This window comes from Nonomuraea aurantiaca (assembly GCF_020215705.1).
Classification (GTDB): Bacteria; Actinomycetota; Actinomycetes; order Streptosporangiales; family Streptosporangiaceae; genus Nonomuraea; species Nonomuraea aurantiaca.
Window position 1 is genome coordinate 399719 of sequence record NZ_JAIWNB010000002.1, and the last position, 56894, is coordinate 456612.

The following is a 56894-nucleotide window of genomic DNA, read 5'->3' on the forward strand; positions in this document are numbered from 1 at the left end:
GCTTCACCGCGTTGGTGAGCGCCTCCTGAACGACCCGGTACGCGGCCACCTCCGCGGCCTTCTCCATGGCGCGTGGCTGCCCGTCCTCGACCAGTTCCACCGGCTGCCCGGCGCCCCGGGTCCGTGCCACCAGATCGGGCAGCCGGCCCACCGACGGCTCGCGGCCTTCTCCGTCCGCGTCCGGCGTACCGTCCAGCGCGCCGAGCAGGTAACGCAGGTCGGTCAGCGCATGGCGGCCGGTCTCGCTGATCGCCGCCAGGCCGGTCGCGACCCGCTCGGGCTGCCCGGCCAGGAACTGCGCCGCGTCGGCCTGGACCACCATCGCCGTCACATGGTGGGTGACCACGTCGTGCAGCTCCCGCGCGATCCGGGCACGCTCCGCCGCGACGACCGCCGCCTCGGCCAGCCGTACCCGCTCCGCCTCGGCGGCGCTCCGCTCCCGTACGACGACACCGGCGGCCCAGCACGCCACCAGGAACAGCAGGAAGGTCGTATAGTCCAGCGGACGTTCCGGCGACCCCGACTCGTGCAAGGCGACAGCGAGCCCCACGTACGCCACCACCGCGACCACGGCCACGGCCACCGCGAGCGACCGGCGCCGCAGGTGGGCGCCCGCGCTGTACAACGCGACGATCAGCCCGAGCCCGGCGAACGCCGTGGGATAGCGCAGCAGCTGGAAGGCCATGAACGCCCCGCCGACCACCGCCAGACACCCGGCGGGCCACCGCCGCCGCATGACCAACGGCAGGCTCTGCGCCAGAATCAGCAGCACGCCCACCGCGTCGAGCGGCAGGTCCGGCAGGTCCGCCAGATCGACGCCCTGATGAGCGAACCCGGGCACGAACGACAACCCGGCCAGCATCCCCGCCAGCACGACATCCGCCCGCCGACTCCACGGCGCCGTCATCGCCATCAGCCGGAAGGAGGCCGCCAGTCGAGACACGCCCGCCAGCCTAACGGGACCCCGTACGGCCCGGCGCTGTCGCCGGCCTTGCGGCAAGAGGCGGGGACCTCAGGGGGAGAGGCGGCGGGTCAGCCAGGCCAGGGCGAGCGGGTAGCGATACTCGATCGCGCCGTGCCCGGCGTCGAAGAGCTCGAAGTAGATCCGCTCATCCGGCACCCCCGCCGCCTCCAGCGCCCGCCGGAACGCCGTGGCACCGAAGTCCAGGTAGTACTCGTCCTTGGTGCCCGCGTCGACCCAGATCGCCCGCATCGACCGCAGCGCCTCGGCGTACTCGGGCCTGGCCGCCATCACCACCGGGTCGCGGGCCAGCCAGCGCTCCCACACCTCGGGTATGACGGCGCCCGTGTCGTCGAACGGCAGGCGGACCGTGCCGTGCTCGTCGGCCGAGTACGCCGCCGCGTAGGCGTACATCTCCATGAGTTCGAGGTCGCCGTCCCTGGTCCCGGCGATCCTGCTCCGGAAGTCGGACAGGAACGTGTCGTACGAACCGCCGTACATGTCACGTAGCCGACGCGCGATGTCCGGCAGCCCGAACCGGAAACTGACCTCGAACAGCGAGTCGCCCGCATGAGTGGCCAGCGCCCCGAACACGTCCGGCCGCAGCATGGCGGTGACCATCGCCCCGCCGCCCCCGCTGGACTTGCCGGTGACCGCGCGGTGATCGCGGCCGGCCAGCGTACGGTAGCGGGCGTCCACCCACGGTACGACCTCGTCGCACAGGTAGGAGTGGTAGCGGCCGGTCGCGGGCGAGTCGAGAAACTGGCTGCCGCCCAGCGAGGTCCACGCGTCGACATAGACGACGATCGCGGGCGGCACATCGCCGGCCGAGAACACGCCGTCAGCCAGCTCCGGGTACGTCCGGCGGAACGGCGTCCGGTTGAACCACATGGCGACATGCGCGGTGTAGCCCTGCAGCACATAGATGGCCGGATAGCGCCGCTCGGGATGGTCGTCGTACCCCGGGGGGACGTACACGTACAGGGGCCGCTCGTGCGGATCCCCGAGGGGGTTGCCGCGCAGCAGCGCGCTGTCGATGACGTTGTGGTCGAGGCGGCCGGCCAGCTCATCGGACCAGGGCAGCATGGGCTTCCTCTCGTTGGCCGGGGTCAGCTGACCGAGATGTCGATCCCCGATGGACAGTTGGGGATCAGCCTGCCACCTCCGCTTTGCCGTTGCGCGGCCGTCGGGGGTGCCGGGGCTCGCTAGGCTTCCTCCGTGGACAGCGCAGAACTGAAGAACCGGGTACGCGAGCTGCGAGCCGAAGGCAGGTCTCCCAAGGAGATCGCCCGCACACTGGGGGTGTCGCCGTCGGTGGTGGCCCCGCTCGTCCGGGCCGTGGCGGCCGAGGGCAGCGCGGCGGCGGCGGGGGAGCCCGAGGTGGCCGGTTGCTGGATCAACGTCGGCTGGAGCAACGGCCTCACCGTCGACCCCGCCCGAGGCTGGATCGACGAGAAGCCGGATGCCGACGGGCTGGAGGGCAAGGTATGCGTGCTGGTGGCCCGGCGGCACAAGTGGGACCGGATGACGGTCTGCGGCTACCTCGCCGACGTCTACTGCACGGGCGTCAAGGACCTGATCGGGCCGGACGTCATCGACGACCGGCAGCTCAGCAGGTTCCGCGAATACTTCTTCAGCGACTACGCGGGCTGGCAGGAGGCGCCGATCGAGCTGGCTCAGCATCTCGTCTTCGGCTCGGTCGACTATGCCCGCACGCTGGGCCTGGAGCCGTTCGTGACCTTCGACTCGGCCTCCCACGTCCTGGGCACCTGGGAGGGCGGCCCGTCGGCGATCACCTTCGGCCGCGACGGCAAGCCGTTCTACGTCCCGGGCGAGAACGACGAGTCCGGCAAGATCGTCAGAATCCTGGAGCGCAAAGTAGGCCCGGCGGGCTTCGACACTTCCGTTGAGTGATCCGGTGGTGTGGAGAGCCGACCCGGCGTGCTGACTCTGGCCTCGCCGACCCGCGCGGCCGCGATCGCCGCGGCGCTGGACGACGACCTGACCGTGGTAGGCGAGGACTGACCAGGCCCTCGCCTCCTAGTGCGGGACGACGCCCTCGACCAGAACCCGCCGATAGTTGGCGATGCGCTGGTCCACGCTGTCCAGGCAGCAGCTGGAGCACTTCGTCTCCTCCATGGAGGTGTAGTACAGGCAGCACGTGTCGCGCAGGTAGAACAGTCCCTCCCGGTCGTCTGCCGTGAGCCGGACGACCTTGCCCAGGCGGTCGAGGTCGATGGTGGACACGGCCGAGAAGGTCTTGTAGGCGCTCTCCAGCTGATCGACGTCCCCGCCGCGTCTGCCGGCGATGCAGAAGGCCGCCGCGCAGCCATGCGCCACGCCGCCCTCGACGGCCCAGGCCAGCACCGCGGCCGCCGTCACGGTGCCGGCGTACACGGCCATGACCGTGAGCGCGGTCGCGTGATCGGAAACCTGGCCGCTCGCCCGGCGCTCGGCTTCGAGAATCCGGCCCAGCTCCGCCGACCGCGGATCCAGCAGCCGGTCACAGGCGATCCAGTCCTCTCCTGGCACGAGCTCCTGTTCGAGAGTTGCCCTGTCAGGCGGTGGCGGGGAAGAAGCGTCAGGTGCTCGAGGAGGACGACGATAACCAGCCGTGTTCAGCTTCAGAATGAGCGCCGTCGGAGAGCCTGGCTCACTTGCATGTCAAACGCGGCTCGGCGGCGTAGACGGTGTGGAACTTCTGCCTGCGCACTTCCTTGCCGTCTTTCTTGAAGATGCGCCAGACATCGATCGCGAAGCCCTCCGCGCCGCCCATGGGAATGCAGTCCTTGCCGGAGTCGGTGAGGGAGGGGGCGGTCTTGACGTCGTAGCGGGCCGAACTCTGGGCGGTGACGTCGTAGCGTTTGGTGCTCCAGAAGTCCACGGTGATCGACGTGCTCGTGTAGGAGGTCTTGATCAGCACGCCGTACGGGGAGTCGTTGCGCCAGCGGAAGTCCGGCTGCGGATAGGAGACGGTGGACTCGCGGCCGGCTGGATAGCGGGTGATGTAGTACTGGTGCGCAATGTGCTGCACGTCCTGGAATCCGCCGAAGAACACGGCGTTGAACATCGTGGTGGCGAACTGCGACACTCCGCCGCCGACGTCGTTGACGAACCGGTTGTTCAGGATCATCGGCGCCTCGACGAAGCCGCGCGCCTTGTCGCGCTTGCCGACCAGGCCGTTGAGCGAGAACGTCTCGCCGGGCATGACGACATGGCCGTCCACAATGTCGGCGATGCGGTGGATATTGGTCACTCGTGGTGCGCAACACGGGTAGCGGGTGGTGAAGGTGCTGACCTTCTTCTTGACCTCCAGCTTCCTGGCCTGCTCGGTGGTCAACCGGGGCTGCGCCTCGGCCACCGGTACCTTCACCTCACGCCGGCCGGCCGCCAGGGCGGCGGAGACGGCCCCGCCGAAAGCCTTCGCGTCGATGCCCCGGCCGGGACGGGCGGGGAGGACGCGCGGCTTGCCCTTCACGATCTCGAAGGAGGCGTCTTGGGGCTGATGGCTTGCCGGGACGAGTTGTTTCTGCAAGTCAGGGAGGAGTTCTCCGCTGCGGAAGGAGGGGCGCAAGCTGCCTTGGCCGTCGGAGACGAAGCGAAGCCCGGCGGCCAACTGGGCGCGGTTCAGGCTGGCTTTCCTGTCGCCGTTGACCAAGGTCAGCGGACTGGCGACCGCCGCGCTGGCCATGGAGCCCGCGACGCGACGCACCTCGGCCGACGAGACCCGGGGCGGTAGCGTGCGGAGGGGCAGCGCGACCGTAGCGCGGTTTCCCAGGAAGGCCTCGCGGACCAGCCGCGCGGCGGCGTCGCGGTCGAGGGCGCGGCCCGACTTGGCGGAGATGACCTGCGGTTCGAGGCCCTGGTAGCGCACGCCGCCCTCGCGAGGCTTGAGGTCGATTGTCTTGGCCAGAACGGCGAGCCGGGTGGTGAGTCGGGATTCGTCGGCCGTGATCCGTGGCTGGAGCTCTCTGTCTTCGCCGAACAACGACCGGACGACTCCGGCCGGGCTGCCCGCGCCGTCCAGCGCCGCCGCGAGTGTCGCCGGGATGTCGAACCCCAGCCCGAGCGCGGCGGGGGTCAGCCGTGTCGTCTTGCCCGCCGCGGACAGCTCCATCGGTCGGTTGGCCCGCTTGCCGAGCTCACGCTCCAGCCGGGCGCGAGCGTCCGCCTCCGGCAGGCCGCCAACGTCCACGCCGCCGATGCTGGTGCCGGACGGCACCTGACCCCCCAAGGCGATCGCGAGAACGGCATAAACCGCAGCCATGACGACGACCGTTGCGACCGCGACGAGCATCCAGCGACGTCGGCGCCTTCCCGCGCGGCCGCTCCTGGGCGCCGCCTGCTGCGCCAGAGCGGCACGCGGGCTCATCGCGAGGCCCCACGAGATCGTGGATCGACATGGCACATGGCGAGAAGTCTAACCACGCTACTAGCACAAGCCGTAGATAGTTAGGAAGCCTGCCACGGCCCCGGCATGGGCTTCAGCGGCTGTGATGGATTCGTCCATGTCGGCAGCGCCCTCAGGTCACGCGAGAGCGTCCAGGCGGTCGCCCGCGGCCGTGGCGCGTTTGAGGCGGATCAGGTCCTTGGGGGCGTTCACGCCGACCGCGCCGACGAGCACGCCGTTCCGGGCGAAGGCGATCGCGAATCGGTTCTCGTCCGGCTCCCCGGTTACCAGGCGGCTCTCGTCGGCCAGGTGCGGCAGTCCGGCGGTCTGGATGCGGGCGCCGTGCATGTGGGTGGCGAAGGAGGGGAGGTCGGCGTACGGCTTGGCGTTCTCCGGGCCGGTCAGGAGGTTGAGGGCGGCGAGGGCGCCCTGGTCGTTGGCGTTCGCCCAGTGCTCGACGCGTACGAGCTCGCCGCCGAACAGGCCGTGCGGCCAGCGCGCGACGTCGCCCGCCGCCACCACGTTCTCGGCGGCGTAGAGGGTCTCCTCGCACACCACGCCGTCACTCAGCCTCAGGCCGCTGCCCTCCAGCCAGTCGGTGTTCGGGGTGACGCCCATGCCCGCGATGACCAGGTCGGCGGGCAGCGTCCGGCCGGTGCCCAACCGCACGCCCGTCACCCGGCCGTTGCCCTCGAAACCGGTCACGCGCGTGTCGCTGACCAGCTCGACGCCGTTGTCGCGATGGTGGCGCGCGAGCCAGCGCGCCGTTTCGGCGCCCAGGACCTTGGTCATGGGGTGAGGGGAGGCGTCGACGAGGGTGACGCTCAGGCCGAGGGCACGGGCGGTCGAGGCCACCTCGCCGCCGATGAAACCGCCGCCGATGACCACGACGTGCTCGTGCCCGGCCTGTAGCTCGGTGCGCAGGGCCAGGGCGTCTTCGATGGTGCGGAGGGTGCGGACGCCCTCAGGGTGGTGGGGCAGGCGGCGCGGGCGGGCGCCCGTGGCGATGACAAGCCCGTCGTAGCCGAGCTCGGTGCCGTCGTCCAAGGTAAGACGCCGGTCGGAGGTGTCCAGACGTACCGCTTGGCGGCCCTTCAGCCACTGGTCGCCGAGCTCCTCGGCGCCGGGCAGGGTGATCTCGTCGTCGCCCCTCAGCATGCTCTTGGACAGGGGCGGGCGATTGTAGGGCAGGTGGCGCTCGGCACCGATCAGGGTGATGTTGCCCTCGAAGCCCTCCCGCCTGAGCGTCTGCACGGCACGCAGGCCGGCCAGGGAGGCACCGACGACGGCAACGGTGTTCAGCGTTCTCATGGTCGCGGACTATACCCGTAGGGGGTATATGATGCAAAATACCCCCAGGGGGCTTAACCGAACCAAGAGGAGATGTCATGAGCAGCACGTACAAGGTGAGCGGAATGACCTGCGGCGGATGCGCGGGCAAGGTGAAGTCGGAGATCTCCAAGGTGGACGGGGTCACCGACGTTGAGGTGGACCTGACCAGCGGCACGGTGACCGTGGCAGGAGCCGCCGAAGAGGCCCTGGTTCGCGATGCCGTCGAAGAGGCGGGCTACGAACTGACCGCCGTTTGATCGGACCGTCCTCGGTTCGTTCGGTGAACGGCATCCTGCCGGGTTCCGTACCTCTCCTTGGCGGCACCCGGCAGGATGCGCCTCAGGGAGTTTCCGTCCTACTATCTATCATCGTAGTCATGTCTGATATGGCGTCATGGACGGGAGCGGTGTGGCTGAGGCCGGGCGCTTTGGTGTACATCGGTAGGCTCGGCGACGCGCGCGCTCACGCGCATGCCGCCGTGCAACTGCTTGTCGTCAGCTCCGGCCGCGTCATCCTCACCGACGAGCGGGCAGCCGAGAGGAGCGTGTCGGCCGTGGCGATACCCGCCGGTGTCCCGCACGCCATGTGCGCCGAGGACGCGTTCGGAGCGTGCGTCTATCTCGATCCGGCTCTTCTGGAGGACGACGGGGAGAGCCTGGTGGCCGGCCTGCTGGCGATTCCGGTTGATGAGAAGTTCGCCGATGCGGCGCTGGCGTTGCTGAGCGAGTCGCGCGCCGCCTGTCCGGATCGGGTGGTCCGGCAGGTGATGGAGCTGGTCGGGCGGGGCATCGCCGGTCCTTTGCGGCTGCGCGACCTGGCGGCGCGGGTGGCCCTGTCGCCGAGCAGGCTGGGGCATCTGTTCAGTGAGCAATGGGGGTTGCCGTTCACGGCGTACGTACGGTGGGCGCGGCTGCGCGCGGCGATGGACACCGTACGCGCAGGTGGCTCGCTGACGGATGCCGCGCATGCCGCCGGGTTCACCGACAGCGCCCATCTGACCCGGGTGACGCATGCCATGTTCGGACTGGCACCCTCGGTGCTGGCTCGCGGGATGAGCTGGGAGTGAAGGTCAGCCGCTCCGTACAAGCACTCGAGGAGGCGGCAGGGCCAGGCTGACGGCATGACTGATGACATGCCGGACGACGGAGCGCCACAGCGCCTTTCTCCCGCTGCGGTCGTCCTCGTGGTGGCGGCCGGCTTTATCTCGCTGTTCGCCACGTATTGGGACGATGCCTGGCACACCGATATCGGCAGGGACGACGCGCTGATACCGCCGCACCTGCTGCTGTATGGAGCGGTGGCCGTCGTGGGGCTGACAGTGGCGGGCTGGGGTCTGCTCACGCTGTGGCGTACGCGATCGCTGATCGCCGTGCTGAGACACCCTCCGCTGCTCATCGCCGCTGTCGGCGGCGTGGCCACGCTGGCCTCCGCGCCCGTCGACGCACTCTGGCACGATGCCTTCGGCCGGGATTCGGTGCTGTGGAGCCCGAGCCACATGCTGACCGTGTTCAGCACATTGGCCCTGATCGGCGGGGTGCTCGCGGGCATGCGGCCGGACAGCCCTCGACCGCTGTGGTGGGCCGGCGGGGCATTGCTGCTGGGCAGCGCTGTCACGTCGGTGATGGAGTTCGAGACGGACGTGCCGCAGTTCTCCGAGGTGCTGTACTTCCCTGTGCTGCTGGTCTGCTCGATGTACGCGGCCGTGCTGCTGCGGTCGCTGGCACCGCGCCGGCATCTCGTGGCGGGAGCGGTCGGCGTCTACGTGCTCGCGCGGCTGGTGATCACCGGGCTGCTGCTGGCCCTCGGGCGTACGAGCCCCGACCTTCCGCTGGCCGTCGTCGGGCTGGCGGTGATCGACCTGCCGTGGCGGCGTCCCGTGACCGCTTACGCGGCAGGAGCGGCGGGGGCCGCCGTCACTTCCTATCTGTCCTCCGTGCTGGGCATCGGCAGTGTCAGTCCCGACGCCGTGCTCGTGCCCGCGTTGGTGGTGGCCGCCCTCGGCGCGGTTGTGATCTCGGGCGAGCGCCGGACGCGTGGCGCGGTCGCGGTCGTCACACTGCTACTGCCGCTCGGTCTGACCGTCCTGGATCCACAGCCTGCTTCGGCGCACGATCCCGGACAGGGGCAGGTTGTCGCTACGGCCGTGCTGACCGGTACCTCGGACGGCTCTGGGGGGATGACGCTCACGGTCGAGGGGTGCGGGGGTATGACGCCGCTCAGAGTGGTCGCTCGCCGGGCCGGAGAGGAGATCGCCGGTCCGCTTGGTTCGGCACCTGATGGATGCCGCGGCCAGGTACGGGTCGACCAGGAGGGCCTGTGGTTCCTGTACGCGGAGATGCGTTATCGGGGCGGCGTGGTCGAGGCCTGGCTCCCGATCGACCGCCAGGTCGTGCGGCAGAAACGCGACATCTACCTTCCAGCAGGTCGGGCGGTAGTTACCGGCGGGCAGATCGCCGCGGGCGTCGGCTTGTATCTGGCCGGGCTGGTCATGCTGTCACTGACCGTGTACCTGGCCAGACGAAGCCGCGCGTGATGTTCATCGGAGGTCGGCTTCGGGGGTCACCGGTTGGGCGTACCGCTGTTCGAGCTTGGCGAGCTTCCCGTACGCGACACCGCCCAGCCAGGTCAGGAGGAAGACGCGGACGATCCCGTACCGATCGTGTTGAGGTCGATGGCGGCAAGAGCGGCCCACGGCTGACGGTCGGCCAGGCCGACGACAGTGCCAGCACGACGGTGGAGTGGCCGAGCGAGAAGAACAGCCCCACGCCCTGCGAGGGCCGGCCCTTCTGCAGCAGGAGCCGGGCGGTCTCACGTCATGCACTGAGCCGGGTCAGTTCCTCGCACAAGAGGTTCAGTTCCTCCTCGGAGTTGTAGTAGTGGACCGATGCTCGGACGAGTTCGGAGATGTCGCGGTCGGTCATGTCGAGGAGCGTTGACGGAGCTCGCGACACGCTGACATTGATCCGGCGCTCCGCCATGAAGGTCTTGATCGTGTCGGCCGTGACGCCGTCAAGAGTGAAGGTCACGATGCCGCAGCGTTCGGCGCCGACGTCCCGCACGATACAGCCGGGAACGGCCGCCAGCCGTTCGCGCAGGGTATCGCCGAGCAGGTAGACGCTGTCGCGGATGTCGTCCAGGCCCCAGGCGAGGGCTTCCTCGACGGCGGTCGCCAGGCCGACCCGGCCCGCCACGCCGTACTCCCAGTTCTCGAATCTGCGGGCGCCCGGCTGGATCTCGAACCGGCCGGGCGCCGTCCACTTGGCGGACCGCAGATCGAGGAAGGGGGGATCGAGCTGGTCGAGTACGGTCCGCCGGACGTACAGCAGGCCAGTCCCACGTGGCGCACGCAGGTACTTGCGCCCCGTCGTGGACAGCATGTCGCAGCGGATCTGCTCGACGTCGACGGGGATCTGGCCCACCGACTGGCACGCGTCGAGCAGGTACAGCACGCCCGCCTCGGCCGCGATCTTGCCGATCTCCGCGGCCGGGTTGACCAGGCCGCCGTTGGTGGGGATGTGGGTGACGGAGATGAGGCGTACGCGTTCGTCCATCATCGCCCGCAGCGCGTCTACGGAGAGCTGGCCGAGTCCGTCGTTGGGCACCACCTCGACGCTCACGCCGTGGCGGCGAGCGACCTGCAGGTAGGCGATGAAGTTGCTGGCGTACTCGGCCTTGCTGGTGAGGATCCGGTCGCCGGGGCGGAACCGGATGGCGTAGAAGGCCAGGTCCCAGGCGCGGGTCGCGCTGTCGACGATCGCGATCTCGTCGCGGGAGCAGTTCAGCAGCCGGGCGGCCGAGTCGTAGGCCGCCTCGACGCGGTCGGTGGCGCGGTCGGCCGCCTCATACCCGCCGATCTCCGCCTCCAGGCGCAGATGCCCGACAGTCGCTTCCAGTACGGCTGAAGAGGGCAGCGAGGCTCCGGCGTTGTTGAGATGGACGGTGTTCGCGGTGCCCGGGGTCAGCTCCCGGGCCCGTGCGAGGTCGATCATGTTCGCTCCACGTTCTCGGGTGAGGGGCGGCCGTTGTGCGAAGGGCCGATGAGGCGCAGGAACGCCTGTACGCGGGGATGTGCGGGCGCGGTGAAGAAGCGCTGCGGGGGAGCCTCTTCGATGACGTGCCCGCCGTCCATGAACACCACCCGGTCGGCCACATCGCGGGCGAAGGCGGTCTCGTGCGTCACGATGACCATGGTCATCCCGTTTCCGGCCAGGTCACGGATGACCTGCAGGACCTCGGCGTGCAATTCGGGGTCCAGCGCGGAGGTGGGCTCGTCGAACAGGATGACCTGCGGCTCCATCGCCAGTGCACGGGCGATGGCGACGCGCTGCTTCTGGCCGCCGGACAGCGTGGCGGGGTAGCAGCCGCACTTGTCGCCGAGGCCCACCAGGGCGAGCAGACGCCGGGCGAGCTCGGCCGCCTCGGCGCGGGGCACGTTCCGCACGGAGATCGGGCCTTCCATGACGTTCTGCAGCGCCGTCAGGTGCGGGAAGAGATTGAACTGCTGGAACACCATCGCCGAATGCCGACGGATCTCGCGGATCCGGGCGGCCCTGGCGCGACGCCCGCCCTGGCGCGTGCCGCAGTCGACGTGGTTGCCGCACAGGCGGACGGTGCCGGAGCCGGGCTCTTCCAGCAGGTTGAGGCAGCGGATCAGGGTGGTCTTGCCGGAGCCGGACGGGCCCATGACCACCACGACCTCGCCCGGCCGCACGTCGAGGTCGATGCCCTTGAGCACCTCGTTGTCGCCGAAGCGCTTGGTCAGCCCGCGCACGCTCACGATGGGTTCTGAGCTGGTCATGCGTAGGCCTTTCTCATCCGGCGTTCGAGAGCCTGCTGGCCGACCTGCAGGAGGGTGTTGATCAGCCAGTACATGAGTCCGACGATCAGCAGCGCGTCCATGTAGCGGAAGGTGGAGGTGCCGATGCCCTCGGCCACCCTGGTCAGCTCCACCACGGTGACCGCGGAGGCCAGGGAGGTGTCCTTCATCAGGGCGATGAACCGGCTGCCCACGGGCGGCAGGGCGATCCTGATGGCCTGGGGGAAGATGACGCGGCGCAGCGTCTTCCCGTACGGCATGGCCATCGAGGCCGCCGCCTCCCACTGCCCCTTGTCGACGCCGAGGATGCCCGCGCGGAAGTTCTCACTGAGGTAGGCGGCGGTGAACAGGGTGAAGGCGATGATCGCCGACGGGATGGGCGGAATCTCCAGGCCGATCTGCGGCAGCCCGAAGTAGATGATCATGATCTGGATGAGCAGCGGCGTGCCGCGGAAGACCGAGACGTACGCGGTCGCCACGGCGGAGAGGACGCGGTTGCCGGAGATCTTCGCCAGCACGATCGCGGCCCCCAGGCCGCTGCCCAGGATGAAGGAGACCACGCCGAGGAGAAGGGTGACCACCAGGCCGGTGAGGAGATCGGGAAAGGAGTCGACCAGCAGATCCATGAGTACCTTCCCTGCTCAGCTCGCCGGAACCTTGGCCAGTTCCTGTGTCATGTCGAGACCGCCCAGCCACTTGCGGGAGATGGCGGTCAGGGTGCCGTCAGCGATCATGTCGTTGAGCGCCTTGTCGACGGCCTGCTTGAAGCTCGCCGAGCCCTTCGCGAAGGAGATCCCGTTGACCTCCGATTCGAGCAGCGGCCCTGCGGCCTTGACCTTCAGGTTGTTCTTCGCCGCCAGGAACGCCCCTTGGAACCGTGACGCCAGCACGGCGTCGGCCCGCCCCCGCGCCACCTCGGTCAGCCCGAGTGTGGCGTTGTCGTAGGTCCTGATGTCGGCGTCGGCGATGCTCTTCTTGGCGAAGGCCGCCTGCGTGGTCCCGGCCGTCACCGCGATTTTCCTGCCCTGGAGGTCGGTCAGCCCTGAGATGTCGGAATTGGTGTCGGCCACGAAGATCGAGATCCCGTTGACCTGGTACGGGCGGGAGAAGTCCACCTGCTTGGCACGTTCCGGGGTGATGGTCTGACCGGCGACGACGGCGTCGAACCGGCCGGCCTGAACGCCCGCGATGAAACTCTGGTAGTTGGAGGCGACGAACTCGACCTTGGCGATGCCGAGCCGCTTGGCGAGCTCGTTGGCCACGTCGACGTCGTAGCCCACGGGCTTGCCGCCGTCCAGGAAGTTCCACGGCGGATTGGCCTGCGTCTGGGCCACCCGGAGAGTGCCGGACTCCTTGACCCGCTGCAGGAGGTCGGCGGCGTCCGCGGAGCCGTGGCCGCATGCCGACAGGGTGATCGTTAAGGCGGCGGACAGGCCTGCCGCCAGCCGGGGTGTAATACGTACCTTTTTCGCCACCATGGGCTCCTTGTCACGCAGCAGTCGCCCGGCTCTGAACCCCCGTGAACCGTGGACATCCCCATGTTGGGGCTTACATGTCCATGGCATATACGGTGGGCCATTATGTCCGAAGCGTCAAGTACCCCCAGGGGGTAAATTGGCATACCTCCTGATCGGAAGGGGGTAATTGACGGCTTCTGGGAGCGGTCGTCCTGCGAGGACGCCAAATTTACGGACATCTCGGATCCAGGGCTCGGCCGCGGGGCACCGCCCACGCGCCACGCTGAACGCCAACACCGCGCCGCCGCCATCGCCGCCGCCGCTCAGCAGGCTGCGATGCTGGGGCGGGGGAGGGAATCACCGTGCTCCGCGGGCAAACCCGTCGCCGTCAGACTGCTGGCCGACCGCGATGTCATGCCTGAGGAAGGCTGAGCGAAGGCCCATCGCTAGACATTAATCACAAGGGGAAATGTCCAGTTTTGCGTGACAAGTCCGGTAACGGGGCGACAGAATGCGGGACCACCAGCCGCTCCGCCACTGGAGGAACCCATGCTGAGACCCCTGGGGGTACTCGCCACCGTCGCCAGTCTCGCCGCCTGCACCCCGTCCGCCGACCTGCCGCCGGGCGGAGCGGCCGGAGCGGTGCCCGAGGCGACCGCGCCTGCGGACGGCGTGGCACCGGCGTCGACGCCGGCCCAGCCGGCTCCCCGGCCGACCCCTGGATCGGACGAGTGCCACGTGAGCGTGGTCAGGCCGGACGTCTCCGCGCTCAGGATCCGGACCTCGGCCGTCCGCCGTGGCTGTGTGGACCCGGCGCTGTTGCGCATCCGAGTCAAGCGCGCCGTCCCCGGCGCCGATCCAGTGGTCAAGAGCGGCGCCACCAGGAAGGGCCGCATCGCCCTGCGACTTCCCTGCGCGCCGGGTACGTACTACGCGGTCGCCACGGACTACCGGGGCGGCACGGCCAGGTCCAAGGCCGTACGGCTGACGTGCGTCACCCCCACCCGCGCAATGCGGGAGACGAAGGCGCCGACGGTTCCTGAGGGGAAGGCGTCCATCACGTCCGTCGGCACGGCACTGGAGAACGACGTCGTCCGGCTGACCAACGCCGAGCGGGCCAAGGGCGGCTGCCACCCCCTCAAGCACGACGCGCGGCTGCGCAAGGCCGCGTTCGGGCATTCAGCCGACATGGCGAAGAACGACTACTTCGACCATGACTCTCAGGACGGCCGCGACATGGTCGACCGCATGCGCGCGACCGGCTTCACCGGCTCGGCCTGGGCCGAGAACATCGCCATGGGTCAGCGATCGGCGGCCGAGGTGGTCAAGACCTGGATGAACAGCGCCGGCCACCGGCAGAACATCATGAACTGCTCGTACACCCTCATCGGGGTGGGCGCGGTCAAGGACGCGCAGGGACAGGTCTACTGGACGCAGGACTTCGCCGCCCGCTGACGCATGGGCGTTTCCAGGGTCGGACGGCGAGGTCATGGTGCGATCTCGGTGTCGTCGAAGCCGACGGCACCGAGGTCTTTGGGGATGCGCAGGCCGCGGCCCTTGGCGCCCAGGGTGATCACCGCTCGGCGCCCGGCGGTGACCAGGCCGACGTCTGCGATTCCTGGTACCTATTGTTGTATCTCGCGCCGATCGAGCATTTCGGTGACAAGGGTCGCCATGGAATCTCCTGATACTCCTTTTGCGTCAGCCAGTATGGCTGGGCTTCAGTTGAGGATCTCGGTGCTTGCCCCGAAAACCATGCTGCCTCCCGACCCGCTGATGGTCCCTCCGGCAAGGTTGGTGGGGCCACCGGCGGGCTGGACGACCGTAGGCGAGGTGGAGAGCGGACTGGCCACCGATCTGCCGTTCTGGAGCAGTCGCGCGGAAACGAGCTGATGACGGACGACGCCTGTCCCGTCGATCTGGGCCTTGAGCTCGATCTTTCCGGTGAACGCGCCGGATGTTACTTGGAGCACATTGACCGCAGTGGGTCGGCTGGAGTCCAGCACGTTGACCGGCGGAGGGCTGAGAGGCGCGCACGTGGTCCCGATGACGGGAGCGCTGACGCAGATGTTCGCCAACGTTTTAATGGTGTGCGAGGGCGCGGCATGGGCGGCGGTGGCGGATCCGGCGAGAATCGTACCGGCGGCAGCGCCTGCGGCCAGGATTAACATCCGGCGCTTAATCGACATGACTTTTTCCTTTTCGATGGTCATGACTGGTTTGATGGACCAAACGATAGGAGCCGTGCCGGTAACGCTCCTGGCCGAAGTGCACACTTATTCCATGACCTGAATCACATTCGGTCGACGACGGCGCGGCTTCACCCGATTGCCTGGTAGGCGGTGGTCCAGAAGTCGCGGTGGAGGCGGGGCGTGTGGACGGAGTCCATCGCGCTCTGCGTCAGCAGGATGCCGACGAGGTCCTCGGCGGGGTCGGCGTACGCGGTGGTGCCGAGGCCGCCGTCCCAGCCGAACTGGCCCGGCGAGGCCAGGTCGCGGCGGTGGGTGCGGACCGCCATGCCGAAACCGAAGCCGCCGTGCCGGCCGAAGTGGTCGCCGAAGGCGTCCTTCTCGGCCTTCTGCTCCGGCGTCAGGTGGTCCATCGTCATGAGCTCGACCGAGGCCCGGGAAAGGATCCGCTCGCCGTTCAAGGTCCCCTTGTTGAGCAGCATCCGGTAAAGCGCGTGGTAGTCCTCGACGGTCGACACCAGCCCGTCGCCGCCGGCCTGGAACACCGGCGGCCGGCTGTACTTCCCGCCGGCGGCCTCGTCCCACACCACCGGTTCGCCGGTCTCGGGGTTGTGCGCGTAGCTGGTGGCCAGCCGGTGGATCTGGTCGGCGGGTACGTGGAAGCCGGTGTCCTTCATGCCGAGCGGCCTGAACAGCCGCTCGCGCATGAACTCCTCCAGCGACTGCCCGGTCACCCTGCCGACGAGCACGCCGAGCACGTCGGACCCGACGTGGTATTGCCACAGCTCGCCCGGCTGACGCATCAGCGGCAGTGTCCCGAGCCGCCGGATCCACTCCTCGGGCCCGAAGTCCGGCGAGGTGGTGTCCAGGCCGAGCTCGCGGATCGCGGTCTGGATCGGGTACGTGTCCGGCGGCGCCAGCACGACCCCGAAGCCGAAGGTGAAGGTCAGCAGGTCGCGTACGGTGATCGGCCGGGCCGCGGGCACCGTCTCGTCCAGCGGGGCGTCGATCCGGGCGAGCACCTGGCGGTTCGCGAGCTCGGGCAGCCACTCGTCGACCGGGTCGTCCAGCCGCAGCCGGCATTCCTCGACGAGGATCATCACCGCCGTGGCCGTGACCGGCTTGGTCAGCGACGCCATCCGGAAGAGCGTGTCCCGCCGCATCGGCTCGGCGCCTCCCGCGTGCATCGTGCCCATCGCCTCGATGTGCGTGTCGTCTCCGAGGCTGACCAGCGCGACCAGGCCGGGGATCGCGCCGGACGCGAGGTGGCCGCTCAGCACCCCACGCATCCGTTGCAGCCCCGCCTTGGACAGCTGGGCGCGCTGGTGTTCTTCCCAGCGTCCCTGAGTCTCCCAAGCGCCCTTGCTCTGCCAGTTGCCCTTCATGTCCCAGCTGGCGATCTTTGACATGTTTCAACGTCCTTTCGGGTATGTGTTCTTGCGCTGCGCACGCGGCACTCAGTCCGATGCGGGTTGCTCTACTGGTCTTGCCGGGCGCTGCCGCATGCCTGGCCACGGCCATGGCGTTCAGGCCCCGGCCGGCGCCGTCCATTCGACGAGCCGGACGACGATGCCGTTGGGGTCGGTCACCTCGAACAGCCGCTCCGCCCACGGTTCCTTGCGCAGCGGCTCGCTGACGGCGGCCCCTCCCGCACGAGCCTGTCGTGCTCGGCGGTGACGTCGGTGACGGTGAAGGTCACCACGACCCCGGTCGCGGGCCGCTCTCCGGCTTGTCGCAGCTGCAGCACGATCTCGGCGACGGCGTCCGGTCGGACGAGACAGGCATATGCCCCATTCGCCACCGACTCGTGAAAGCCCAGGTGGGTGGTGAAGAAGGCACTGGACGCCGCCACGTCGTCGACGCTCAGCGTCACCGCGGAAGCGATGATGTTCACCGCATCAGCGTGCCGCCAGGCCGCCCGAGACGACAACGCCGGATCCGGTACCGTGCCTTAACCTCTCACTAAACAACGAACGGGGGCCGCGTGGAACTTCGCGACATAGAGATATTCCTGACTCTCTGCGAAGAGCTGCACTTCGGCCGCACGGCGGAACGGCTGCACGTGACCCCGGCGCGCGTGAGCCAGGCGATCAAGAAGCAGGAACGCCGCGTCGGCGCCGCCCTGTTCGAACGCGACAATCGCCGCGTGGCGCTGACCCCATCGGACAGCAGCTCTTCGATGACCTCAAGCCGATGTACCGCGGGCTGCTCGACGGCATCGAACGCGCCGCCCTGACCGCCCGCGGCAAGTCGAACGTGCTGTGCCTGGGCATGGTCAACGAAAACCCCCAGGACCTGCGCCCACTGTTCGACGCCTTCAAGAGCCGCCACCCCGAATGCGACCTCCAGCTCCGCTACGCCGGCTTCGCCGATCCCTTCAGGCTGCTGCGCTCCGGAGACATCGACCTGCTGATCGCCTGGTTACCCGTCAGGGAGAGCGACCTCACCGTAGGCCCCGTCGTCTGCACCGAACCGGTCGTGCTCGTGGTCGGCCCCGGCCACCGGCTGGCCGACCGGGAATCGGTGTCGTACGAAGACCTCGGGGACGAGATCGTCTTCGGCGGAGCCCGGCCGGACTACTGGCGCAACTGGCTCGTCCCCACCCACACCCCCAGCGGACGTCCGATTCGGATCGGCCCCATCGTCACCACCTCTGCCGAGATGATCCCCCTGGTCTCGAACGGCGAGGCCGTCTCACCGTGTTTCGCACACTCCATCCGCTATTACGCCCGGCCCGACCACATCTACGTGCCCATCCGCGACTCTCCCCTGGCCCACTGGGCGCTCATCTGGCGCACCGCCACCGAGACCACCCTGATCCGGGACTTCGCCGAGACCGCCCGTGACATCGGCCCCATCGCCCTCTGAACCCCGTACGCGCCGCCGTTGGGTCGCAGTTACCGGTGGATGATCCGGTGGTCCGGAGAGTCGAGCCACATATGCTGACCGTCAGGGGTGACGGTCATTCCGAACCGGCCTTTGTGCGGGCTGCCCCACGAGACCCAACGGAGATAGGCGGCCTCCAGGGCATCCCAGAGATTACGCGGTCCGCGCTGTAGCACTGCGATGCCTTTGTAATCGGGGGCATAGTGAACCTGGGCGTCGGAATCATCCGACCACAGCGACAGGTGAAATTCCCCGCCCTCTTGGTTTTCGTGCGTGCCGTACACATCCGGCAGCATTCCCGCGATGGCGACGACTTCCGCTCCGGCGGATGAGCGCACCACCCTGCGGGGGTCGAGATAGGTCGTCGACTTTCGATAGACATCCTCAATCCGGGTGCGGCGCCGGCGCTGTGCGCGCAGCAGCATGAAATCCACCCCGCTGTGAAACCTTCCCACGGCGGTGCCGTCTCCGACGACGACCAGCTTGACCAGATGCCCGCCTTCCCAGCGGGGCATCCAGGGGGCCACGATCACCCCGCCGGGCCGGGTCTGTTCCACCCAGGCATGAGGCACCTCGCGCACCCCGCAGGTGACATGGACGCGATCGTAGGGGGCTCCTTCGGGGCACCCTTCCGCGCCGTCGCCCAGAATCAGCCGGGGCACGAATCCGGCCTTCTTCAACTGCTCGGTGGCTGTGGTGAGGAGGGTCTGATCGATCTCCATGCTGGTCACGTTCTCGTCGCCGAGGCGACTCGCCAGCAGTCCCGCCGTCCATCCCGTACCCGTGCCGATCTCCAGGACCTCATCCCCGTCGTAGGGGTCGAGCAACCGCAGCCCCGCCGCGACCACGCCGGGTGCGGAGGCCGAGGACGTGTAGTCGCCCAGCCCTTGGTCAAGATCGGTGGCGCCGTCGTCCATCTGCGTGACGATCGCCATGTTGGAGTATGCGACATCCAGCCATGTCTCGGGATCGGCCGTACGGTCGATGAGAAAGCCGGGACCGTCGTCAGGATCGCACCAGGCCCGGTCTGGGATGAACAGATGGCGCGGCACGGGCTTCGGTTTCTCGACCGGTTTCTGGGAGGGTTTATCGCCCTGATGCACAGGGCATTGGTGCCTGTTCACGCGGTCTTCGACCGGGTGTTGTGTAGTGGTCGAGGACCTGCGCGGTCGCGGGTCAGTGGTCGATCAGTGCGCAGTGCGCGTGCCCTGAGATCCGCCCGCCTGCAACCGCGCTCCAGCCGCACTCGGGCAGGGCGGCGTACTGAATTCCACGCCGTCCAGGAAGTTGCCGAACGCCGGGCTGCCACCCGCGGCCGACACCGACGCGAAGGCGAATCGTGTGGTGGTCTGGCCCGCAGGTACGACGTACACCCCCGTGTAGTAGCCCCAGGCGATGTTGTCGTCGGAGATGTCCGGAGAGGAGGCCCCGGTGGGAGTCTGCGCCACGGTCGCGCCTGGTGCGCCGATGAGCACCCGCATCACGTCGGTGCCCAGGCGGCCTCGGTGATAGAGACGCCAGGTCATCGGTGTTCCCGGAACGGTGGGCAGGTCCTGGTAGAGCGTGGAGGCCTGGTTGGCGTTGAGTTCGGCGAACTGCCGGCCGTCGGCTGAGGGCACTCCGCTCGCGCCGCCCCGCCAGAACTCCAGCTTGTTGTCGGTCGCGGTGGTGTGCCAGCCGACGCTCGGGTTGGTGGAGGCGTCAGGGATGTTCCAGTCGGCTACGGCCACCGGCGGCGTCTCGAAGCTGCCGTTGGTCAGAGTGACGGGTTTCCAGGGGCAGGGGACGGTGACGGTGACCGTGGCGGGGGTGTAGATCACGTTGCCACCGGAGATATTCGCGGTGCCGTTGCCGGGTGTGGAGACGCTGCTGATCGTCGGTGCGGTCCCGATGTCGTTGGCCAGGACGGGCACACTGACGGCTGCGCCCATCGTGGTGGTGGCGGTGTCGGCGACGGCGTTGGTGGGCGAGATGGACCGCCCGCTGACGATGTGGATCGGGGGAGCGGGCGTGTTATTACCCAGCTGACCCGGAGCCGCGATGACGCTGCTGATCCCGGTCGGCCGGATGGTCATGCTGCCGCCGACGGTGCCCTGCCTGGCCCGGAAGACAATGACCTTCGGGGATGGGTCGGTCTTGATGCCCACCGAGGTGATGTGCAGGCTGTTGCCGCTGATGGTGCCGGTCCCCGACTGGCTGACGACATCGCCGTGTCCTTGCGGCATCGACGCGATCCCCGGTGCGGGTTGTTGAATGGCGATCACCCGACGAGCGTTCTGGAGGATGGCATGGTGTTGATCGAGGCAGCTCCAGAGGCGTTACCGAAACAGCGAAGCAGGTGGCCGTTCTTCGTGTGCCTGGCGCTTCTCGCCTCCGTCGTCGCCTACGTCCTGGTGTTCGAGGTCCCGGAGCGGCGCAACGACGAGAAGCTGGCCCGGCTGGAGGAGCGGGTGAGCATGCTCCCGCTCCCGCCCGACACCGAGCAAGGTGATCCCAGCGTGCAGGGCACGGTGGGTATTCAGTCGGGCAACAGCAATCATTGCGACTATCTGGTCCGCATGTCGCTGCTCACCAAGCTGCCGGACGCCGAGATCACGCGCTACTACGAGTCCGCCGCGGTCGAGGGTGTCGAGGGTCGTGAGCTCTCCGGCACCGTGTACGTCAACCCGAGCGGATCATGGCGAGACGGGTACAAGGGCGTCATCGTGGAGTTCTTCGACGGCTATCACGAAGCCGGGTTCGACATGCGCTGCCACTGACGGAAGCACCCGGATACTGACGGGCTACGGCGGGAAAGTGTCATAGACCGGTCACCCGCATGGTGATGTTGAGGCGGCCCGAGGTCAGGCCGGTGGCGGGGTCTCCGGTGCCTGGGTAGACCTTGGGCACGCCATGGTAGGCGAAGCGCGAGGGGCCGCCGAAGACGAACAGGTCGCCGCTGCCGAGCCGCACGTCGGTGTAGGGCCTGCCGCGCGTCTCCGTGTTGCCGAAGCGGAACAGGCAGTCGTCGCCGATGCTCAACGACACCACCGGGGCGGCGGATCGTTCGTCCTTGTCCTGGTGCATGCCCATTCTGGCCTGGTCGTCGTAGAAGTTGATCAGTGCCGTGTCGGGGGTGTAGTCGTCGCCGGGTTCGCCGTACGCCGCTGTGAAGGCGCGGCGGCCCAGGTCGACCATCCAGGAGGGGAAGTCGGCTACCTGCCGGCCGTTCACGTCGCCCGCGACACGCGTGTACTTGTAGGGCTGCCAGTGCCAGCCGACGCACACCGTCTGGACCGACATGACGCCGCCTCGGGGCAGTACGGTGTGCCGGATCGGGACCGGGCCCGCCGCCCACTCCCGGCACGCCTGTACCAGATGGCGCTGCTCGTCGAGCGTCAGCCAGCCGGGTGCGTGCACGGCGCCCGGAGCGATCTCTCGTGTCGGGAGCGGGATCATGCCGGGTCCCGGTGGATCAGGTTGCGGCTGATTCGCCAGGTGGTGCCGTCGATGTCCGCTCCGCGCATGCCCTCCAGTGTTCCAGGCGGGGCCAGGGCGACGGCTTGCGCGGTGGAGGCGAAGCCGAACGTACGGGCGGGGTCCCAGTCGGTGCTCTGCCGGAGGCGCTCGCTCATCCGGGCCCAGCCCAGCGGCGCCCCCGCCACCACCCAGGCGTCCGGCGGGCCCGTCACGAACCGCCTGGCCTGCCGGAGCCACGACGCCGCCTCCTCCGGCCAGTCGACCGTCGCCAGCACGGTCCCTTCCCACGGGCTGTCCATTTGTGCGCCGCTTTCCCACGGGCTGCCTGCCTGCGGGCCGCTTTCCCACGCGTCGGCGAACGCCTTCGCGGAGCGGGCGGCGTCGCGGCCGTGGCCGATCACCACGGCCGTCACGCGCGGCCGGGCCGCGGCCAGCAGGCCGAGCAGACCGGCCAGCTCAGCCGCCGTATGCCCAGCCATCGCCCGCTCGGCCGCAGTCGGTCCGGTCGCCGCCTGTTCGGTTTTCCAGATCTGGTACGCCTGCGGCAAACAGACCGCGCACGGCCGGTACCCCGCCGCGATGGCCGTCACCTCGTCCGCGAAGAACACCCGCTCCCGCACGTACCCCCCACGCGAGATGGCCCGCAGGGCCGACGGGCAGTCCAGCCGCCCGTACAGCCGCGCCCGCCGATGCCCGCCCAGTGTCCCGGGCAGCACGCTGACATACGGCCAGCCGTCGGCCCCGATCAGCGTGTACGTCACGAGGCGTCGTGGAAGACGAGGCCCAGCGTGTGCCGCAACCCCGAGCGGACCGTGCTGACCCCGTGCCGCACCGGCGACGCCGACCACCCGCGCGACGACCGCACGGGCCGGTCCCGGGTGGTGAAGATCAGCCCGTGGCCCTGCGGCAGCAGGGTCACCGTCCCGCGAGACTGGGCCCGGGGGCGCTGCTCCACCAGCAGGAACTCGCCGCCGGTGTAGTCGTCGCCCGGCTTGTCGAGCCCGATGACCACCTGCAGCGGGAACACCAGATCCCCGTAGAGGTCGCGGTGCAGGGCGTTCCAGTCGCCCTCCTGGTACCGCAGCAGGATGGGCGTCGGCTTGGTCTGCCCGGCTTCGTGGCACATGTCCAGCCACTCGGCGAAGTCGTCCGGCCAGGGCGCGGGCTGTCCCAGCCGGGCGGCCCAGTCGCGGGCGATGGGCAGCAGGTGCGGGTAGAACGCCGCCCGCAGCTCCGCCACCTGTGGCGGGAAGGGCTCGCGGAAGTAGCGGTACTGCCCGCGGCCGAACCGGTAGCGCTCCATGTCGATCGTGGAACGGAACCGGCCGGCCTCGCCGTACAGGTTCGCGATCTCCTTGCAGTCGGCCGGCGAGAGGACCGGCGGCGTCAGCGCGCAGCCGTACGCGTTGACCTCCTCGGTCAGGGCCGTCCAGTCGGCCTTCATGATGTCCTCCTTACGTCAGAGCAGGTCAGATGAGCTGCGGCTGCAGCGCGCCTTCGAGCGTGAGCAGCGCGTGCTTGCGCTCGACGCCGGCCGCGTAGCCGGTCAGTGAGCCGTTCGCGCCGACGACGCGGTGGCAGGGGCGGACGACGAGCAGCGGGTTCGCGCCGATGGCCGCGCCGACCGCGCGGATCCGGTCGCGGGCCACGCCGATACTCGCGGCGAGCTCGCCGTAGGTCGTGGTGGTCCCATACGGGACGGCGTCCACGGCGGCCCAGACCCGCTCCTGGAAGGCGGTGCCGCCGGAGACGTGGTCCAGGTCGAAGGCGGTGCGCTCGCCCGCGAAGTACTCGCGGAGCTGGCGCTCGGCCTCGGCGAACGCGCCAGGGTCGCGCCGCCACTCGGGCCGCGCGGCACCGCCGAACGCCACACGGGTCAGTACGGGGTCGCCTACGAGCAGGATCTCGCCCAGTGGGCTGTCGATCATTGTGTAGATGCTCATACTCTCTACAACACCGTCGCCACCCGGAAAGTCAGCGGTTTTCGGACCTCTGGGCAGAGCAGGGCATCTCCGGCGGCGACCACGCGGATCGTCATGAGATCGGCAACCTCGCGGCGACCCTGAACCCGCCCTCGGGCCGCGACCCGGCGCTGAAATGCCCGTTCAGCAACGCCACCCGCTCTCGCATCCCGGCGATGCCGTAGCCGCTGCCCTCGCTCGCGCTGTCCGCGCGCCCGTCGTCGACGATCTCGACGCTCAGTTCTTCACCCGCATAGCCGATCGACACCCGGCAGCGGGCGGCATCCGCGTGCCGTACCACATTGGTCACCGCCTCCTGGGGGATGCGGAACGCGGACTGGTCGACGGCGGTGGGCAACGGGCGGCGTTCGCCCTGCCAGCGGACGTCGACCTGGACGCCTGCGGCGATGGCCGTCGACGTGATCCGGTCAAGGTCGGCCAGCCCGGCGGGCGGCGGGTCGGACCCGCGCAGGACGCCGAGCATCTGCCGTAGCCCCTTCAGGGTTTCCCGGCTGGTGACCTCGATGGCGTCCAGGGCGTCGCGCGCCTGCTCGGGGCGGGTGTCGATCACCCTGCGGCCCGCTCCGGCCTGGATGGCGATGCTGCCGATGCTGTGGGCGACCATGTCGTGCACGTCGCGGGCGATGCGCAGCCGCTCAGCCGTGACCGCGTGGACGCGCACGGCCTCGCCGTACTCCCGCCGCTGCCGGATCGCGGTCCCGGCCAGCCAGGCGAGCAGGACGCTGACGGCCAGCAGTGCCGTCAGCGCCAGGAACCCAGAGACGAGAGCGTGCGGCCACAGGGCGGCCTGCCACAGTCTTTCCAGTACGGCGAGCGTGATGCCAGCACGACGGCGAGCACAGGCAGCGGGCGGCGCCTTATCCATGCCAGCGGCAGCGCCATCGCGACCGCGGCGCCCGCGAGGGGCAACGCCCGTGGGTTCGTGTCGCCGCTGCCGCTCAGCAGCGCGGCGAACTGCAGCAGCGTGAAGGCGGCCACCACACACCACGTGAGCAGTTCCCGCACGAGCGGCGGTAGCCGCTCCAGGAGCGGAGGACGGGGCGGATGGGCGAGCATGCCTTGATCGTAGCCGCCACCCCGTCTGACCAGCATCGGCCTGGAGGCGTATGCCCGCAGGCCAGTCTCATGGCGCGGATTCTGGCCTGCGGCCAGATGTCGTGCGCCACGGCCTCCGGCAGCGTTGAGCGGCGATCGACGCCGACCAATCGCCTTCCCACTCCGGCCACTCGTCGCGGCGGTCGTGACCCTCATCGTCGTGCGCCGGCGCGACGTGTGACACCTGAGAGAGGAAACCCTGTGAAGCAGCACCACATCTGTGCCCGCCTGCCGCTCCTGGCGCTCGTTCTGCCGCTACTGGTGTCCTGCGCCACCACAAGTGCCGCCAACACGCCGAGCCCCACCACAAGTGCCGCCAGCACGTCGAGCCCCACCACAAGTGCCGCCAGCACGTCGAGCCCCATGACGACCAGCGCCGTCAAGTTGGAACTACCTCGCCCCACCGGCCCGTACCCGGTCGGCCGCGACATTCTGCACCTGGTGGACAAGAGCCGCACGGACCCCTGGGTGCCCAAGGACGGTCCTCGGCAGCTGATGGTGTCGATGTACTACCCGGCCCGATCCGCGACCGGTGCGACCGCCCCGTACATGACTGTCGAGGAGGCCCGGTCGCTGCTGGAGCGCAAGGCTCCCGGCGCCACCGTCCCGGCCGAGGCCGTCGCCGCCACCCGCACCTACGCCCACACCGGCGCCGATCCGAAGAAGGGCCGATACCCGCTGGTGATGCTCTCACCCGGCCTCGGCCTGCCCCGCGCCAGCCTCACCTTCCTGGCCGAAGACCTGGGCAGCCGCGGGTACGTCGTCGCGCTGGTCGACCATGCCTACGAGTCCTCCGGCACCGCCTTCCCCGACGGCCGTGTCCTCACCTGCGCGCCCCTCTGCGACCAGCCCAGGCCGCCGGAGGGCGGGCAGGCGACCATCACCAAAAGCCGGACCAAGGACATCTCCTTCGTCATCGACCAGCTGACCGACCGGCACCCGGCCTGGAAGAAGGCCCGCGTGATCGCCACCAAGCAGATCGGGATGGCCGGACACTCCCTCGGCGGCGACGCCGGCGCCGCGACCATGGGGGTCGACAAGCGGGTACAGGCCGGTGCGAACCTGGACGGCACCTTCCACCCCGCCATCCCGGTCGGCAGCCTCGGCAAACGCCCCTTCCTCCTGCTGGGCAGCCAGGCCGACCACGTCCCCGGCAAGGACGACACCTGGGACGGTAGCTGGCCGATCATCAGCGGCTGGAAGCGCTGGCTCACCGTCGCCGGCACCAACCACACCAGCTTCACCGACCTGTCCATCCTGGAGAAGGCCGCAGGCATGTCCACCCCGGACGACCTCTCCCCGCAGCGCTCCCTGCAAATCACCCGCGCCTATGTCGGGGCCTTCTTCGACGAGCACCTGAAGCACAAGAAGCAACCGCTGCTCGACGGTCCGACCCCGGCCAACCCCGAAGTCGCCTTCCAAAGCCCCTCGTAGTGGGGCCACGTGGGCGGGAACGGTACGTTACGCGCATGTCTTCAACGCCACGCCCGGACGACCGCGTCGCGTCCGCCTTTCGGTTCGCCACTGAGCTGGTCGCCTGGGTCGCGACTCCGTGGGCTTTGGCCTCCCATTCCGTACTGCTGGCCGTCCTGTCGGTGGTGGTGTTGATCGGGTTGCCGACGCTGTTCTCGACTCCGGGTGACAAGCGGAATGTCATCGTCGCGGTGCCGGGGTCGGTGACGATCGCGCTGGTCGTTCTGCAGGTCGTGGCGGCCGTGATGGCGGCGTGGGTCGCCTGGCCGGTGTTCGCCGCCGTGCTGGTCTCCGTGCTGGCCGTGACCACCGTAGTGCTGGAGCTGCCGCGCTGGCGGTGGCTCGTCTCAAACGCTCGCGTTCACGGCGCTGTTGATGATGGCGGTCGTGAACGGTGAGGGTGAGGCTGTCAGGGGCGGAGTCCGTCCAGCAGGACGGTGAGGGTGAGGCTGTCAGGGGCGGAGTCCGTCCAGCAGGACGGTGAGGTAGGCGTCGGCGAGTTCCTGGGACGGCGGCTGCGCACGAGCGACCGCCAGAGCGGTCTGGCCGATCAGAGTCGTGATGATGGCGAGGTCGATGTCGGTGCGGACCGCGCCGTCGCGGCGTGCCCCGTCGATCATCTCCTCGACGGCGCGGACGAGGTCGGTGCGCAGGGCTGTGGTGGCAGGTAGGTCCAAGCCGCCCAGCTGGTCGTTGATGGCGTAATGCGCGGCCTGGAAGGCGATCAGCTCGCGAAGGAAGATCCGCAGGGCCTGCGTGGGCGTGGTCTCGGCGAGCAGGTCGCGGGCGTGCTGCACCACCGGTTCAAGGAGCCGGGACACAGCGGTGTCAAGGAGTGCGTCCTTGCCGCCGAAGGCGCGCACGACAGTCGCCGCCCCCAGGCCCGCCTTTTTGGCGATGGCCTCGACAGTAAGGGAGACGCCCGGCTCGGTCAGTAGCGCGGTGGCCGCGTCCAGGGCGAGCCGGCGATTGCGGACGGCGTCGGCCCGGCGCGGGGGTTCAGTGGCTGTTGACAACTGGAATGCTCATTTCACATAATCAACTGGAACGTGCATTTCAGTTATCGTACGCGAGAAGGAGCCCCCATGAACGAGCGCATCCTGATCTCCGGCGCGAGCATCGCCGGCCTGACCCTGGCCCACTGGCTGGCCCGGCACGGCTTCAAGCCCACCGTGGTCGAGCGCGCCCCGGCGCTGCGCTCCGGCGGCAACGGGGTGGACGTGCGTGACAACGCCGTCGAGGTGATCGAGCGGATGGGACTCCTGTCACGGGTCCGCGAGCTCGCTACCGATGTCCAAGGCATGAAGTTCGTCGACGCCGCTGACCGGGCCGTCGCCCGGATCGACACCCGGGACCCGGCCTCCGTCGAGATCATGCGCGGCGACCTGGTGGCCCTGCTGCACGAGGTGACCGACGCCGAGTACTTGTTCGGCGACTCCATCCTCGGCCTGCGGCAGGACGATGACGGCGTGACGGTCACCTTCGAGCACGCGCCTGCCCGCCGCTTCGACCTGGTCGTCGGTGCCGACGGCATGCACTCCAACGTCCGCCGTCTCGCCTTCGGCCCCGAAGAGCAGTTCGTCCAGTTCAAGGACCACTACTTCGCCTTCGCCAACACCGACGCCTCGCTCGGTGAGGACCGCTGGGTGACGATGTTCAACACGCCGGGCAAGATGACCGGCATCTACCGATCCGGCAACCACGCTCAGGCCAAGGCGTACTTCATCTTCCGCTCCGCGCCGCTGGAGTTCGACCACCGGGACGTCGCCGAGCACAAGCGACTGATCGGCGAGGCGTTCGGGGACGACTCGTCCTGGCGGGCCGGGGAACTGCTCGACACGGCCCTGGCTGACCCCGACTTCTACTTCGACGCCCTGGGTCAGGTGCGGATGCACTCCTGGTCCAACGGCCGCATCACGCTCGTGGGCGACGCCGCCTGGTGCGCGTCCCCCGCCTCGGGCGCGGGCGCGGAACTGGCTCTGGTCGGTGCCTACCGCCTCGCCGGAGAACTCGCCGCCGCAGGCGGCGATCACCGCATCGCCTTCGCCCGCTACGACCTCGCCCACCGTCCGCTGGTCGACAAGAAGCAGCAGATCGGTCCTAACGTCCGCCTCATGGTGCCCAAAACCGAAGGAGGCCGGTGCGTTCGCGACGTCGTCGCCCGCCTGCCTTTGATGAAGGCGATCGGCGCGGTGGAGCGCCGGGTGCAGGCCAGGAGCGCCCGGCCCCTGCCGGAGTACGCCCCAGCCCGCTAGGCCGGTGGCGTGGCTGCGGCCAACAACGCGATGAAGTACCGCCTCGTCGGCGCCGCGTCCGTCTTTCGGTTCGCCACTGAGTAGCTGTAGACGTGATATGTCGGTGTTGTATAGCCTTTCTGGAGGTTCTCCCGGGACTCAAGGGGCCTATGAACAGGCTGGCTGACGAGGACTTGGCGCTGCTGCTGCTGATCCGGTCCTTCGAACGGAAGCTGCTCGCGCTCTTCGAGCGGGGCGAGCTCAACGGCACCACCCACACCTGCCTCGGGCAGGAGTACGTCCCCGTCTCCCTGCGCCCGCTGCTGCGGGACGGTGACTGGGTCTTCAGCAACCATCGCGGTCACGGCCACTATCTGGCCCGGTTCGAGGATCCCGAAGGGCTGCTGGCCGAGATCATGGGCCGGAAGGGCGCCGTGTGCGACGGGGTGGGGGGCAGTCAGCACCTGCACCGCGACCGCTACCTGTCGACCGGGGTGCAGGGACAGAGCCTGCCGGTGGCCACCGGGGTCGCCCTGCACCTGAAGCGGCGTGAGCCCGGCGGGCTCGCCTGCGTCTACATCGGTGACGGGACGTGGGGCGAGGGGGCGGTGTACGAGGCGTTGAACATGGCGCAGCTCTGGCGGCTGCCGCTGCTCGTGGTGGTCGAGCACAACGGCATCGCCCAGTCCACGCCGACGGAGCTCCAGATGGCGGGGACCATCGCGGGGCGGGCGGCCGCCTTCGGGATCGAGCACACCCGGGTGACTAGCTTGGATATTTCCGAAATAAGGCGGCATCTCGCGCCTTTGGTGGAGACGGTCAGGGGTGGTGCGCCGTTGGTGGTGGAGTTCGCCACGCACCGCCTCGGACCGCACAGCAAGGGCGACGACACCCGCCCGCCGGACGTCGTACGCTCCGACTGGTACGCCGCCTACCAGGCCGAACACCCCGACCAGTCGGCCCGCCTCGAAGCGGCGGCCCGCGCCCGCGTCGACGCGATCGCCGAAGAAGTGGCCGCCCGGCCCCCAGCCGCCTGGACTCCCGCCGCCGGAAGCCCGGCCGGATGGATGCCCGCGTGAGGGTCGGTGAGAACCTCAACCAGGCCCTGCACGGCCTGCTCGGCGACGACCCTGGCGTCTACGTGCTCGGCGAGGACCTCCTGGACCCCTACGGCGGCGCCTTCAAGATCACCCGTGGCCTGTCCACCCGCTTCCCCGACCGGGTCCTGACGACGCCGCTGAGCGAGGGCGCGATCGTCGGCGCCGCCTCCGGCCTCGCCCTGGCGGGGGAGAAGGCCATCGTCGAGATGATGTTCGGCGACTTCGCCGGGCTCGCCTTCGACCAGATCGTAAACTTCGCCGCCAAATCCGTTTCCATGTACGGCCGGCGCGTCCCGATGCCGCTGGTCATCCGCTGCCCCTCGGGCGGCAACCGCGGCTACGGCCCCACCCACAGCCAGAACCTCCAGAAGCACTTCATCGGCGTGCCCGGCCTCTCGCTGTTCGAGATGTCGCCGTTTCACGACAACCGTGCCGTCCTCGACCGCATGCTCGCGCTGGAAGAGCCCTGCCTGCTCTTCGAGGACAAGGTCCTCTACACCCGCCGGATGTACGAGGTGGACGAGCTGTTCTCCTGGGACCTGGTCGAGGACGTGGCCGTGGTGCGGTTCGACGGCGACCTCGACTACGCGTTGATCGCCCCCGGCGGCGTGGCGCACCGGGCGATCGCCGCCATGCGCACGCTGCTGCTCTCCCACGACCTGGCCGGGGCGCTGCTCGTACCGTCGCGCCTGTACCCGTTCGACCCCGCCGCCGTGCTGCCGCTGCTCGGTCAGGTGGGGCTGGTCTGCGTGGCGGAGGACGGCAGCGCGGGCGGCACCTGGGGCAGTCACCTCGCCGCCGACCTGCACACCCGGCTGTGGGGCTCGCTCCGGCGCCCGATCCGCCTGGTCAGCTCCGCCGACAGCGTGATCCCGACGGCCGCCCATCTGGAGCGTGACGTGGTGCTGCAGGACAGCACGATCTGCCGGGCCGTACTGGAGGCGCTCGATGGGTGAGATCCGGGTCCCGAAACTGAACAACAACGACTCGGAGTACACGCTGCTGGAGTGGCTGGCGGCGGACGGCGCGCGGGTGGGGCGCGATGACCCGCTGGCGACGCTGGAGACCTCCAAAGCGGTGGAGGAGCTGGTCAGCGAGCAGGACGGGGTGCTCACCCACCTGGTGCGGGCCGGCGCGTCGTGCGCTCCCGGCCAGCTGATCGCCCGGATCGGCCCGGCACCGGCCGGTCGGCCGGAGCGGGCGCCGATCTCCCTCGATTCGGCGGGCACTCCGCCGCCATCGGAGCCGGTCGCCGTCGCCGATGGCGGGCCGATCATCACGGCGCCGGCGCGTGCTCTGCTGGACGAACTCGGCCTCGATCCCGCGCTGGTGGCCGGGCTGGACGTCAAGGTGGTGCGCCGGACCGACGTGGAACGGCTCGCGGCGGCCACCGGCGGCAGCGAGCCCTCCGAGAAGAGCGGCGCACATCACGACGGCGGACAGACCCGCCCGCTGTCCAACCACCAGCGCGCGGTCGGCAGGACCGTGATCCTGTCGCACCAGTCCATCCCCGCCGGCTACACCGCGATAAAGGTCGACGTAACCCCCGCCCTGACGACCGCCCGAGCCCTGACCAGACGCCTCCGCAAGCTGGTCGGCCTCCCCGACCTGCTCATCGCCGCCGTCGCCCGGCTGCACGCCGACTTCCCGATGTTCTTCGCCGAACTCATCGACGACAGGACCGCCCGCATCCCCGCCCAACCATGCATAGGCGTGACGATCGACATGGGCACCGGCCTCCACGTGCCGGTGATCCGCGACCGCCTGGCCGTACCGGACATCGCCGAACGCCTGGCGGAGTTCCGCGGGCTCGCCCAGCACGGCGGTTTCACCGAGGCCCACCTCACCGGCGGGAACATCGTCGTCACCCTCCACCACGACGCCGACATCATCATGGCCATCCCGATCGTCTTCCCCGGCCACGCCTGCGCCATCGCTCTCACCTCACCGCAGCCGGACGGTGAGCGCGCGGTGGCGGCGATCGGCCTGGCCTACGACCACCGGCTGGTCAACGGCCGGGACGTCGTCTTGTTCCTGCAGGCGTTGAAGGAGACGCTAGAGAGTTCGCCCGAGAGCCTGTAGTCCGACCAGGTCGTCCGGGGTGGCGTCGGCGCTCTGGTCGAGCAGTCCGGGCAGCCGTGACCGTAGCGCCACCGCCGCGAGCACCGCCATCGCCACGGCGAACAGCACGTACATCAGCCCCACCCCGCGCCCGGCACCGGTGCCGATGAGCGCCCCGACGGTCGGGGCGAGCGGGCCGTCGGGGGCGAGCAGCGGGTCGAAGACCGCCGCCCCGTACGGCGCCACGAGACCGAAGCCGAGCGGCAGCGTGGACCAGGCGATCAGCGTGTTCAGTGCGAACACCCGCCCGTGGAACCGCTGCGGCACCTTGACCTGCACGATCGTGGCGTAGACACCGTTCAGCAGCGTCACCCACAGCGACATCCCGAACGCCCCGATCCCGATCGTCACCAGATCCGCCCGCAACCCCGTGACCAGGCAGAACACCGCCAGCGCCAGCGTGCACCACAGCACCGCCCGCATCCGCCCCCGGCTCGGGCCGCCCCAGGCCGTCATGGTCAGACCGCCGAGGAAGACCCCCAGCCCGGACACGAACGAGATCCGGCCCACGTCCTGCAGCGTGCCGAAGGAGAGCACCAGCGGCGAGATCAGCAGGAACAGCGGGGACAGGAAGACGTTCAGTACCGCGAAGTAGAGGAGCATCTGACGGAAGCCCAGGTTTCCCCAGGAGTAGCGGAACCCGGCCGCCATCTCCGCCAGCACCGGCTCTTTCCGGCGCCAGGCCATCGCGGCGGGGAAGCGCACGAGCGACGTCACCCCGATCGCGAACACGTAGCTGGCCACGTCGAGCACCAGGATGCCCTCCAGCCCGATCACGGCCATCAGCCCAACGGCCGCGAGGGGGACGAGCAGCTGCGTCATGCCGCCGGCCATCTGGACGATGCCGTTGGCGTGCCCGAGGTACCGCTTGGGGACCAGCTGCGGCACCGCCGAGGTGTAGGCCAGCCGCTGGAACGTCAGCGCCACCGACAGCAGCGCGAGGAGCGGGTAGACGTGCCAGGTCTGCAGGTTCCCGGTCCAGAGGAGCATTCCGAAGACGAGCTGGGTGCCGACGGCGGCGGCGTCACCGCCGAGCATGACGGCCCGCCGGTTCCCGCGATCGACGATCGCCCCTGCCAGCGGCGCCACCACCATCCCCGGGACCAGCCCGACCACCGACAGCAAGGCGAACTGCGCCAGCGAGCCCGTGGTCAGATAGATCCAGATGGGAATGGCGAACCCGGTCAGCGCCGACCCCAGAAGGGACACCAGCTGACCACTGGCGACGGCCGTGAACCGCTTCATGCTCGGCTGCGGGCCGGTCGCGACGGCCGACACCCCGGCCCGCGACACCTCCCGCACCCGCCAACTGGCCCCGCCCACCACCTCCGCGTCGCCTGAGCCCACCACCTCCGCGTCGCCTGAGCCCACCACCTCCGCGTCGCCTGAGCCCACCGGCTCCGCGTCGCCTGACGCGATGGCGACGTGGGTGCGGGTGACGATCTCGGCGAGCTCCGCCGCCCGATATTTCAGGAAAAAGTGTCCCGCCTCGTCCAGCTCCACCACGGCGGCCGTGGGCGCGAGGAAGTGCCACTCGCGATACCGCTCCTCGAAGTACTCGGTCGCCGGATCGTGCTCTCCCGCCACGCTGACGATCGGCGCCCGCAGCCGCTCCACCGAGCTCGCGAACAGCCCGGTGAAGTACTCCTCCGCGGCCTCGCTGTCGCGCCGCATGTTCCTGATGATGTGCCGAGCCTGCCCCGGCTCCAGTTCGCCCATGTCGAGCCCCATGGACGTCAGCCAGTTGACGTAGCTCCGGTCACTACGGAGGAACTCGCGCCGGGCCAGCTTGGACAGCAGCGCCATGGGCCCCTTCTCGGGGCGGGCGAAGGGGAAGATCGCCCCGATGTACACCGCTTCGAGCTCGCGGCCCGCCGCCTCCAGCCGCCGCGCGATCTCGACGATCAGGGCCGACCCCACGCCGCAGTGCCCGTACAGCGCCACCGGCCCGCGTACCTTCTCCTGGATCTCACTCACGCACCGGGCCGCCACCTCGTCCAGCGGCAGCCGCTCCTCGTCCAGGCCGACGTCGTGCCCGGGGATGGCCACCGACCACAGGGCGTACGTCGCGGGCAGGGCGTCGGCGAGCGGCTGGTACACCACCGCGGCGCCGCCGCCGTATGGCACGCACACGTAGGTCAGCTCGGCGGGAGAGGTACGGCGCGGCGTCAGCTCGTGCAGGAGCCCGCGCGAGGCGGTGGCGGTGCCGTCGACGAGCGCGGCCAGCTCGCGGACGGTCGGGTGTTTGAACAGGTCCACCACGGCGATCGGCGCGGCGCCGGGCGGCAGCGCCCTGCGCAGCCTGGCCACCACCTTGATCGCCAGCAGTGAGTGCCCACCGACGTCGAAGAAGTCGTCGTCCACCCCGAAGTCGGCCATGTCGAGTTCGAGTACCTCGGCCCAGACCGCGGCGACCAGGCGCTCCGCCTCCGTGGTCGGTGGGACGCGCCGGTCCGGCTCCGCGCCGTCCGCCGCTGACGTGGGGGCGGGGAGGCGGCGCCGGTCCACCTTGCCGTTGGCGGTCAGGGGCAGCTGGGGGAGGGGGACGAAACGGGTGGGGATCATGTACGCGGGCAGGGTCTCGGCGAGGTGGCCGCGCAGGCGGGCCGGATCCACCTGGCCCACCACGTACGCCACCAGCTGGGCCTGTGTGCCCGAGCCGTGGGTGGTGACCACGCACTCGGCCACGTCCGGGTGGCGGGCGAGGTGGGTCTCGATCTCGCCGAGTTCGATGCGGTAGCCGCGGATCTTCACCTGTGCGTCGGCGCGGCCGAGGAACTCGATCGTGCCGTCCGCGGTGTAGCGGCCCAGGTCGCCCGTTCGGTAGAGGCGCTCGCCGGTGCGGGGGTGGCTGATGAAGGCGGCGGCGGTCCGCTCCGGGTCACGCCAGTAGCCGGTGGCCACGCCGACGCCGCCGATGTACAGGTCACCGGGTACGCCGATGGGCACGTCACACCGGCCGCGGTCCAGGATGTGGAAGGACTGGTTGGCCAGCGGCCGGCCGTACGGGATGGACGACCAGCCCGGATCCACCTCGCCGATCGGATAGGAGATGGACCAGATCGAGCCTTCGGTGGCGCCGCCCAGGCTGATGACCTCGGCCGCCGGGGCGAGGGCGCGGATCCGGTCGGGGAGGGTCAGCGGGATCCAGTCGCCGGACAGCAGCACCAGGCGCAGCGAGCTCAGGTCGGTGCCTTCGTGCTCGGCGTGGTCGACCAGGAGCTCCATGAGGGCGGGGACCGAGTTCCAGACGGTGACGCGGTGCTCGGTGACCAGGCGGGCCCAGGCGGCGGGGTCCTTGTCGGCCGACGGCTCGCCCATGACGAGGGTGGCGCCGGTGGCCAGGGCGCCGTAGACGTCGTACACGGACAGGTCGAAGCTGAGGGCCGACAGGGCGAGGATCCGGTCATGAGGGCTGACGTGGAAGCGGTGGTTGAGGTCGCGGACGGTGTTCAGGGCGGCCTGGTGCTCGATCATCACGCCCTTCGGGGTGCCGGTCGAGCCCGAGGTGAAGATCACGTACGCGAGGTCGCCGGGCGCGGCCAGGCAGGGGGGAGGCGTCAGTGAGGTGGACGCGGGAGTCACCGGAAGGCGGGTCACGTCGGCGGGCCAGGTCAGGTCCAGCCACGGCTGGGTCACCGCGACCCGGCACTCGCCGCGTGCCATCAGCTCGAACCGCCGCTGCTCCGGCAGGTCCGCGTCGATCGGCAGGTAGGCCGCCCCGGCCATGTTGACAGCCAGCACCGCCACGACCTGCTCCCACCCCCGTTCCATCACGACCGCGACCAGTTCCCCGCGCCCGACGCCCGCCGACATCAGCTCGGCGGCCAGCAGTCCGGCCCGGCGCTCCAGCTCCGCGTAGGTGATCTCGCCGCCGGGGTGGGCCACCGCGACGGCGTCGGGCGACTGCGGCACCCGCTCCTCGAACGGGCGGTGCAGGAGGCCGGGGTCGCCGAGGTCGAGCCCGGTGTCGTTCCACCGCTCCCGCTCCTCTCGCTCCGGCGCGGTGAGCAGCTCGATCGTGGAGACGGGGGCCGACGGGTCGGCCACGATCCCACCGAGCAGGGTGGCGAAATGCCCGGCCAGGCGGGAGATCCGCTCGGCTGAGAACAACGCGACGTTGTACACGAACAGGAATGAACCATCCCCACCGGTGTACAGCTCCAGGTCGAACCGGGTGGCCCACACCCCCGGCGAGAATCCCTCCACGGCCAGCCCGCCGGAGGACGACGGCTCGCCGCCGTAGTTCTGCATCGCGAACAGGACCTGGAACAGCGGCGACCGCGACACCTCCCGGGGCACGTTCAGCTCCGACACCAGCCGCTCGAACGGCAGCTCCTGATGCGCGTACGCGTCCATGGCCAGGTCACGAACCCGGTGCAGCAACCCCAGGAACGCCGGATCCCCCGACAGATCCACCCGCATCGCGAGCATGTTGATGAAGCAGCCGATCAGCCCGTCCAGCTCCGGCAGCGACCGGCCGGCCACGGGGGAGCCGATCGCCACGTCCTCCTGCCCGGCGTACCGGCCGAGGAGTGCCGCGAAGGCCGCCAGCAGCACCATGTACGGCGTGGCGCCGTGCTCCCGCCCGAGCCGCTCCAGCCGCTCGACCAGAGCGGGGTCGATGGTGAAGGAGTGCGCCGCGCCGAGGTAGGTCAGCTCGGGCGGCCGGGGGAAGTCCGTGGGCAGTTCGAGCGGCGACAGGCCGGCCAGCCGTTCCCGCCAGTAGGCCACGTCGGCCGCGTCGCCGGGCCGATCGCGCTGCCAGGCGGCGAAATCGCCGTAGGTGACGGGCAGGTCGGGCAGGGGGTTGCGGTCGTAGCCGGTCAGGAGCTCGCGGAGCAGGATGTTCGCCGACCAGCCGTCGGCGGCGATGTGGTGGACGGCGATGGCCAGCACGTGGTCGTCGGCGGCCAGCCGGACCAGCAGAGTCCTGATCACCGGCCCGCTCACCAGGTCGAACGGCTCGGCGAGGAAGCGGTCGACCAGAGCCCGTGCCTCGTCCACGTCGCCGGCGGCGGCCACGGTGAGCGGGACGGTGGCCTCGGCGGAGACCGTCACCATGGGCTGTCCGTCGTCGCCGACCGGGAAGCGGGTCCGCAATGCCTGGTGCCGGGCGGCGACCCCGTTCAGCGCGTCGGCCAGCACGGAGGTGACGAGCGGGCCGCGTAGCCGCCGCACGAACGGGACCGTGTGAGCGGGGTTCCCCGGCGCGTACTGCTCCATGAACCACAGCCGCTCCTGCGCGTACGACAGCGGCGGCGCCTGACCGTCCGGCAGCACCGGAATCGTCGGCACGCTCTTGCGCCGCCGTAACCGCTGGGTCAGCAGCGCCCGCTGGGCCTCGGTCAGCTCGGTCACAACGTGTCCTCCGGGTCGAGCATGCTGAGCGCCTGTTCGTCGGACAGCCCGGCCACCTCCGCCACCAGCGCCTCCTCGACGGCGCGCGCCAGCTCGGCGACGGTACGGCGGGCGAACAGCGTACGGATCGGCAGCTCCACACCCGCGATCGCGCGCAGCCGCGCCGCCACCCTGATGGCGAGCAGCGAGTGCCCGCCGAGCGCGAAGAAGTCGTCGAACGCGCCGACCTTGTCCGCGCCGAGCACCTCGGCCCAGACGTCGGCGACCAGCTCCTCCGCGTCCGAACGCGGCGGCGTGGCGTCCGTGCCCGCGGCGCGGCCCGGCTCCGGCAGCGCGCCCCGGTCGAGCTTGCCGTTCGCGGTGAGCGGCAGCGCGTCGAGTACCACCCAATGAGCGGGGACCATGTACGGCGGGAGCCGCCCGGCCACGTGGTCGGCCAGCTCGGCCGTCTCGCCCACGACATAGGCGACGAGCTCGCCGTCCCTGGCGACCACCGCGGCCTGCCGTACGTCCGGATGCGCGCGCAGGCAGTGCTCCACCTCGCCCGGCTCGATGCGGAAGCCCCGCACCTTGACCTGCTCGTCGATGCGCCCGAGGAACTCCAGCAGCCCGTCGGGACGCAACCGCACCCGGTCTCCGGTACGGAAGTACCGGCCGCCGTCGGGGAGCCGGACGAAGCGCTGGGCCGTCAGCTCCGGCGCGCCGAGGTAGCCGCGGGCGACGCCGGGGCCGCCGATGTACAGCTCGCCGGGGGCGCCGGGCGGGGTGGGCGTGCCGTGCGGGTCGAGGATCTGGACCGTGGTGGCCTGGATGGGGCGGCCGATCGGCGGGTGCGGGTCGTCGCCGGTCAGGTCGGCGGCGGTCGCGACGATCGTGGTCTCGGTGGGGCCGTAGGTGTTGACCAGGCGTACCCGGTCGCCGAACCGTCGCCGCCAGCGGGCCACGGCGGTGGCGTGCACCTGCTCGCCGCCGATGACGACCAGCCGGAGGGCCGCCGGCCAGGCGATCTCGTCGATCAGGTCCACGAGGTGGTGGAAGTACGCCGTCGGCAGGTCGAGCACGGTGATGCCGGGATGCTCGGCGAGCAGGTCGGGGAGGGTGGCGCCGCCGTCGGGCACCAGCACGACCGTGGCGCCGGTGGTCAGGGCGGGGTAGAGCTCCTCGGCGTGGGTGTCGAAGCTGAGGGAGGCCAGCTGGACGACCTGGTCACCGGGACGCAGGCCGTACTCGTGACGCATCCACCGGACCCGGGCGGCCAGCCCGGCGTGCTCGACCGCCACGCCCTTGGGAGTGCCGGTGGAGCCGGAGGTGTAGATGACGTAGGCGAGGCCCGGCGCCTGGGCGCGGGGGTTGTCCGCGGCTGTCAGGTCATCCGAGATGACCAGCCGGGCTCCGCTCGTGGCGATCATGTGCTGCAGGCGGACGGGTGGGTAGGCGGGGTCGAGCGGCAGGTACGCGGCTCCGGTACGCCAGATCGCCAGCATCGCCACCACCGCGTCGACCGACCGGCCGAGATGGAGGCCGACTATGTCGCCAGGGCCCGCGCCGCGCCCGGCCAGTTCGGTGGCCAGCCGCGACACCCGTTCGGCCAGCTCGCCGTAGGTCACGCTCTCGGACCCGCAGACGACGGCCGTCTCACCGGAGTGGGCGGCGACGGCCGCCGCGATCATCTCCAGCACACCGCCACCCGGCTCGATCGGCCCGCTGAAAGCGTCGCCGCCGGCCGAAGCGATCAGCGCCGTGTCGGCCGCGGTGAGCACCGGCAGGGCCGACACGTGGGCGTGCCGGTTGTCCGGGTCGGCGATCCTGTGTAACAGCACCGCGAACCGCTCCGCCAGCCCCGCCACCGTCTCCGCGTCGAACAGCCCCGCGTCGTACCCGAACGCCACCCGCAGCCGCCCCGGCGCCCGCCAAGCCTCCACCACCAGGTCGAACTTGGCCTGCCGATACCCATCGTCGAAGTACGACATTTCCAGATCGTCGGCGAGCCGATCCCGTTCCCCGTCGGCCGTCTGGCTGTTCAGTGTCAGCATGGTCTGGAACATCGGCTTCCTGGTGATGTCCCGCTCGATGTCCAGCTCCGCCAGCAGCCGCTCGAACGGCACGTCCTGGTGCGCCATCGCCTCCAGCACTGTCCGCCGCGTCCTGGCCAGCAGCTCGTCCAGCGTCGGATCGCCCGACAGGTCGCCGCGCAGCACCAGCGTGGTGCTGAGGTAGCCGACGATCGGCTCCAGCTCCACCCGGTCCCGCCCGGCGGTGGGCGAGCCGACCAGGATGTCCGTCTGCCCCGTGTGCCGGGCCAGCAGCACCTGGTAGGCCGCCAGCAGCACCATGAACAGCGTGCTCCGCTGCCGCCGCGCCGTCGCGTCCAGCGCCTTGGCCAGGTCGTCGGGGATGTCCAGCAGGTGGAAGTCGCCGCGCGCCGGTCCCGGCGTGTGCGGCCGGTCGGTGTGCAGCGCCAGCGTGGGCGGGTCGGCGAGCCGTTCCCGCCAGTACTCCAGTGCCGCGCTCCCGTCCTGCTCCCGCTGCCAACGCGCGACGTCCCCGTGCTGTACGGCCAGCGGGTTCAGGCTCCCCGGCTCGGCGTACAGCCTGGCCAGGTCGTCCAGGAGGACGGTGATCGACCAGCCGTCGGCGATGATGTGGTGCAGCACCACGCACAGCACGTGGTCGTCCCCGCCCAGACGGATCAGCGTGATCCGGAGCGGCGGTGCCGCACCGAGGTCCAGCGGGGCGTTGGTGCGGGCGGCGACCAGCGCGCGGGCTTCCGCCTCATCGCCCGCGTCGAGCAGTTCGACGTCGGCGGGCCGTCCGGCGTGCTCGACGACGGCGACCGGCCGCCCGTCCACCTCGGGAAAGCGCGTGCGCAGCGACTCGTGCCGGGCCAGCAACGCGGTCAGCGCCCGTCGCAGCGCCCCGGGGTCGAGGGGGCCGCGGATCCGGCGCACGATGTACATGTTGTACGAGGCGTCGCCCGGATCCAGCCGGTGCAGGAACCACAGCCGTTCCTGGCCCGCCGACAGCGGGGGCAGCGTGCCGGGCGGGCGCGGGGTGAGCGAGAGGCCAGGGCCGTCCGGCAGCCCCTCCAGCGTCGCCGCGAACCCGGCCACCGTCGGCTGCCCGAACAGCGTCCGCAACGGCACCGTCGTCCCCGCGGCCGCCAGCCTGGCGATGACCTGGGTGGCCAGCAGCGAGTGGCCGCCCAGGGCGAAGAAGTCGTCGTCCGCGCCGACGTCGCCGATCCTGAGGACGTCGCCGAAGATCCTGGCCACCTGCCGCTCGCGAGCGGTACGCGGCCGGCCGCCCCGCCCCGCCACCGGCCCCGACGGCTCGGGCAGCGACAGCCGATCGACCTTGCCGTTGGGCGTCATCGGCAACGCGTCCAGCACCACCACGGCACCGGGCACCATGTAGGCGGGCAGCCACCCGGCCGCGTGTTCGAGCAGGTCGGCGGGGTGGCCCGGCGTGGTCGCCACGTCCGGCCTGGTCGTCCCGTACGGCCTGGTCGCCACGTCCGGCGTGGTCTCCACGTAGGCGACCAGTTCGTCCCCGCGGACGACGACGGCCGCCCGCCGCACGCCCGGATGCGACTCCAGCGCGGTCTCGATCTCGCCCAGCTCGATCCGGTGCCCGCGCAGCTTCACCTGCCCGTCGCCCCGGCCCAGGAACTCCAGGGTGCCGTCCCCGAGCCACCTGACCCGGTCGCCGGTCCGGTAGAGGCCGACCGCGAAGCGCTCCGCGGTCGCCTCCGGCCGGCCCAGGTAGCCGAGCGCGAGCCCGGCCCCGCCGATCGCGAGGTCACCGGGTACGCCGATCGGAGCCGGCCGGCCGGCGCCGTCGAGCACGTGGACGCGGGTGTTGGCGATCGGCCGCCCGATGCTCACCCGGCCGGGCTCAGCGGGGACCTCCCAGGCGGTGGACCAGATGGTGGTCTCCGTCGGCCCGTACATGTTGAACAACCGCGCCACCCGCCGCCGCAGCCGCCTGGCCAGCGCGAGCGGCAGCGCCTCGCCGCCCGCCAGCGCCACCAGCCCGGAGGCGTCGAGGCCGGCGGAGAGCAGCATGTTCCAGCCAGAGGGGGTGGCCTGGACGTGCGTGACGCCCGACGCGGAGATCAGCCCGGCGAGCGCGGCGCCGTCCCGCACCGTCTCGTCGTCGGCCAGCACCAATCGCCCGCCGGTCACCAGCGGCAGGTACAGCTCCAGCCCCGCGATGTCGAAGGACAACGAGGTGCTGCCCAGCCACACGTCGGCCGGTCCGGAGCCGAGCAGGTGCTCCATCCCGGCCAGCAGGTTCACCAGCGCCGAGTGAGGGACGACCACCCCTTTCGGGCGGCCGGTCGAGCCGGAGGTGTAGAGCACGTAGGCGGCCGACCCGCCATCGGGCCCGGCGGCGACGGGCTCGGGGGCGGACTCGGTGACGGAGCCGTCGAGGGTGAACCGGGCGCCCGAGTCCGCCAGCATGTACGCCACCCGGTCGGCAGGCAGCGCCGGGTCGATCGGCAGGTAGGCGGCTCCGGCCAGCAGCACACCGAGCAGAATCCCGGGCAGCTCCACCGACCGCTGCCGGCGGACGGCGACCACCGATCCGGGCCCCGCGCCGCGCTCCCGCAGCTCGCCCGCCACCCGTACGGCCTGGGCGGCGAGCTCCGCGTAGGACAGGCGGTGGTCGCCGCACGAGACGGCGATCGCGTCCGGCCGCAGCTCCGCCTGCCGCATGACCAGGTCCACCACGGTCGCGTCCGGCACGTCCAGGGCGGTGCTGTTCCAGGTCCGGTCGAGCAGCTCGCGTTCGGCGGCGGGCAGCAGGTCCAGCTCCGACAGACGAGACTCGGGAGCGGCGACGATCGAGGCGAGCAGGGTCTGGAAGCGGGCCACGAGCCGGGTCACCGTCTCCTGGCCGAACAGCTCGGCGCTGTAGAAGAGCGCCCCGTGCCAGCCCTTGCCCGACGGCCAGAGATCCATCCGCAGGTCCACCATGGCCGGCGGCGCCCCGTGCGGGAACGGCAGGCTCTCCAACCCGGCGAACGACTCCGCCTCCGCGTACCCGACCGCGGAGTTGTGCAGCGCCAGCATCGCCTGGAACAGCGGCGTACGCGACAGGTCGCGCTCGATGTCGAGCGCGGACAGCACCCGTTCGATCGGCACCTCGCGGTGCGCCATCGCCTCCAGCACGGCACGGCGGGTACGGCGCAGCAGCTCGCTGAACGGCGGATCCCCCGACAGATCCCCCCGGAGCACCAGCGTGGAGGCGAACAGCCCGACCATCGGCTCCAGCTCCGGCCGGTCGCGTCCGGCGGTGGGCGAGCCGACCACGATGTCGTCCTGTCCGGCATGCCGGGCCAGCAGCACCTGGTAGGCGGCCAGCAGCACCATGAACACCGTCGAGCGTTCGGCCCTGGCCAGCCGGGACAGCGCGCCGGCGAGTTCGGGCGGCAGGTCGAAGTGCACTTCGCCGCCCGCGCTGCCGCGCTGCGCGGGACGCGGCCGGTCGGTGGGCAGCTCCAGCGGCGTGGCCCCGGCGAGCTTGGCCGTCCAGTAGTCGGCGTCGGCGTGGGAGACCCGCTGGGTGTTGGCGTACTCGGCGTAGCTGACGGGCAGTTCGGGCAGCGCGGCCGGTTCGCCCTTCGTACGGGCGAGGTAGTAGCCGGCCAGGTCGCTCAGCAGCACGTTCAGGGACCAGCCGTCGCCGATGATGTGGTGCAGCACCACGCACAGCACGTGGTCGTCGTCCGCCAGCCGGACCAGGGTGATCCGCAAGGGCGGAGTGGCGGCCAGGTCGAAGGGGGTGTTGACCCGCTCTTCGAGCAACCGCGTGACCTCAGGCCCGTCCGGCACCGCCTGGCCGAGGGCCACGAACTCCACCGGAACCGCCGCCCCCGGCGGGTCGATCACCGCGATCGGCAGCCCGTCCTGGTCGGGGAACCTCGTGCGCAACGACTCATGCCGCGCCACCACATCCCCGAACGCCCCCGTCAGCGCCTCGACGTCGAGCGCCCCCCGCAACCGCCGCACCGCCGCCACCCGGTAGGCCGCGTCCGACGGATCGAGCCGCTGCAGGAACCAGAGCCGCTCCTGGCCCAAGGAGATCATGGCCGCAGCCCGCCGATGGCCGCCGCCACCCCGGTGATCGTCGGGTCGTCGAGGAACACGTCGAACGGCACCTCCACCCCCAGCCGTTTCCTGATCCGCGCGCTGATCTGCGTGATGGTCAGCGAGTGGCCGCCGAGATCGTAGAGGTCCTCGTCCGGCGCGATGTGGTCCATGCGCAGGACCTCCATCCAGATCAGCCGCACCTGCTCGACCAACTCCGCGTCGACCTCGTCATGCGCGGGCCCGGCAGCTGCCGGCGCCTCCAGAGGGATCTGGGGAACTACCTGGGGGACGGCCGGGAGCGGCAGATCGGCGAGCCGTACGTCCGGATCCGCGGCGACCGCGCGCAGGACCGCCCTGAGGTGTTCCCCGGCCAGCTCGACATCCCCCCGGGGAATGACGTCCGGGCTGTAGTGCAGCGTCAGGTGCAGCCCGTCGTCGCCGTCGACGGCCTGGAGATGGAGGGCGTTCCTGACCATATGGTTGGACATCTTCCACTCCACCGACAGCTTCAGCCCAGGGAAGACCTGTTCGGGCGCGCGCCGCCGGAAGCTGATGGACACCGGCGCCAGCGCCACCCTCGGCTTGATCCCGCCCACCGCCCTGGCCACGGGCACCTCGCGGAAGGCGTTCAGCTCGCGCAGCTCGCTCCGGATGCCCAGGGCCAGCTCACGGAAGGAGTCCTCGGCCGAGAGCGACGCGAACACCGGCAGCTCGGTGGCGAACAGGCCGATGGCGTCCCGGGTCTGGGCGGTCCGGGTCGACATGGCCACGGCCACGGGCGTGCCGGCGTTGCCGTACCGGTGAAGGAGGGCGTGCACGGCGGCGAGGAAGACCTCGAATCTCGTCACGCCGGACAGGTCGGGCATGTCATCGGTCAGGGCGAGCAGGACGGTCTCGCCGCGCTCGGCCAGTCGCGGCGATCTCGTCAGCCCGTTGATCACCACCTGCGGCACCTCGCGCCAGCGCGCCCGCCAGTACGCCTGCGCCTCCGGCGACGGCTTCTCCGCCGCTCCGTACGGCATGGGCAGCGGCGGCGTGGGCGCCCCGGAGTAGGCGGCGGCGAGATCCCGTACGAGCAGATCCTTCGACATGCCGTCGAAGACCAGGTGATGGGCCACGAACAGCAGCAGGTGCCGCGACGGCGAGACCTCCGCCAGCGTGAACCGGGCCAGCGGCCCGGCGGACAGCTCGAAGGGCCGCGCGATCTCCCGCGCGATCAGGGCCTCCGGGTCCGGCTCCACGACGAACGCGACCGGCGGGAGCTCCCTGGCGGGCACCAGGTGCAGCGCGCCGTCGCGCTCCTCGAACGCGTGGCCCAGCACCGGGTGCCGCGCGAGCACCGCCCGGCACGCCGCCAGCATCGCCTCCCGCTCCAGCGGTCCGTCGAACCACATGGCGAACGGCATGTGGTACGCCGTGCCGGTGCCGTGCAGCACCTCGGTGATCCACATCCCGTGCTGCGCCTGTGACGCCAGGACCATGCTCACTCCTCTGCCATACTGCGCAGTTCTCGCTTGACCACTTTTCCGGCGGCGTTCCTGGGCAGCGCGGCCACGAGCAGCAGCCGGGTGGGCAGCTCGTGCTGGGCGAGCCGCTCGGCCAGGAAGGCGCGTACGCCGGCCAGTGTCACCGGCTCGCGGGACACGACCGCCGCCGCCACCGCCATGCCCATGACCGGGTGCGGCACACCGAACACCGACGCCTCGGCGACGGCCGGATGCTCGTGCAGCGCGGCCTCGACCTGGAGTGTCGAGACCTTGAAGGCGCCCGACTTGATGACGTCGCTCTCCCGGTCGACCAGGTACAGGTAGCCGTCGTCGTCCAGGTAGCCGAGGTCGCCCATGCGTACCCAGCCGTCCTGGAAGGTGTCCTGCTGCCGCTGCTCGCCGTAGTAGGCGCGGGAGTGCGCGGCGGCGCGCAACCAGACCTCGCCGGTCTCGCCGGGCGGGGCCGGGTCGCCGTCGGCCGTCACGATCTTCAGGTTGCCGGCGGCGTGCCCGAGCGCGCCCGGCCGGTCGGGATCGTAGATCATGATGGTCTGGGCGGGGGCCGCCTCGGTCGAGGTGTAGTAGTTCGCGACCGTCGCGTTCGGGAACGCCTCGGTCAGCTCGGCCGCGACCCTCGGCGGCAGCGCGGCGGCGGCCGAGCCGAGCAGCAGCACGCTCGACAGGTCGTGACGGTCCTGGACGCGCGCGCCGAGCAGCTCGATGGCCATCGCGGGCACCACGAACACGGTCCCGGCCGCGTACGACTCGATGAGCGCCGCGAAGCGGGCCGGCGTGAACAGCGGCAGGGTGACCACGGTGGGGGCGGCGCTCAGCGCGTGGAGCAGCATGACCTGGCCGGCGTTCGTGCCGATGGGGAAGGCGTGCACGAGATGCCTGGAGTGAGCGAACGGGCGGCGTTTGGGGTGGACGGGCGGGAAGGTGAGGTTCGCGTGGCTGGCCGCCACGCCCTTGGGCTGCCCGGTGGTGCCGGAGGTGTAGAGGATCTGGGCGTAGCCGAGCGGATCGACCTTGACCGGGACGGGTTCGGCCGGGCCGCTGAGCTCGTCGCCGCCCCGGATCAGCGTCGTCGCCCCGCAGTGCTTGATCAGGCGGGCCAGCTCCGGCTCGGCCAAGCGGTCCGACAGCGGGACCGCGACCGCGCCCGCCTTCAGCACCGCCATCCAGCTCACCGCGTAGTCGAGCCAGTCACGGCCGCCGAACACCAGCGCGACTCTGTCTCCCGGCCGTACGCCCTGGTCGAGCAGGCCGTGGGCGGCGGCGTCAGAGCGCTCGTCCCACTCGGCGAGTGTCAGGCCGCCCCTTCCGGCGACGATGAGGGCCTCGTGGTCGGGGTCGGTGGCGGCGCGTGAACTCAGCAGAGCAGGGACAGGACGGGCCGACTGAACCACCCCCAAAATTATTATCGGGATGTCGCAAGACGCTAGAAAAAATGCACAATTGCGTCAACCCCTTACCGCCAGCCGCTTGCCGCCGTCAGGCCCCGCGTGACACACTCGCCCCGGATTTCCCTGGAAACGGGAGGGCTTCGCCAGGTGCAGACGGACGGGGAACTACGCGGACGCCTCGCCGAGATGGTGGCCGAGGCCACCGACGGCGCGGTCGAGGCCGCCGACGTGCTGGCCGGGGAGACCCGGCTGGCCGATCTCGGCGTCACCTCGCTCGGCTATCTCAGGCTGATCGACGCGGTGGAGGCGGAGTTCGGCATCGAGCTCGACATGACCTCGGCCGACAGCCTGGACGAGCTGGTGGACTACTTACGGCTCCATGCTTGAGTCGCCGCTGACCTGGGGGCAGCAGGACATCTGGCGGGCCGTGGTGGCGGCGCGGCCGCAGGAGCACTATCTCAACATCGGCCGGATCTTCGCTGCGCCGAAGCGGCCCGTCACCGTCGAGCGCGCCGTCAAGGCCCTGGACGACCTCGTCGCCAGGCACGAGGCGCTGCGCACCCGGCTCAGCGGCCCGCGCGACCACCCCCGGCAGCGGGTCTCGCCCATCGCCCGGCCGTACGTCGAGGTGACGGACGAATCCGCTCAGGTGGTGTGCGACCGGCTGTCGGGCGAGCCGTTCGACTACTGGGAGGAGTGGCCGCTGCGGGTGGCGTTCCTCGTGACCGGCGACCATGTCCGGCATGTCGTGCTGGTGCTCTGCCATCTGGCCGCCGACGGGCACGCGGCCGATCTCCTGGTGAAGGACTTCCGGCTGCTCCTGCTGCGCGACTCGCTGCCGCCGCCGCAGAGCGCCACGCCGCGCGAGCTGGCCGAGTGGCAGCGCTCGCCCGAGGGCAGGCGCACCTCCGACGAGGCCCTGGCCTTCTGGACGGCCGAATACCGGCGGATGGATCCCGTGACCCTGGCCGACGTCCCGCGGCGCCCCCGGTTCTGGGAGGCCACGATGACCTCCGCGGCCATCGCCGCGGCGGCGCAGGCCGTGGCCGCCCGCGAGCGGGTGAGCTCCTCGACGGTGCTGCTCACGGCCGCGGTCCGGCTCGCCGGGCGGCTCACGGGCCAGCGGTTCTGCGGCATGCGGGTGATCGTCAACAACCGGTTCGCGGCCGACCGCCGCGACGTGGTCTCCACGATCTCGCAGGAGGGGCTCGTCCTGCTCGACCTGCGTACACCGGACTTCGGGGAGTTGGTACGGCAAGGCTGGCAGGTGGCCTTACGGGCCTACCGGCAGGCCCAGTTCGACCCGTACGCGATGGAGGAGGCGGTGTCGGGCATGGGGCCGGGGATCAGGTCGTTCGGCTGCTTCAACGACCAGCGGCTGGTCCAGCGCGACGAGGTGACAGGTCTGGACGAACGGGCCGTACGCGCCTCGATGGAGCGGACCGAGCTGGCCTGGACGGACACCATGGACCGCAACATCTGCGACTTCCGGCTGCATGTCGGCGGCGAGCCGGGGCGGATGGAGGTGTCGCTATACGCCGACACCGGGCTGCTCGCGCCGCCGGGGATCGAACGCTTCCTGTACGACATGGAGTCGACGCTGGTCGAGGCGGCGTTCGCATGAGCCTGTACGCGGCGGCCACGTCGTGCGCGCAGGGGGAGTCGCTCCGGTTCCACCTGCTCGGGGGCGGCGGCCCGATCACCGTCGAGGACGTGCCGTCGGGGCGGGTCGTGCTCCGGGACACGGCTGAGGGCGACACCTGGACGCTGAAGGTGGGCGCCGACTGGCCCAGCTCGCTCTACCGCGCCGTTCTGGGCAACGAGTCCGCATATTTCGTCGTACGTGCGGCGGTGCCCGCTTCGCCGGTGGTGGTGGCGATTCCCTTTCCCACTTGGGAGGCGTACAACCGGCCAGGCGTGCCCGGCGAGGGGCTCTACCAGGCCGAGCAGCCCGATCGGGCGGTCAAGGTCAGCTTCGACCGGCCGGGGGCGGGGCCGCAGATCGAGGAGTGGGAGCTCGGGCTGCTGCGGTGGCTCGGGCCGTCGGGGCACACGGTCGACTACTGCTCGGGGCTGGACCTGCACGACGGTCTCGACCTGCTGAGCCGTTACCGGTTGCTGGTGATCAACGGGCACGACGAGTACTGGTCGTGGGAGATGCGGGACGCGGTGGAGGCGTTCGCGCGGGCCGGTGGAAATATCGCCATATTCTCTGGCAACACCTGCTGGTGGCAGGTCCGCTTCGAGGACGACCTCCGCACGATGGTCTGCTACCGCGACGCCGTCGCCGACCCCCTCGCCGCCACCGACCCGGGCAGGGTCACGGTCGAATGGCCCAGCGAACCCGTCAACCGCCCGGAGAACACTCTGACCGGGCTCACCTTCCGGAACGGCGCGGGATGCTGGGTCGACTCGCGGGTGATGGCCCACGAGTCGTACACGGCCCGCTTCGCCGGCCACTGGGTGTTCGAAGGCACCGGGCTGGCCGACGGCGACACCTTCGGCAGGGGCGCGCTCGGCTACGAGACGGACGCCGCCGACCTCGAATGGGTGGACGGGGTGCCGAGGGCGACGGGCCGTGACGGCACACCGCCGTCGTTCGTCGTCCTCGCCACCGCCGACCTGAGCCACTGGCGCCGGTACGGGAAGGGCGGCGCGGCCACGATGGGCGTACACCGGCTCGGGGCGGGCACCGTCTTCAACGCCGGCACCATCAACTGGGGCAACTCCCTGCACGACCCCGTCCTGGACAGGATCACCCGAAACGTCCTCGACCGCCTGTCCCGACCACCGAGCCACCCACCCTCCTGGGACCCGATCGGCCCCGCCCCGACCAGCGCGTCTGCCCGCGAGTCGTCTCCCGATGGTGTCGGTGGCGGCACGCGTGCCCTGGTCGCGTGCGACAACCGGCTCTTCGCCGCCTGCGCGGACGGGACACTCGCCGTCCGCGACATCTCCGGACAGAACCTCCCATGGCGGGTGATCGACGAGACCGACGTGATCGCTCTGGCGGCCCCCCGGGAGGCGCACGGCGGCCCACCCGCCGGCCTGTACGGCGTGGCGCCAGACGGCACGATCCGCTACCGCGACCCCGTCCTGGCCAGGTCCACCTGGCGGGATGTCAGCCGGGCCCCCGAGGGCACCACGGGCCTGGCCGCCGTGGACGAGGGCCTGTTCGCCGTCACCTCGGCGGGCGAGCTGTGGCACCTCCCGATCCGGCAGCTGGACACCCACGACTGGGCCCGAGCGGGCTCGGCCGCGGGCGCGGTGAGCCTGACCGCGATGAACGGGCGGGTGTTCGCCGTCTCCGCCGACCGGATCCTGACCAGGCCGGCCGAACGGCACGAGACCGCCTGGCAGGACCTGGGCCCGGCCGGGGGCCACACCGTCCTCGCCGCCTCCGCCGGACGACTCATCGGCACCGGCCCGGGGACCGGCCTCTCCTGGCGGTGAGAGGGCAGTGCCCCCGAGCTGGAGGTGCTGTGTGGGACAGGCCGTTCTTCGTGGGGGGTGCGCGGGGTCAGCGGAGACCGAGCTGGCCGAGCATGCCGAGCTGGTCGCTGCTGCCCCACCGTTCCACCAGCTTGCCGTCGGTGAAGCGGCTGATCTGCATGCCGCGGTAACTCACCTTCTTGCCGGTGGCCGGATGGCCCATGAGGTCGCCGAGGTGGGTGCCGCTGATGGTGTAGGCGAAGGCCAGCTCATCATCCGTGGCGATCAGGTGCTCGACCTCGACGCGCAGGTCGGGGAACGCGGCGCGCAGCTCGCCGAACATCGCCTTGTAACCGTCCGGGCCCGGCCCTTGCCCGGGGGCGGGATCGTGGTCCACGGCATCGGGCGCGACCACTTCGTCGAAGATGGCGAAGTCGCCGCTCATCACCGCGGTGGCGAAGCGTTGCTGGGCGGCTAGGTTGGCCTCGTAGGTCATGTCTCTCCCCACAGTTGGTCGGCGATGGCCGATCACGTCCCACGGACAGTGGATCTCCGTGCGACTCTGTTTCTGCAGGTTAGGCGGCGAGCGGCTGTGGGGTGGGTCTTGGGTGGGGTGTGTCGCCGGGGAGCGCACGGAGGCCGTTTCCACAGACGGTCACCGCGTAGGCCGCGCTCCTGGGAGCGGTGGCCTTCGTGGGCCGCTGCTACGGGCGGTCGGTCTCGTAGCGCTGCTACGGGCGGTCGCTCTCGTAGGCCAGCCACTGGGCGCAGGTGTGCAGCCCGTAGTCCAGTGTCGCGCGTGGCCGCCAGCCCAGCTCGGCGGCGGCCCGCTCGACATCGACCAGCGGCTTCGGGGGGCCGTCTGACGTCTCGACGTCCAGCGGCCGCACCGCCCCTGACACCGCCTCGGCCAGCTCGCGCATGCCCAGCCGTTCCGGGTTGGCGATGTTGAACACCCGCGACTCCGGATTCCCCGCCAGCGCCGCCAGCACCGCGTGAGCGACGTCCTGGACGTGCACCAACTGCACGGGAGAGCCCGTGACGGGCGCGGGCCGGTTGAGCGACGACCGCAGCACCAGCTCCGCGACCGCGCCCCGCTGCGGCATCCCGGGCCCATAGGGCTCGCCCAGCCGCAACACCACGGCGCCACCGGCCGCCTCCTCCACCTGCCGAATGGCCCGCACCAGCGCGGACGCGTCCTGCTTCCCGTCCCCGTAGACGGCGCACGAGCTGAGCAGGACGCCGCCGCGTCCGTCGGCGAAGGCCGCTCGCGCCAGGCGCAGCTCCTCCTCCGGGTCGGCGTCCTCGTCCCAGCCGAGCGCGCAGACGTGCACCACCACGGCGGCGCCCGCCTCGGGACCGGCCGTTCGATAGCCGTGGTCGGCGAGCGCGCCCGCCAGATGGTCGCGGACGAACGTGTCGGCGCCCGTCAGGGCCACCGCAGGGCGGTCGGCGAAGACCCGGGGACGGTGTGCGGGCCGGTCGGCGAGACCCGCCTCCAGGCCCGCACGGGCCGCCTCGTGCCACTCGGGCGCGAGCCGGGCGAGCTCCCGGGCCCCGAGCGCATGGCAGAGCCCACCGGGACCCATCGTGGCGAGCGCCCGGTCCACCACGCGCGGGTCGGCGTGCTCCCCAGTCTCATCCAGGGCACCGTCTCCGCCGGTCTGGCCGTGGACGACGCCCATGGTGTAGGCCGTGAGCCAGAGCGGCCAGTGCCGGGTCGCCGCCCTGGTCCGCAGCGACTCGGCGTCGATGCCCCGCCCCGCCAGGTAGTCCTCGCAGCGGATGTCCCGCCACCGCCCGGTCTCCGGGACGCGGACGGCGCACTGGGCCACCCCACGCTTGAAGAACGGGATCACCGGCAGCTCCCCGAGCACGCTCTCCTCGGCGGACCAGTCCGTCCGCGGGTCGTCGGTGAAGAAGCAGGGGGAGCGGCGCAGCCCCTGGAAGTCGTTGTCCACCAGGCTCGCCAGGTCCTCGTGCTCGGCCAGGCTCGGCACGGCCACGAACACGGGCACCCCCGCCTGGCGCAGGTACCGCCCCATGAGCACGTCGTCGGGCCACGTGTCTCCCCGGTCGCGGGCCCATTCCACGTACCCGCCCGCGACCTGCCTGGGCAGCAGCAGGGCCGCCACCGGCGTGTACTCGCCCGCCCCAGGCACCCACCGCGCCCCGGCGAGCGCGCCCTGCCGGACGGCGGCGCCGTTGCGCGAGTTCCAGAAGGCGAACAGGGCGAGCGCGGCGTGTGGCATGGCACGGGCGGCACTCTCGGCGCGTTCGAAGAAGGTGCTCGAGAGCACCATGTCGTCGTGCAGCAGCACGTGGTGCGTGGCGTCCGAAGGGATGCTGGACCAGGCGAGCAGCGAAGTGCGGAACGCCGACGGACGCCCCGCCGGATCGGGATCGGTGACGACGTCGAGGACGCCACCGGCCAGCCGGATGGCCGCCTCCCTGCGCTGGGGATGCGCCATCACCGCCCCGGTCAGCTTCACGTGCCCAGGCGTCGGCTGCATGTGCTCAGACGCCGGCTTCACGTGCCCAGGCATGCGCCTACCGCGAGCTCGCCCGACTCCAGCAGGTCGAGGGCGTCGCGCCGGTCGCCGCCGTCCCACTGCACCTCGCGGACGACCAGCAGCCCCGAGCCGCACGCCACCAGCACGCCGGCGACGCCGGTGGACCAGACGGGGGCGAGCACGGTGCCGGGCGGTTCTTGGCCGCCGTATTCGATCAGGTCGGCGCTGTGCACGAACAGCTTGCGCCCGCCGACGAAGGTGAAGGCCCCCGGGTACGGCGCGGCCAGCGCGCGGATCCAGTCGTAGAGGTCGTCGGCCGGCTTCGACCAGTCGATCACCCCGTCCTCCGGACGGCGCTTGTCCCACCACGAGCCGCCCGGGGGCTGCGGTCGTGCCACCACCTGTCCCGCCAGCAGCAGCGGCACGTATTTGGCGAGCAGCTCGATGTTGATCTCGGTGACCTTGCGGTACACCTCGGTGACGTCGTCGCGGCGGCTGATCGTGAACTCCCGCTGCGCGATGAGATCCCCGGTGTCGGCGCCCTCGTCGAGGAAGAACAGGCTCACCGCGCTCGTCGTCAGCCGCTTGATGATGGTCCAGGGCAGCGCGGCGCGTCCCCGGCCCTCCGGCAGGCGGGTGGGGTGCAGGCCGATCGAGCCGAGCGGGCAGACCGACAGCAGCGGCTCGCGGACGAGCTGCGACCACCCGGCGATCACGAACAGGTCCATCTCCTTGACCCGCTCGTACGCCTCGCCGTCGTTGATGTCCGCGGTCTCCAGCAGCGGGATGCCGTGCTTCTCGGACGCTTCCCGCAGCGGCGCGTACCCCGAACGGTGCTGCAGCTTCGGCGGATAGCCGATCAGCAGCGACGGTGGAGTGCCCTGCGCGGCCAGTACGTCCACGGCGGGGGCGGCGAACTCCATGCCCGTGGCGAACGCGAACGTCTTCACAAGACCTCCCTCAGCACCCCGAACGCTTCGGCGTGCGTGACACCGATCTCCGCGCCGCGCAGTGTCGCCAGCGCCGTCACCGACTCCTCGCTCCTGATGTGCGGGGAGGGCCGGTGCTGGCTCTTGTAACCGCGCAGCGCCTCCAGTTTGCGTTCTAGGTGGGCGCTGATGTCGCAGAACGCCGTCGATCGTGGCATCGGCTCGGCCGCCCACTGGATCTTCGACATCTCGTACAGCAGCACGGTCGGCACCAGCCACTTGCCGAACTGCTGGGCGATGGGCCGGGCCGCCGCGAACCCGGCGCCGAACACCGCGAGATGGTCCTGGTCGTAGTCGGCGAAGCTGGGCAGCAGGAGCAGGTCGGGCCGCCGCTCGTTCAGCGCCCGCTCGAACAGGTCGACCAGCTCCCTGCGCGGCAGTGTGTCCAGCCGCTCGGTCAGGTCCATGTCGCCGTACGCGATCTCGTACGAGAAACCCAGTGTGGCCCGGACGGCCTCGATCTCGTCCAGCCGCTGCCGATAGCTGGTGGCGCCGTCGAGGCCGTAGTGCCGCATGCCGTCGACCGCCAGATACAGGACGTGGACCTCGGCCCCCGCCTCGACCTGCGCGGCGATCAGGCCGCCGCAGCCGAGTACCTCGTCGTCGGCATGCGGGGAGATCACCAGCACACGGTCAAAGCGGCGCATTCACTGCCCTCCGGTCCTCGCGGGCGCGATAGTACTCGGCGGTGCTCAGGATCAGCTCGTCGAGCGCGATCCGGGGCCGCCAGCCCAGGTCGGTCGCCGCCCGCAGCGCCGGGATCTTGTGGAACGACTCGGCCTCCGCGTAGTACGGCCCGTGCACGCTCCTGCCGTCGATGCTGAGGATCGGCGACGGACTGCCGAGCAGCTCCTTCACCCGCTGGGCCAGCTCCACGATGGTGACGGCGTTCGCCGGGTTGCCGACATTGATGATGATGTCGTCGCAGTTCAGCGCCGCGTCCATGTAGTCGATGAGGAACCCGGTCAGGTCGCTCGCCGCGATGAACGCCCTGACCTGCTCACCGCCCGCGAACACGGTGATCGGCTTCTCGGCCAGCGCCTGCTGGACGAACGTGGGCATGACGAACCCGCCCGCCCGAGACTGCCGCGCCCCCGCCACGTTGAACGGCCGGATGACCACCCCGCGCAGCCCGTGCTGACGGCTGTTGGAGACCATCGCCTCGGCCAGCGTCTTGGCGATGGCGTATTCGATGCGGGTGTTGTACTGCGTCGGTACGACGATGTCGTCCTTCTCGTCGAGCACGCCGCTGCGGCCGTACACCTCGGCCGAGCTGAACAGGCATAACGCCGCATCTGCCCGGATACAGGCGTCGATGACCGGCGCGGTGCTGCCGATGATGTCGTGGCCGAGCCGGCCCGCCCTGGACAGGATGCTCGCGGGGCCGACATAGGAGGCCGCGTGGATGACACGGTCGGCCCCAGCGAAGTCGCCGCCCGCCGCCAGATAGTCCTCCACCCGCTGCCGGACGACCGTGCAGCGAGGGTCGGCGTCGTAGTCCTCGCCGTCGATCACCGCACCCGCGTTGGAGTCGATGATCGTTACTCGGTGGCCCGCGGCGAGATACGCGTCCACCAGATGTGAGCCGATAAAACCGAGACCGCCCGTGACGATGACTTCGCCACTTGGAGCTCCCACGGGCCTGCCTTTCCCACGAAGCCGTGATTTCGAGGAAAACGGTCACTCGGGGCCTGTGCCGCCCCGGTGGCACCTAGCGTGGGATTAAAACAGTTTTCGCCACGCTTGTCACGCATGGCACAAGTTTTCATGGCTTGCACGGGCTTCCTGGACCGATCAGCCGGATCGGGCGTACGCTCACCGCAATTCGGGCACAGGGAGTGACATGGCCACGTCGAGGGAACGCACCTTCACCGGCACCCGCGCCGCGAACGTGGTGCGCGAATGGCCCCACGAGCAGCCCCGCTATGTCGCCATACTGGTCCACGGGTACGGCGAGCACATCGGCCGCTACGAGTACGTGGCGGACACCCTGGTCCGGCACGGCGCCGCGGTGTACGGGCTCGACCACGTCGGCCATGGCAAGTCGGCGGGCGACCGGGCGCTCGTCGTCGACTTCGAGGACGTGGTGACCGACGTACACGCTGTGGAGGAGCAGGCCCGAGCCGACCACCCGCGCGTACCGGTCGTGGTGATCGGCCACTCGATGGGCGGCATGATCGCCGCCCGCTACGCCCAGCGCTACGGCGACGGGCTGGCCGCGCTCGTCCTGTCGGGCCCGGTGATCGGCGAATGGGAGGTGATCCCCGCCCTGCTCGCCCTCGACGAGCTGCCCGACGTCCCCATCGACCCGGCCACGCTCTCCCGCGACCCGGCCGTGGGCGTCGCCTACGCCGAGGATCCGCTGGTCTGGCACGGCCCGTTCAAGCGGCCCACGCTGGAGGCGTTCGCCACGACGATCACCACGATCGCCAAGGGCGGCTCGCTCGGCAGCCTGCCGACGCTCTGGATCCACGGCGCCGATGACCGGCTCGTGCCGCTGACCTCCAGCCGTACGGGCATCGAGACGATCCGCGGCGACGACCTGACGGAGCGGATCTATCCTGATGCCCGGCACGAGGTGTTCAACGAGACGAACCGGGACGAGGTCCTGACGGACGTCACGACCTTCATCGACCGCGTCCTCGGCCACTGACTCCACGCTCCTTGATGCCCTGCGGCGGAGTCATTTGACGGGCAGCCACAGGTGTCCGGATCCATGGGTCCGCGTCAGGTCCACCCGGTAGCACCCGGCTTTGGGAAAGACGAAGCCCGTGCCCCACTCCTCACCCGGCCGCCGCCAGGACGAGCTCCCGTGCTGCTCGGGACCGAACGTGGGCTTCGCACGGGTGCCGTCGGGCAGCGCGGCCGTGACCTTCAGCGGTCCTTCACCGGTCATCCGCCACACGATCTTGACCTCCTTGCCCCGCTTGAACGGAACCGGGGCGAACAGCAGCCCCCACACCTCGGCATCCTGCGAGGCGCCGCGCACCTCGGGAAACCCGTCCCCTTGGATGATCACCGGCGTCCCATGGCACCCCACCCGGGTGGTGGCGGGCGTCGGCTTCGGCGACGCGGCCGGTGTCCCGTCCCCGGTCGGCGTCCCGGCCGGTGTTCCGTTCCCGGTCGGCGCCGTGGTCGCCGATGGCGGTGGGGCCTGGGTCGCCGGGCCGCCGGTGGCGCACCCCGCGGCCACTATGAGCACCGCTCCGATTGTCATCCGCCTCATCGAACCTCCTTCGCTCTCACGACACGTACTCCGGAGAGCGGCAAGAGGTTCCTGGTTCAGGTTCGGCGCGCGGCGTAGGTCTGGAAGGCCAACGGGCCCCCGCCCATGGAGCGAGAGGCCCGTATCCAGCCGGCGCCCGTACTCGGCCGACGCCCGTACCCAGCTGGCACCCGCAGTCGGCTGGCACCTGTACTTAGCTGGCGCCCTACGACGCGTCCTCGCAGCGGACCGTGACGATCGCGAACCACACATGCGTACGCGCGTCCTGGGACGTCACCGACTCGAACACCTCGCACGACGTGAACCCGTGGTTCAGCGCGTTCTGCCTGGCGGCGGCCTCCGCGCGGGCGAGCGCGGCGTCCTCCTCGATGCCCTTGCCGAACCCGTCGAACAGCGCGCCGATCCCGGCGTTGATGCTGGTGGAGGTGTCGGCGGAGGCGGGCAGAGCGGCGACGAGGGCGCCCGCGACGATGCCGGAACCGGCCAGCGTCGTCGCAGCCAACGCGACCAGCAGCCTTTTGGTCAGGTACTTCATTGGGGTCTCCCCGAGCTTCGATCGTTGGGGCTTACGTCTGAGAGGCGTTCCATCCCGTTCCACCGGATGCCTTCGCGGTCAGTGACCCGGAGCCGGCGGCGCCCGTAACGCGGAAGCGGCCAAGGTCTTATCCCTCTCCCGATTCGAAAATGCGCCATCTCTCCGTGGGCGACTCTCTTTCGAGCCAATAAGCCCAGCTGAAATCATCCGGCGCTTCGTGGCCCCGATATCGGTCCAGTCGCAGAAAGCGCTGTCGGGGAAAGACTCCTCACGATCGGCGAATTCCGGGGTGGACGAGCGGCAGCGGCGCCGATGTCTCTCGCCACGACCGCCTGCGGGTAGGTCCTCACCGTGT

Annotated in this window: 49 protein-coding genes (1 of these 49 cut by a window edge); 18 read left to right on the forward strand and 31 right to left on the reverse strand. The window is 70.5% G+C overall.

Annotated elements, in window-relative coordinates:
• Both LDL49_RS07395 and LDL49_RS07400 read right to left on the reverse strand, forming a co-directional pair.
• A protein-coding gene (locus LDL49_RS07395; RefSeq protein WP_225290176.1) for a sensor histidine kinase crosses the window boundary here: on the reverse strand, positions 1 to 943 show its 5' portion. It extends 227 nt beyond the left edge of the window; only the first 943 of its 1170 coding nucleotides appear in the window; it begins with the start codon at positions 941 to 943; its stop codon lies beyond the left edge, outside the window.
• A gap of 69 nt (positions 944 to 1012) precedes the next feature.
• Positions 1013 to 2047 carry an alpha/beta hydrolase-fold protein gene (locus tag LDL49_RS07400; protein ID WP_225290177.1) on the reverse strand — a complete coding sequence of 345 codons (1035 nt, stop codon included), beginning with the start codon at positions 2045 to 2047 and terminating at the stop codon, positions 1013 to 1015.
• A 132-nt stretch (positions 2048 to 2179) separates the two neighbouring features.
• On the opposite strand from LDL49_RS07400, the gene LDL49_RS07405 reads away from it, so the two are divergent.
• Positions 2180 to 2875, forward strand: coding sequence for a helix-turn-helix domain-containing protein (locus LDL49_RS07405; RefSeq protein ID WP_225290178.1), 696 nt, complete (start codon positions 2180 to 2182; stop codon positions 2873 to 2875).
• Positions 2876 to 3001: 126 nt separating this feature from the next.
• On the opposite strand, the gene LDL49_RS07410 is transcribed toward LDL49_RS07405, so the two are convergent.
• The 3 genes from LDL49_RS07410 to LDL49_RS07420 form a co-directional block, all read right to left on the reverse strand.
• The gene (locus tag LDL49_RS07410) at positions 3002 to 3493 is read right to left on the reverse strand and encodes a hypothetical protein (RefSeq protein ID WP_225290179.1); all 492 of its coding nucleotides are present in this window, start codon (positions 3491 to 3493) and stop codon (positions 3002 to 3004) included.
• Between the two features lie 121 nt (positions 3494 to 3614).
• The gene (locus LDL49_RS07415; RefSeq protein ID WP_225290180.1) at positions 3615 to 5228 is read right to left on the reverse strand and encodes a VanW family protein; all 1614 of its coding nucleotides are present in this window, start codon (positions 5226 to 5228) and stop codon (positions 3615 to 3617) included.
• Positions 5229 to 5489: 261 nt separating this feature from the next.
• Positions 5490 to 6662 carry an NAD(P)/FAD-dependent oxidoreductase gene (locus LDL49_RS07420; RefSeq protein ID WP_225290181.1) on the reverse strand — a complete coding sequence of 391 codons (1173 nt, stop codon included), beginning with the start codon at positions 6660 to 6662 and terminating at the stop codon, positions 5490 to 5492.
• Between the two features lie 77 nt (positions 6663 to 6739).
• Here LDL49_RS07420 and LDL49_RS07425 point away from each other — a divergent pair, with 77 nt between their 5' ends.
• From LDL49_RS07425 to LDL49_RS07435, 3 genes are all read left to right on the forward strand, one after another.
• The gene (locus tag LDL49_RS07425) at positions 6740 to 6940 is read left to right on the forward strand and encodes a heavy-metal-associated domain-containing protein (RefSeq protein ID WP_225290182.1); all 201 of its coding nucleotides are present in this window, start codon (positions 6740 to 6742) and stop codon (positions 6938 to 6940) included.
• 119 nt (positions 6941 to 7059) lie between these two features.
• Positions 7060 to 7749: a helix-turn-helix domain-containing protein gene (locus LDL49_RS07430; protein ID WP_225290183.1), complete on the forward strand. Its 690-nt coding sequence runs from the start codon at positions 7060 to 7062 to the stop codon at positions 7747 to 7749.
• A gap of 54 nt (positions 7750 to 7803) precedes the next feature.
• Positions 7804 to 9216 (forward strand): hypothetical protein, encoded by a 1413-nt coding sequence (locus tag LDL49_RS07435; protein WP_225290184.1) that lies wholly within the window; start codon positions 7804 to 7806, stop codon positions 9214 to 9216.
• Between the two features lie 280 nt (positions 9217 to 9496).
• Here the strand turns inward: LDL49_RS07435 and LDL49_RS07440 are convergent, their stop codons facing one another.
• Genes LDL49_RS07440 through LDL49_RS07455 form a run of 4 tightly spaced genes read right to left on the reverse strand, consistent with a single transcriptional unit; the run spans position 9497 to position 12977 of the window.
• Entirely contained in the window at positions 9497 to 10672 is a 1176-nt protein-coding gene (locus LDL49_RS07440; RefSeq protein WP_225290185.1) for an aminotransferase class V-fold PLP-dependent enzyme, read from the reverse strand.
• On the reverse strand, positions 10669 to 11481 hold the full coding sequence (locus tag LDL49_RS07445; RefSeq protein ID WP_263654710.1) for an amino acid ABC transporter ATP-binding protein: 813 nt from the start codon (positions 11479 to 11481) through the stop codon (positions 10669 to 10671). The genes LDL49_RS07440 and LDL49_RS07445 overlap by 4 nt, the downstream gene beginning before the upstream one ends.
• On the reverse strand, positions 11478 to 12125 hold the full coding sequence (locus LDL49_RS07450) for an amino acid ABC transporter permease (protein ID WP_225290186.1): 648 nt from the start codon (positions 12123 to 12125) through the stop codon (positions 11478 to 11480). Before LDL49_RS07450 ends, LDL49_RS07445 begins: the two co-directional genes overlap by 4 nt.
• 15 nt (positions 12126 to 12140) lie before the next feature.
• A complete protein-coding gene (locus LDL49_RS07455; protein ID WP_225290187.1) occupies positions 12141 to 12977 on the reverse strand; it encodes a transporter substrate-binding domain-containing protein in 837 nt (278 codons plus the stop codon).
• Positions 12978 to 13505: 528 nt separating this feature from the next.
• Here LDL49_RS07455 and LDL49_RS07460 point away from each other — a divergent pair.
• Positions 13506 to 14411 carry a CAP domain-containing protein gene (locus LDL49_RS07460; protein ID WP_225290188.1) on the forward strand — a complete coding sequence of 302 codons (906 nt, stop codon included), beginning with the start codon at positions 13506 to 13508 and terminating at the stop codon, positions 14409 to 14411.
• Positions 14412 to 14677: 266 nt separating this feature from the next.
• Here LDL49_RS07460 and LDL49_RS07465 read toward each other — a convergent pair whose 3' ends face one another.
• The 3 genes from LDL49_RS07465 to LDL49_RS07475 all read right to left on the reverse strand — a co-directional run bounded on the left by LDL49_RS07465 (position 14678) and on the right by LDL49_RS07475 (position 17039).
• Positions 14678 to 15169, reverse strand: coding sequence for a hypothetical protein (locus LDL49_RS07465; protein ID WP_225290189.1), 492 nt, complete (start codon positions 15167 to 15169; stop codon positions 14678 to 14680).
• A gap of 107 nt (positions 15170 to 15276) precedes the next feature.
• Positions 15277 to 16554, reverse strand: a complete 1278-nt coding sequence (locus LDL49_RS07470; RefSeq protein ID WP_225290190.1) for a serine hydrolase domain-containing protein — start codon at positions 16552 to 16554, stop codon at positions 15277 to 15279.
• A 176-nt stretch (positions 16555 to 16730) separates the two neighbouring features.
• A complete protein-coding gene (locus LDL49_RS07475; protein ID WP_225290191.1) occupies positions 16731 to 17039 on the reverse strand; it encodes a VOC family protein in 309 nt (102 codons plus the stop codon).
• Between the two features lie 90 nt (positions 17040 to 17129).
• Here LDL49_RS07475 and LDL49_RS07480 point away from each other — a divergent pair, with 90 nt between their 5' ends.
• Positions 17130 to 17381: a LysR family transcriptional regulator gene (locus LDL49_RS07480; RefSeq protein WP_225290192.1), complete on the forward strand. Its 252-nt coding sequence runs from the start codon at positions 17130 to 17132 to the stop codon at positions 17379 to 17381.
• Complete coding sequence (locus LDL49_RS07485; RefSeq protein WP_225290193.1) at positions 17339 to 18013, forward strand: substrate-binding domain-containing protein; 675 nt, start codon at positions 17339 to 17341, stop codon at positions 18011 to 18013. The genes LDL49_RS07480 and LDL49_RS07485 overlap by 43 nt, the downstream gene beginning before the upstream one ends.
• 29 nt (positions 18014 to 18042) lie before the next feature.
• Here LDL49_RS07485 and LDL49_RS07490 read toward each other — a convergent pair whose 3' ends face one another.
• Together LDL49_RS07490 and LDL49_RS07495 are read right to left on the reverse strand one after the other, a co-directional pair.
• Positions 18043 to 19134: a methyltransferase domain-containing protein gene (locus tag LDL49_RS07490; protein ID WP_225290194.1), complete on the reverse strand. Its 1092-nt coding sequence runs from the start codon at positions 19132 to 19134 to the stop codon at positions 18043 to 18045.
• Positions 19135 to 19218: 84 nt separating this feature from the next.
• Complete coding sequence (locus LDL49_RS07495) at positions 19219 to 20256, reverse strand: Ig-like domain-containing protein (RefSeq protein WP_225290195.1); 1038 nt, start codon at positions 20254 to 20256, stop codon at positions 19219 to 19221.
• Between the two features lie 63 nt (positions 20257 to 20319).
• Here LDL49_RS07495 and LDL49_RS07500 point away from each other — a divergent pair, with 63 nt between their 5' ends.
• Complete coding sequence (locus LDL49_RS07500) at positions 20320 to 20790, forward strand: hypothetical protein (protein ID WP_225290196.1); 471 nt, start codon at positions 20320 to 20322, stop codon at positions 20788 to 20790.
• Between the two features lie 40 nt (positions 20791 to 20830).
• Here the strand turns inward: LDL49_RS07500 and LDL49_RS07505 are convergent, their stop codons facing one another.
• The 5 genes from LDL49_RS07505 to LDL49_RS07525 form a co-directional block, all read right to left on the reverse strand.
• Entirely contained in the window at positions 20831 to 21469 is a 639-nt protein-coding gene (locus LDL49_RS07505) for an alpha-ketoglutarate-dependent dioxygenase AlkB family protein (RefSeq protein WP_225290197.1), read from the reverse strand.
• Positions 21466 to 22251: an Ada metal-binding domain-containing protein gene (locus LDL49_RS56730; protein ID WP_263654711.1), complete on the reverse strand. Its 786-nt coding sequence runs from the start codon at positions 22249 to 22251 to the stop codon at positions 21466 to 21468. Before LDL49_RS56730 ends, LDL49_RS07505 begins: the two co-directional genes overlap by 4 nt.
• A complete protein-coding gene (locus LDL49_RS07515) occupies positions 22248 to 22934 on the reverse strand; it encodes a 2OG-Fe(II) oxygenase (protein WP_225290198.1) in 687 nt (228 codons plus the stop codon). The genes LDL49_RS56730 and LDL49_RS07515 overlap by 4 nt, the downstream gene beginning before the upstream one ends.
• 25 nt (positions 22935 to 22959) lie before the next feature.
• On the reverse strand, positions 22960 to 23433 hold the full coding sequence (locus tag LDL49_RS07520; RefSeq protein WP_225290199.1) for a methylated-DNA--[protein]-cysteine S-methyltransferase: 474 nt from the start codon (positions 23431 to 23433) through the stop codon (positions 22960 to 22962).
• Between the two features lie 91 nt (positions 23434 to 23524).
• Positions 23525 to 24337: a sensor histidine kinase gene (locus LDL49_RS07525; RefSeq protein WP_225290200.1), complete on the reverse strand. Its 813-nt coding sequence runs from the start codon at positions 24335 to 24337 to the stop codon at positions 23525 to 23527.
• A 593-nt stretch (positions 24338 to 24930) separates the two neighbouring features.
• Here LDL49_RS07525 and LDL49_RS07530 point away from each other — a divergent pair.
• The gene (locus tag LDL49_RS07530; protein ID WP_225290201.1) at positions 24931 to 26001 is read left to right on the forward strand and encodes an alpha/beta hydrolase family protein; all 1071 of its coding nucleotides are present in this window, start codon (positions 24931 to 24933) and stop codon (positions 25999 to 26001) included.
• A gap of 35 nt (positions 26002 to 26036) precedes the next feature.
• Entirely contained in the window at positions 26037 to 26438 is a 402-nt protein-coding gene (locus tag LDL49_RS07535; RefSeq protein ID WP_225290202.1) for a hypothetical protein, read from the forward strand.
• Between the two features lie 54 nt (positions 26439 to 26492).
• On the opposite strand, the gene LDL49_RS07540 is transcribed toward LDL49_RS07535, so the two are convergent.
• The gene (locus LDL49_RS07540) at positions 26493 to 27056 is read right to left on the reverse strand and encodes a TetR/AcrR family transcriptional regulator (protein ID WP_225290203.1); all 564 of its coding nucleotides are present in this window, start codon (positions 27054 to 27056) and stop codon (positions 26493 to 26495) included.
• Between the two features lie 69 nt (positions 27057 to 27125).
• Between LDL49_RS07540 and LDL49_RS07545 the strand changes: the two genes are divergently transcribed.
• The 4 genes from LDL49_RS07545 to LDL49_RS07560 all read left to right on the forward strand — a co-directional run bounded on the left by LDL49_RS07545 (position 27126) and on the right by LDL49_RS07560 (position 31456).
• A complete protein-coding gene (locus tag LDL49_RS07545; RefSeq protein ID WP_225290204.1) occupies positions 27126 to 28295 on the forward strand; it encodes an FAD-dependent monooxygenase in 1170 nt (389 codons plus the stop codon).
• A gap of 149 nt (positions 28296 to 28444) precedes the next feature.
• Positions 28445 to 29353, forward strand: coding sequence for a thiamine pyrophosphate-dependent dehydrogenase E1 component subunit alpha (locus tag LDL49_RS07550; protein WP_225290205.1), 909 nt, complete (start codon positions 28445 to 28447; stop codon positions 29351 to 29353).
• Positions 29350 to 30330: an alpha-ketoacid dehydrogenase subunit beta gene (locus tag LDL49_RS07555; RefSeq protein WP_225290206.1), complete on the forward strand. Its 981-nt coding sequence runs from the start codon at positions 29350 to 29352 to the stop codon at positions 30328 to 30330. Before LDL49_RS07550 ends, LDL49_RS07555 begins: the two co-directional genes overlap by 4 nt.
• Entirely contained in the window at positions 30323 to 31456 is a 1134-nt protein-coding gene (locus LDL49_RS07560; RefSeq protein WP_225290207.1) for a 2-oxo acid dehydrogenase subunit E2, read from the forward strand. Before LDL49_RS07555 ends, LDL49_RS07560 begins: the two co-directional genes overlap by 8 nt.
• Here the strand turns inward: LDL49_RS07560 and LDL49_RS07565 are convergent.
• Genes LDL49_RS07565 through LDL49_RS07580 form a run of 4 tightly spaced genes read right to left on the reverse strand, consistent with a single transcriptional unit; the run spans position 31430 to position 45847 of the window.
• Positions 31430 to 36856, reverse strand: coding sequence for a non-ribosomal peptide synthetase/MFS transporter (locus LDL49_RS07565; protein WP_225290208.1), 5427 nt, complete (start codon positions 36854 to 36856; stop codon positions 31430 to 31432). The genes LDL49_RS07560 and LDL49_RS07565 overlap by 27 nt on opposite strands.
• Positions 36853 to 42948: a non-ribosomal peptide synthetase gene (locus tag LDL49_RS07570; RefSeq protein ID WP_225290209.1), complete on the reverse strand. Its 6096-nt coding sequence runs from the start codon at positions 42946 to 42948 to the stop codon at positions 36853 to 36855. Before LDL49_RS07570 ends, LDL49_RS07565 begins: the two co-directional genes overlap by 4 nt.
• Entirely contained in the window at positions 42945 to 44432 is a 1488-nt protein-coding gene (locus LDL49_RS07575) for a condensation domain-containing protein (protein ID WP_225290210.1), read from the reverse strand. Before LDL49_RS07575 ends, LDL49_RS07570 begins: the two co-directional genes overlap by 4 nt.
• Before the next feature lie 2 nt (positions 44433 to 44434).
• A complete protein-coding gene (locus LDL49_RS07580; RefSeq protein ID WP_225290211.1) occupies positions 44435 to 45847 on the reverse strand; it encodes a class I adenylate-forming enzyme family protein in 1413 nt (470 codons plus the stop codon).
• Between the two features lie 144 nt (positions 45848 to 45991).
• Here LDL49_RS07580 and LDL49_RS07585 point away from each other — a divergent pair, with 144 nt between their 5' ends.
• The 3 genes from LDL49_RS07585 to LDL49_RS07595 are packed head-to-tail and all read left to right on the forward strand — an operon-like array spanning position 45992 to position 49297.
• Complete coding sequence (locus LDL49_RS07585) at positions 45992 to 46231, forward strand: acyl carrier protein (RefSeq protein ID WP_225290212.1); 240 nt, start codon at positions 45992 to 45994, stop codon at positions 46229 to 46231.
• A complete protein-coding gene (locus LDL49_RS07590) occupies positions 46224 to 47468 on the forward strand; it encodes a condensation domain-containing protein (protein WP_225290213.1) in 1245 nt (414 codons plus the stop codon). Before LDL49_RS07585 ends, LDL49_RS07590 begins: the two co-directional genes overlap by 8 nt.
• The gene (locus tag LDL49_RS07595) at positions 47465 to 49297 is read left to right on the forward strand and encodes a N,N-dimethylformamidase beta subunit family domain-containing protein (RefSeq protein WP_225290214.1); all 1833 of its coding nucleotides are present in this window, start codon (positions 47465 to 47467) and stop codon (positions 49295 to 49297) included. Before LDL49_RS07590 ends, LDL49_RS07595 begins: the two co-directional genes overlap by 4 nt.
• A 67-nt stretch (positions 49298 to 49364) precedes the next feature.
• On the opposite strand, the gene LDL49_RS07600 is transcribed toward LDL49_RS07595, so the two are convergent.
• The 5 genes from LDL49_RS07600 to LDL49_RS07620 all read right to left on the reverse strand — a co-directional run bounded on the left by LDL49_RS07600 (position 49365) and on the right by LDL49_RS07620 (position 54416).
• Positions 49365 to 49772, reverse strand: coding sequence for an ester cyclase (locus LDL49_RS07600; protein ID WP_225290215.1), 408 nt, complete (start codon positions 49770 to 49772; stop codon positions 49365 to 49367).
• A 235-nt stretch (positions 49773 to 50007) separates the two neighbouring features.
• A complete protein-coding gene (locus LDL49_RS07605; RefSeq protein WP_225290216.1) occupies positions 50008 to 51810 on the reverse strand; it encodes an NAD-dependent epimerase/dehydratase family protein in 1803 nt (600 codons plus the stop codon).
• The gene (locus tag LDL49_RS07610; RefSeq protein ID WP_225290217.1) at positions 51807 to 52739 is read right to left on the reverse strand and encodes a methionyl-tRNA formyltransferase; all 933 of its coding nucleotides are present in this window, start codon (positions 52737 to 52739) and stop codon (positions 51807 to 51809) included. Before LDL49_RS07610 ends, LDL49_RS07605 begins: the two co-directional genes overlap by 4 nt.
• Complete coding sequence (locus tag LDL49_RS07615) at positions 52736 to 53401, reverse strand: PIG-L deacetylase family protein (RefSeq protein WP_308016089.1); 666 nt, start codon at positions 53399 to 53401, stop codon at positions 52736 to 52738. Before LDL49_RS07615 ends, LDL49_RS07610 begins: the two co-directional genes overlap by 4 nt.
• A gap of 10 nt (positions 53402 to 53411) precedes the next feature.
• Positions 53412 to 54416, reverse strand: a complete 1005-nt coding sequence (locus LDL49_RS07620; RefSeq protein WP_225290219.1) for an NAD-dependent epimerase/dehydratase family protein — start codon at positions 54414 to 54416, stop codon at positions 53412 to 53414.
• Between the two features lie 205 nt (positions 54417 to 54621).
• Between LDL49_RS07620 and LDL49_RS07625 the strand changes: the two genes are divergently transcribed.
• Positions 54622 to 55431: an alpha/beta hydrolase gene (locus LDL49_RS07625; protein WP_225290220.1), complete on the forward strand. Its 810-nt coding sequence runs from the start codon at positions 54622 to 54624 to the stop codon at positions 55429 to 55431.
• 30 nt (positions 55432 to 55461) lie between these two features.
• Here LDL49_RS07625 and LDL49_RS07630 read toward each other — a convergent pair whose 3' ends face one another.
• Together LDL49_RS07630 and LDL49_RS07635 are read right to left on the reverse strand one after the other, a co-directional pair.
• Positions 55462 to 56004: a hypothetical protein gene (locus LDL49_RS07630; RefSeq protein WP_225290221.1), complete on the reverse strand. Its 543-nt coding sequence runs from the start codon at positions 56002 to 56004 to the stop codon at positions 55462 to 55464.
• A gap of 205 nt (positions 56005 to 56209) precedes the next feature.
• Positions 56210 to 56539 (reverse strand): hypothetical protein, encoded by a 330-nt coding sequence (locus LDL49_RS07635; protein WP_225290222.1) that lies wholly within the window; start codon positions 56537 to 56539, stop codon positions 56210 to 56212.
• Positions 56540 to 56894: the final 355 nt, after the last annotated feature.

Coding starts and splice junctions, on each gene's coding strand:
- LDL49_RS07630 (WP_225290221.1), bottom strand. CDS start 56,004: ATGAGGCGGATGACAATCGGAGCGGTGCTCATAGTGGCCGCGGGGTGC.
- LDL49_RS07400 (WP_225290177.1), bottom strand. CDS start 2,047: ATGCTGCCCTGGTCCGATGAGCTGGCCGGCCGCCTCGACCACAACGTC.
- LDL49_RS07495 (WP_225290195.1), bottom strand. CDS start 20,256: ATGCCGCAAGGACACGGCGATGTCGTCAGCCAGTCGGGGACCGGCACC.
- LDL49_RS07425 (WP_225290182.1), top strand. CDS start 6,740: ATGAGCAGCACGTACAAGGTGAGCGGAATGACCTGCGGCGGATGCGCG.
- LDL49_RS07515 (WP_225290198.1), bottom strand. CDS start 22,934: ATGAAGGCCGACTGGACGGCCCTGACCGAGGAGGTCAACGCGTACGGC.
- LDL49_RS07625 (WP_225290220.1), top strand. CDS start 54,622: ATGGCCACGTCGAGGGAACGCACCTTCACCGGCACCCGCGCCGCGAAC.
- LDL49_RS07415 (WP_225290180.1), bottom strand. CDS start 5,228: ATGGCTGCGGTTTATGCCGTTCTCGCGATCGCCTTGGGGGGTCAGGTG.
- LDL49_RS07470 (WP_225290190.1), bottom strand. CDS start 16,554: ATGTCAAAGATCGCCAGCTGGGACATGAAGGGCAACTGGCAGAGCAAG.
- LDL49_RS07465 (WP_225290189.1), bottom strand. CDS start 15,169: ATGACCATCGAAAAGGAAAAAGTCATGTCGATTAAGCGCCGGATGTTA.
- LDL49_RS07570 (WP_225290209.1), bottom strand. CDS start 42,948: ATGATCTCCTTGGGCCAGGAGCGGCTCTGGTTCCTGCAGCGGCTCGAT.
- LDL49_RS07420 (WP_225290181.1), bottom strand. CDS start 6,662: ATGAGAACGCTGAACACCGTTGCCGTCGTCGGTGCCTCCCTGGCCGGC.
- LDL49_RS07550 (WP_225290205.1), top strand. CDS start 28,445: ATGAACAGGCTGGCTGACGAGGACTTGGCGCTGCTGCTGCTGATCCGG.
- LDL49_RS07460 (WP_225290188.1), top strand. CDS start 13,506: ATGCTGAGACCCCTGGGGGTACTCGCCACCGTCGCCAGTCTCGCCGCC.
- LDL49_RS07535 (WP_225290202.1), top strand. CDS start 26,037: ATGTCTTCAACGCCACGCCCGGACGACCGCGTCGCGTCCGCCTTTCGG.
- LDL49_RS07485 (WP_225290193.1), top strand. CDS start 17,339: ATGTACCGCGGGCTGCTCGACGGCATCGAACGCGCCGCCCTGACCGCC.
- LDL49_RS07575 (WP_225290210.1), bottom strand. CDS start 44,432: ATGGTCCTGGCGTCACAGGCGCAGCACGGGATGTGGATCACCGAGGTG.
- LDL49_RS07445 (WP_263654710.1), bottom strand. CDS start 11,481: ATGACCAGCTCAGAACCCATCGTGAGCGTGCGCGGGCTGACCAAGCGC.
- LDL49_RS07455 (WP_225290187.1), bottom strand. CDS start 12,977: ATGGTGGCGAAAAAGGTACGTATTACACCCCGGCTGGCGGCAGGCCTG.
- LDL49_RS07635 (WP_225290222.1), bottom strand. CDS start 56,539: ATGAAGTACCTGACCAAAAGGCTGCTGGTCGCGTTGGCTGCGACGACG.
- LDL49_RS07500 (WP_225290196.1), top strand. CDS start 20,320: ATGGTGTTGATCGAGGCAGCTCCAGAGGCGTTACCGAAACAGCGAAGC.
- LDL49_RS07530 (WP_225290201.1), top strand. CDS start 24,931: ATGACGACCAGCGCCGTCAAGTTGGAACTACCTCGCCCCACCGGCCCG.
- LDL49_RS07525 (WP_225290200.1), bottom strand. CDS start 24,337: ATGGATAAGGCGCCGCCCGCTGCCTGTGCTCGCCGTCGTGCTGGCATC.
- LDL49_RS07450 (WP_225290186.1), bottom strand. CDS start 12,125: ATGGATCTGCTGGTCGACTCCTTTCCCGATCTCCTCACCGGCCTGGTG.
- LDL49_RS07440 (WP_225290185.1), bottom strand. CDS start 10,672: ATGATCGACCTCGCACGGGCCCGGGAGCTGACCCCGGGCACCGCGAAC.
- LDL49_RS07435 (WP_225290184.1), top strand. CDS start 7,804: ATGACTGATGACATGCCGGACGACGGAGCGCCACAGCGCCTTTCTCCC.
- LDL49_RS07520 (WP_225290199.1), bottom strand. CDS start 23,433: ATGAGCATCTACACAATGATCGACAGCCCACTGGGCGAGATCCTGCTC.
- LDL49_RS07430 (WP_225290183.1), top strand. CDS start 7,060: ATGTCTGATATGGCGTCATGGACGGGAGCGGTGTGGCTGAGGCCGGGC.
- LDL49_RS07595 (WP_225290214.1), top strand. CDS start 47,465: ATGAGCCTGTACGCGGCGGCCACGTCGTGCGCGCAGGGGGAGTCGCTC.
- LDL49_RS07545 (WP_225290204.1), top strand. CDS start 27,126: ATGAACGAGCGCATCCTGATCTCCGGCGCGAGCATCGCCGGCCTGACC.
- LDL49_RS07590 (WP_225290213.1), top strand. CDS start 46,224: ATGCTTGAGTCGCCGCTGACCTGGGGGCAGCAGGACATCTGGCGGGCC.
- LDL49_RS07600 (WP_225290215.1), bottom strand. CDS start 49,772: ATGACCTACGAGGCCAACCTAGCCGCCCAGCAACGCTTCGCCACCGCG.
- LDL49_RS07505 (WP_225290197.1), bottom strand. CDS start 21,469: ATGATCCCGCTCCCGACACGAGAGATCGCTCCGGGCGCCGTGCACGCA.
- LDL49_RS07560 (WP_225290207.1), top strand. CDS start 30,323: ATGGGTGAGATCCGGGTCCCGAAACTGAACAACAACGACTCGGAGTAC.